The 57671-nt window shown below is 70.6% G+C and carries 51 protein-coding genes (1 of these 51 running past the window's edge); 38 read left to right on the forward strand and 13 right to left on the reverse strand.

Going from position 1 to position 57671, the window contains the following annotated elements; translation table 11 throughout:
• The 3 genes from BKI49_RS23875 to rfbC all read left to right on the forward strand — a co-directional run.
• Positions 1-519, forward strand: a 519-nt coding sequence (locus tag BKI49_RS23875) for a hypothetical protein (RefSeq protein ID WP_218835043.1), incomplete at its 5' end; no start/stop codon positions are given.
• A 160-nt stretch (positions 520-679) separates the two neighbouring features.
• Complete coding sequence (rfbA, locus tag BKI49_RS23880; RefSeq protein ID WP_095936335.1) at positions 680-1615, forward strand: glucose-1-phosphate thymidylyltransferase RfbA; 936 nt, start codon at positions 680-682, stop codon at positions 1613-1615.
• Positions 1612-2211, forward strand: coding sequence for a dTDP-4-dehydrorhamnose 3,5-epimerase (gene rfbC, locus BKI49_RS23885; protein WP_095936336.1), 600 nt, complete (start codon positions 1612-1614; stop codon positions 2209-2211). Before rfbA ends, rfbC begins: the two co-directional genes overlap by 4 nt.
• Before the next feature lie 367 nt (positions 2212-2578).
• On the opposite strand, the gene BKI49_RS36190 is transcribed toward rfbC, so the two are convergent.
• Positions 2579-3892, reverse strand: coding sequence for a hypothetical protein (locus tag BKI49_RS36190; protein ID WP_218835044.1), 1314 nt, complete (start codon positions 3890-3892; stop codon positions 2579-2581).
• Positions 3893-4278: 386 nt separating this feature from the next.
• On the opposite strand from BKI49_RS36190, the gene rfbB reads away from it, so the two are divergent.
• Genes rfbB through BKI49_RS23905 form a run of 3 tightly spaced genes read left to right on the forward strand, consistent with a single transcriptional unit; the run spans position 4279 to position 7284 of the window.
• The gene (gene rfbB, locus BKI49_RS23895; protein ID WP_095936338.1) at positions 4279-5253 is read left to right on the forward strand and encodes a dTDP-glucose 4,6-dehydratase; all 975 of its coding nucleotides are present in this window, start codon (positions 4279-4281) and stop codon (positions 5251-5253) included.
• On the forward strand, positions 5250-6149 hold the full coding sequence (gene rfbD, locus BKI49_RS23900; protein ID WP_095936339.1) for a dTDP-4-dehydrorhamnose reductase: 900 nt from the start codon (positions 5250-5252) through the stop codon (positions 6147-6149). Before rfbB ends, rfbD begins: the two co-directional genes overlap by 4 nt.
• A gap of 4 nt (positions 6150-6153) precedes the next feature.
• Entirely contained in the window at positions 6154-7284 is a 1131-nt protein-coding gene (locus tag BKI49_RS23905; protein ID WP_218835045.1) for a tetratricopeptide repeat-containing glycosyltransferase, read from the forward strand.
• Between the two features lie 96 nt (positions 7285-7380).
• Here BKI49_RS23905 and BKI49_RS23910 read toward each other — a convergent pair whose 3' ends face one another.
• The 3 genes from BKI49_RS23910 to BKI49_RS23920 form a co-directional block, all read right to left on the reverse strand.
• A complete protein-coding gene (locus BKI49_RS23910; RefSeq protein WP_095936340.1) occupies positions 7381-8655 on the reverse strand; it encodes a glycosyltransferase in 1275 nt (424 codons plus the stop codon).
• On the reverse strand, positions 8652-9152 hold the full coding sequence (locus BKI49_RS23915) for a tetratricopeptide repeat protein (RefSeq protein WP_095936341.1): 501 nt from the start codon (positions 9150-9152) through the stop codon (positions 8652-8654). The genes BKI49_RS23910 and BKI49_RS23915 overlap by 4 nt, the downstream gene beginning before the upstream one ends.
• A 390-nt stretch (positions 9153-9542) precedes the next feature.
• Positions 9543-10964 (reverse strand): DUF2079 domain-containing protein, encoded by a 1422-nt coding sequence (locus BKI49_RS23920; protein WP_257004931.1) that lies wholly within the window; start codon positions 10962-10964, stop codon positions 9543-9545.
• A 474-nt stretch (positions 10965-11438) separates the two neighbouring features.
• Here BKI49_RS23920 and BKI49_RS23925 point away from each other — a divergent pair, with 474 nt between their 5' ends.
• Entirely contained in the window at positions 11439-12332 is an 894-nt protein-coding gene (locus BKI49_RS23925) for a S1 family peptidase (protein ID WP_095936343.1), read from the forward strand.
• A gap of 18 nt (positions 12333-12350) precedes the next feature.
• Here the strand turns inward: BKI49_RS23925 and BKI49_RS23930 are convergent, their stop codons facing one another.
• Entirely contained in the window at positions 12351-13979 is a 1629-nt protein-coding gene (locus BKI49_RS23930; RefSeq protein WP_095936344.1) for an N-acyl-D-amino-acid deacylase family protein, read from the reverse strand.
• 9 nt (positions 13980-13988) lie between these two features.
• Positions 13989-15266, reverse strand: coding sequence for an amino acid deaminase (locus BKI49_RS23935; RefSeq protein WP_095936345.1), 1278 nt, complete (start codon positions 15264-15266; stop codon positions 13989-13991).
• A gap of 245 nt (positions 15267-15511) precedes the next feature.
• On the opposite strand from BKI49_RS23935, the gene BKI49_RS23940 reads away from it, so the two are divergent.
• From BKI49_RS23940 to BKI49_RS23960, 5 genes are all read left to right on the forward strand, one after another.
• Positions 15512-16924: a sugar kinase gene (locus tag BKI49_RS23940; protein WP_373557583.1), complete on the forward strand. Its 1413-nt coding sequence runs from the start codon at positions 15512-15514 to the stop codon at positions 16922-16924.
• The gene (locus BKI49_RS23945) at positions 16921-17700 is read left to right on the forward strand and encodes an IclR family transcriptional regulator (protein WP_095936346.1); all 780 of its coding nucleotides are present in this window, start codon (positions 16921-16923) and stop codon (positions 17698-17700) included. Before BKI49_RS23940 ends, BKI49_RS23945 begins: the two co-directional genes overlap by 4 nt.
• Complete coding sequence (locus BKI49_RS23950; protein WP_095936347.1) at positions 17697-18107, forward strand: RidA family protein; 411 nt, start codon at positions 17697-17699, stop codon at positions 18105-18107. Before BKI49_RS23945 ends, BKI49_RS23950 begins: the two co-directional genes overlap by 4 nt.
• A gap of 133 nt (positions 18108-18240) precedes the next feature.
• On the forward strand, positions 18241-19758 hold the full coding sequence (locus tag BKI49_RS23955; RefSeq protein WP_095936348.1) for a GntP family permease: 1518 nt from the start codon (positions 18241-18243) through the stop codon (positions 19756-19758).
• Positions 19759-19822: 64 nt separating this feature from the next.
• A complete protein-coding gene (locus BKI49_RS23960; RefSeq protein ID WP_095936349.1) occupies positions 19823-20521 on the forward strand; it encodes a hypothetical protein in 699 nt (232 codons plus the stop codon).
• 24 nt (positions 20522-20545) lie between these two features.
• Here BKI49_RS23960 and BKI49_RS23965 read toward each other — a convergent pair whose 3' ends face one another.
• Positions 20546-21910 carry a M14 family metallopeptidase gene (locus tag BKI49_RS23965; RefSeq protein ID WP_095936350.1) on the reverse strand — a complete coding sequence of 455 codons (1365 nt, stop codon included), beginning with the start codon at positions 21908-21910 and terminating at the stop codon, positions 20546-20548.
• 363 nt (positions 21911-22273) lie between these two features.
• Here BKI49_RS23965 and BKI49_RS23970 point away from each other — a divergent pair, with 363 nt between their 5' ends.
• The 3 genes from BKI49_RS23970 (at position 22274) to BKI49_RS23980 (ending at position 28844) form a co-directional block, all read left to right on the forward strand.
• Entirely contained in the window at positions 22274-23605 is a 1332-nt protein-coding gene (locus BKI49_RS23970; RefSeq protein ID WP_095936351.1) for an Nramp family divalent metal transporter, read from the forward strand.
• Between the two features lie 292 nt (positions 23606-23897).
• Complete coding sequence (locus BKI49_RS23975; RefSeq protein ID WP_143658511.1) at positions 23898-28478, forward strand: RHS repeat-associated core domain-containing protein; 4581 nt, start codon at positions 23898-23900, stop codon at positions 28476-28478.
• Positions 28479-28496: 18 nt separating this feature from the next.
• Positions 28497-28844 (forward strand): hypothetical protein, encoded by a 348-nt coding sequence (locus BKI49_RS23980; protein ID WP_095936353.1) that lies wholly within the window; start codon positions 28497-28499, stop codon positions 28842-28844.
• Between the two features lie 142 nt (positions 28845-28986).
• On the opposite strand, the gene BKI49_RS23985 is transcribed toward BKI49_RS23980, so the two are convergent.
• On the reverse strand, positions 28987-30684 hold the full coding sequence (locus BKI49_RS23985; protein WP_179332553.1) for a chitinase: 1698 nt from the start codon (positions 30682-30684) through the stop codon (positions 28987-28989).
• Positions 30685-31087: 403 nt separating this feature from the next.
• On the opposite strand from BKI49_RS23985, the gene BKI49_RS23990 reads away from it, so the two are divergent.
• The 16 genes from BKI49_RS23990 to BKI49_RS24065 all read left to right on the forward strand — a co-directional run bounded on the left by BKI49_RS23990 (position 31088) and on the right by BKI49_RS24065 (position 45338).
• Positions 31088-31969, forward strand: coding sequence for a hypothetical protein (locus tag BKI49_RS23990; RefSeq protein WP_095936381.1), 882 nt, complete (start codon positions 31088-31090; stop codon positions 31967-31969).
• A 90-nt stretch (positions 31970-32059) separates the two neighbouring features.
• Entirely contained in the window at positions 32060-32773 is a 714-nt protein-coding gene (gene cpaB / locus BKI49_RS23995; protein ID WP_095936355.1) for a Flp pilus assembly protein CpaB, read from the forward strand.
• A gap of 38 nt (positions 32774-32811) precedes the next feature.
• A complete protein-coding gene (locus tag BKI49_RS24000; protein WP_095936356.1) occupies positions 32812-34428 on the forward strand; it encodes a CpaE/TadZ family protein in 1617 nt (538 codons plus the stop codon).
• The gene (locus BKI49_RS24005) at positions 34425-34790 is read left to right on the forward strand and encodes a TadE family protein (RefSeq protein WP_095936357.1); all 366 of its coding nucleotides are present in this window, start codon (positions 34425-34427) and stop codon (positions 34788-34790) included. Before BKI49_RS24000 ends, BKI49_RS24005 begins: the two co-directional genes overlap by 4 nt.
• Before the next feature lie 18 nt (positions 34791-34808).
• Complete coding sequence (locus BKI49_RS24010; RefSeq protein WP_095936358.1) at positions 34809-36149, forward strand: TadA family conjugal transfer-associated ATPase; 1341 nt, start codon at positions 34809-34811, stop codon at positions 36147-36149.
• Between the two features lie 259 nt (positions 36150-36408).
• A complete protein-coding gene (locus BKI49_RS24015) occupies positions 36409-37350 on the forward strand; it encodes a type II secretion system F family protein (protein WP_095936359.1) in 942 nt (313 codons plus the stop codon).
• 13 nt (positions 37351-37363) lie between these two features.
• Entirely contained in the window at positions 37364-38254 is an 891-nt protein-coding gene (locus BKI49_RS24020; protein ID WP_095936360.1) for a DUF5936 domain-containing protein, read from the forward strand.
• Positions 38254-39690, forward strand: coding sequence for a sensor histidine kinase (locus tag BKI49_RS24025; protein ID WP_095936361.1), 1437 nt, complete (start codon positions 38254-38256; stop codon positions 39688-39690). The genes BKI49_RS24020 and BKI49_RS24025 overlap by 1 nt, the downstream gene beginning before the upstream one ends.
• Positions 39683-40414: a response regulator gene (locus tag BKI49_RS24030; RefSeq protein WP_095936362.1), complete on the forward strand. Its 732-nt coding sequence runs from the start codon at positions 39683-39685 to the stop codon at positions 40412-40414. Before BKI49_RS24025 ends, BKI49_RS24030 begins: the two co-directional genes overlap by 8 nt.
• 117 nt (positions 40415-40531) lie before the next feature.
• Positions 40532-40765, forward strand: a complete 234-nt coding sequence (locus tag BKI49_RS24035; RefSeq protein ID WP_095936363.1) for a hypothetical protein — start codon at positions 40532-40534, stop codon at positions 40763-40765.
• Positions 40762-41370 carry a pilus assembly protein TadG-related protein gene (locus BKI49_RS24040; RefSeq protein ID WP_179332556.1) on the forward strand — a complete coding sequence of 203 codons (609 nt, stop codon included), beginning with the start codon at positions 40762-40764 and terminating at the stop codon, positions 41368-41370. Before BKI49_RS24035 ends, BKI49_RS24040 begins: the two co-directional genes overlap by 4 nt.
• Positions 41371-41385: 15 nt before the next feature.
• Complete coding sequence (locus tag BKI49_RS24045; RefSeq protein ID WP_095936364.1) at positions 41386-41982, forward strand: hypothetical protein; 597 nt, start codon at positions 41386-41388, stop codon at positions 41980-41982.
• A gap of 2 nt (positions 41983-41984) precedes the next feature.
• Positions 41985-42608: an OmpA family protein gene (locus tag BKI49_RS24050; RefSeq protein WP_095936365.1), complete on the forward strand. Its 624-nt coding sequence runs from the start codon at positions 41985-41987 to the stop codon at positions 42606-42608.
• Positions 42609-42727: 119 nt separating this feature from the next.
• The gene (locus BKI49_RS24055; protein WP_095936366.1) at positions 42728-43381 is read left to right on the forward strand and encodes a dihydrofolate reductase family protein; all 654 of its coding nucleotides are present in this window, start codon (positions 42728-42730) and stop codon (positions 43379-43381) included.
• Between the two features lie 40 nt (positions 43382-43421).
• Positions 43422-44294 carry an LLM class flavin-dependent oxidoreductase gene (locus tag BKI49_RS24060; protein WP_095936367.1) on the forward strand — a complete coding sequence of 291 codons (873 nt, stop codon included), beginning with the start codon at positions 43422-43424 and terminating at the stop codon, positions 44292-44294.
• Between the two features lie 264 nt (positions 44295-44558).
• Positions 44559-45338, forward strand: a complete 780-nt coding sequence (locus tag BKI49_RS24065) for a class I SAM-dependent methyltransferase (protein ID WP_095936368.1) — start codon at positions 44559-44561, stop codon at positions 45336-45338.
• A 3-nt stretch (positions 45339-45341) separates the two neighbouring features.
• Here BKI49_RS24065 and BKI49_RS24070 read toward each other — a convergent pair whose 3' ends face one another.
• Positions 45342-46511: a winged helix DNA-binding domain-containing protein gene (locus tag BKI49_RS24070; protein ID WP_095936369.1), complete on the reverse strand. Its 1170-nt coding sequence runs from the start codon at positions 46509-46511 to the stop codon at positions 45342-45344.
• Between the two features lie 78 nt (positions 46512-46589).
• On the opposite strand from BKI49_RS24070, the gene BKI49_RS24075 reads away from it, so the two are divergent.
• Entirely contained in the window at positions 46590-46952 is a 363-nt protein-coding gene (locus BKI49_RS24075; RefSeq protein WP_095936370.1) for a winged helix-turn-helix transcriptional regulator, read from the forward strand.
• Between the two features lie 200 nt (positions 46953-47152).
• On the opposite strand, the gene BKI49_RS24080 is transcribed toward BKI49_RS24075, so the two are convergent.
• The gene (locus tag BKI49_RS24080) at positions 47153-47488 is read right to left on the reverse strand and encodes a DUF192 domain-containing protein (RefSeq protein ID WP_095936371.1); all 336 of its coding nucleotides are present in this window, start codon (positions 47486-47488) and stop codon (positions 47153-47155) included.
• A gap of 388 nt (positions 47489-47876) precedes the next feature.
• Positions 47877-48914: an L-glyceraldehyde 3-phosphate reductase gene (gene mgrA / locus BKI49_RS24085; RefSeq protein WP_095936372.1), complete on the reverse strand. Its 1038-nt coding sequence runs from the start codon at positions 48912-48914 to the stop codon at positions 47877-47879.
• Positions 48915-49091: 177 nt separating this feature from the next.
• Here mgrA and BKI49_RS24090 point away from each other — a divergent pair, with 177 nt between their 5' ends.
• From BKI49_RS24090 to BKI49_RS24105, 4 genes are all read left to right on the forward strand, one after another.
• Positions 49092-49865, forward strand: a complete 774-nt coding sequence (locus tag BKI49_RS24090; protein WP_095936373.1) for an isoprenyl transferase — start codon at positions 49092-49094, stop codon at positions 49863-49865.
• 331 nt (positions 49866-50196) lie between these two features.
• The gene (locus tag BKI49_RS24095) at positions 50197-51522 is read left to right on the forward strand and encodes a PhoH family protein (RefSeq protein ID WP_095936374.1); all 1326 of its coding nucleotides are present in this window, start codon (positions 50197-50199) and stop codon (positions 51520-51522) included.
• A gap of 398 nt (positions 51523-51920) precedes the next feature.
• Positions 51921-52649: an aggregation-promoting factor C-terminal-like domain-containing protein gene (locus BKI49_RS24100; protein ID WP_095936375.1), complete on the forward strand. Its 729-nt coding sequence runs from the start codon at positions 51921-51923 to the stop codon at positions 52647-52649.
• A 145-nt stretch (positions 52650-52794) separates the two neighbouring features.
• The gene (locus BKI49_RS24105) at positions 52795-54252 is read left to right on the forward strand and encodes an AI-2E family transporter (RefSeq protein WP_095936376.1); all 1458 of its coding nucleotides are present in this window, start codon (positions 52795-52797) and stop codon (positions 54250-54252) included.
• A gap of 292 nt (positions 54253-54544) precedes the next feature.
• Here the strand turns inward: BKI49_RS24105 and BKI49_RS24110 are convergent, their stop codons facing one another.
• The gene (locus BKI49_RS24110; RefSeq protein WP_095936377.1) at positions 54545-55078 is read right to left on the reverse strand and encodes an alkyl hydroperoxide reductase; all 534 of its coding nucleotides are present in this window, start codon (positions 55076-55078) and stop codon (positions 54545-54547) included.
• Between the two features lie 6 nt (positions 55079-55084).
• Positions 55085-55639 (reverse strand): peroxiredoxin, encoded by a 555-nt coding sequence (locus tag BKI49_RS24115; protein ID WP_028804634.1) that lies wholly within the window; start codon positions 55637-55639, stop codon positions 55085-55087.
• A gap of 159 nt (positions 55640-55798) precedes the next feature.
• On the opposite strand from BKI49_RS24115, the gene BKI49_RS24120 reads away from it, so the two are divergent.
• Positions 55799-56773: a LysR substrate-binding domain-containing protein gene (locus BKI49_RS24120; protein WP_095936378.1), complete on the forward strand. Its 975-nt coding sequence runs from the start codon at positions 55799-55801 to the stop codon at positions 56771-56773.
• A gap of 186 nt (positions 56774-56959) precedes the next feature.
• Positions 56960-57671: part of a hypothetical protein coding region (locus BKI49_RS36195; protein ID WP_179332554.1), annotated on the forward strand (this coding region is incomplete at its 3' end). 467 nt of the annotated region lie beyond the right edge of the window; the window shows 712 of its 1179 annotated nt.

The following is a 57671-nucleotide window of genomic DNA, read 5'->3' on the forward strand; positions in this document are numbered from 1 at the left end:
CCCGGCCGCCGACGACCCCGCACGGCGGGGGGACGCCGGGTGGACCCCGGCCGCCGGTGCGCGGCGGGCCGCCGCGACCGGCTGCGCCGCCGCCGTCGCACCCGGCTGGTCCGCCGGCTCGCCGTCGGCGCCGGAGCCGTGTGCGTCGTCGTCCTGGGCGCGGCGCTCTCGGGACCCTTCGACTCGGCACCGTCCGGGGGCCCCGCGCCCGCGGGACGCAGCGGGGGCGACGGCGCCCCTGGCGACTCCGAGGCCCCGGCCGTCCCGTCCGGGGCGACCGCGGGCGCGGAGGGCGGCGGCACGGACGGCGCGACCGCGAGCGGGACGCCCGGCGGGTCCGCCTCCGCGACCCGGGACGCCACGCCTTCCGCCACGGCGACGGCCTCGCCCTCGTCGTCCGGCGCTCCGAAGGCCACCGCGTCCCCGAGCCCCACGGCCACCGGAACGTCCTCGTCGGGCCCCGGCAACTCCAACGGCCGCCCCGGCCGCGGCCAGGGTGCGACCAAGCGGCCCAAGTAACGCCGGAGCGGTGCGAATTGGCACCGGAACGGGCGTGGAGCGATTCACCGGAGTGCTCACGGCAAAGGAGCGGTGCCCCGAGGTCCGTACCCCGGATTCGCCCCCGCCATAAGCCGTGTGAAAGAGCGGCGAGCGCGGCCATTTCACTTATGGTGCTGCCATGCGCGGAATTCTCTTGGCGGGCGGTACCGGTTCGCGACTGTGGCCGCTGACCCGCTCGGTCTCGAAACAGCTGCTACCGGTCTTCGACAAGCCGATGGTGTATTACCCGATCTCCACCCTCATGATGGCCGGCATTCGAGAAATTCTGATCATCACCACCCCCGAAGACCAAAGTCAGTTCCGCCGGTTGCTCGGTGACGGAAGCCAACTCGGCCTGCGGATCGAATACATGGCGCAGGAACGCCCCGAGGGCATCGCGCAGGCCTTCGTCCTCGGGGCCGACTTCATCGGCGGGGAATCGGTCGCCCTGATCCTGGGCGACAACATCTTCCACGGGAGCGGACTCGGCACCCGGCTGGCCCGCAACGACGACATGAAGGGCGGCAGGGTCTTCGCCTACCAGGTCGCCAACCCCTCCGCCTACGGCGTGGTGGAGTTCGACGAGCTGGGTCGGGCGCTGTCCATCGAGGAGAAACCGGCCCGGCCCAGGTCCAGGTACGCGGTGCCCGGTCTGTACTTCTACGACCACCACGTCGTGGACGTCGCCCGCGGCCTGCGGCCCAGCGGCAGAGGCGAGCTGGAGATCACCGACGTCAACCGTGTCTACATGGAGGCCGGGGCACTGCACGTCACCCGGCTCGACCGGGGCACCGCGTGGCTCGACACCGGGACCTTCACGTCGATGGTCCAGGCCTCGGAGTTCGTCCGGGTGATCGAGGACCGCCAGGGCTTCAAGATCGGCTGCGTGGAGGAGGCGGCCTGGCGGGCCGGCCTGATCGACGACGACCGGCTCCGTGAACTGGCCCAGCCCCTGCTCAAGAGCGGATACGGCCACTACCTGCTGGGGCTGCTGGAGGATTCCCGCTTCGTGGTCCTGTCCCAGCGGTGCAGTGAACAGACAGACGCCGCACGGCGGAAGGAAGCACGTACATGAGACCGCTCGGTATCGAAGGGGCCTGGGTGGACACACCCAAGGTGTTCGCGGACAGCAGGGGCCGGTTCCACGAGTGGTTCAAGAACGACACGTTCCAGGCGGCCGTCGGACAAGGACTCGGACTCCGACAGGCCAACTGCTCCCGTTCCGTCCGCGGCACGCTCCGCGGGATCCACTACGCGTCCGTCCCGCCGGGCCAGGCCAAATACGTCACGTGCGTCAGCGGCGCCGTCCTCGACGTGGTGGTCGACATCCGCACCGGCTCTCCGACGTTCGGGACCTGGGAGGCGGTCCGGCTCGACGACGCGACGCACCACAGCGTCTACCTCTCCGAAGGGCTGGGGCACGCCTTCATGGCGCTGGAGGACAATTCCACGGTCGTGTACCTGTGTTCCGAGGGGTACGCGCCGCAACGCGAGTACGGGATCGACCCGCTCGACCCGGCGCTGGCCATCGACTGGCCCACGGACCTCGCACCGCACCTGTCGGACAAGGACGCGGCGGCGCCCACGCTGGAGGAGGCCGGGCGGCAGGGCCTGCTGCCCTCCTTCGAGGACTGCGCGCGGTTCCGCACAGGCCTCGTCAGCAGCGGCTGAGCCGGTCGCCGGCCGCGCCCCGCCCTCGTGGCGGGGAGGCCGTCGTCCGCCGGCCTCCGGCCGGGAATCGTTACCGATGGGAACCGCCAGGAAGGCGATTGGAAGATCGGTAATTCAGCGTTCCGGGACGCGCTCGAAGGGTTGCGGACAATGCATTGAAGCACCCGGGTGATTCTCGTCCGCCAGGTGGTTCGGACCGTAACCAAACAATTGCCGAGGGTTTAAAAATGGCTTTTGTCCGCCGCCAAAGCGACGTGACGCGCAGGTGAATGCGGCGCGGTGAGCGCGCACGCTTGCGGTTTGCTCCCTCCCACTTCGTGAGGAACTTCCGTTGAACCGTAGAACAATCCGAGGCTCACGCCTGAGGTCAGCCAGCCTGGTGACCATGGGTGCGCTCGCCGTGATGCTGAACGTGGCTCCGACCGCGTCGGCCATCGCCGACGCCATCCAGCGGTCCGGCACCGTCCATGCAGTGGCGACGCCCACCCCGTACGGCGATACGAGTGACGACAAGGGCTACGGCCCGCAGGGCCCGCGTGGTCCGCAGGGTCACGAGGGCAAGCCGGGCAAGCCGGGGAAGCCCGGCAAGAAGGGTCCGCAAGGACCGCAGGGTGCTCAGGGCGCTCAGGGTGCTCAGGGCGCTCAGGGTCCGCAGGGCAACCAGGGCAAGCCGGGTGCGCAGGGCAACCAGGGTGCGCAGGGTCCGCAGGGTCCGCAGGGCAACCAGGGTGCGCAGGGCAACCAGGGTCCGCAGGGTCCGCAGGGCAACCAGGGTGCGCAGGGCAACCAGGGCAACCAGGGTGCGCAGGGTCCGCAGGGTCCGCAGGGCAACCAGGGTGCGCAGGGCAACCAGGGCAACCAGGGTGCGCAGGGCAACCAGGGCAACCAGGGTGCGCAGGGTCCGCAGGGTCCGCAGGGCAACCAGGGTGCGCAGGGCGAGCAGGGCCCGCAGGGCAACCAGGGTGCTCAGGGTGCCACGGGTGCTCAGGGCAACCAGGGTGCGCAGGGTGCCACGGGTCCGCAGGGCAACCAGGGTGCGCAGGGCAACCAGGGTGCGCAGGGCGAGCAGGGCCCGCAGGGCAACCAGGGCAACCAGGGTGCTCAGGGGCCGCAGGGCAACCAGGGCAACCAGGGTGCTCAGGGTGCCACGGGTCCGCAGGGCAACCAGGGTGCTCAGGGCAACCAGGGCCCGCAGGGCAACCAGGGTGCGCAGGGCGAGCAGGGCCCGCAGGGCAACCAGGGCAACCAGGGTGCTCAGGGGCCGCAGGGCAACCAGGGCAACCAGGGTGCTCAGGGGCCGCAGGGCAACCAGGGCAACCAGGGTGCTCAGGGCGCCACGGGTCCGCAGGGCAACCAGGGTGCGCAGGGTGAGCAGGGCCCGCAGGGCAACCAGGGCAACCAGGGTGCTCAGGGCGAGCAGGGTCCGCAGGGCAACCAGGGTGCGCAGGGTGCCACGGGTCCGCAGGGTAACCAGGGCAACCAGGGTGCGCAGGGTGCCACGGGTCCGCAGGGCAACCAGGGTGCGCAGGGCAACCAGGGCCCGCAGGGCTACCAGGGTGCTCAGGGTCCGCAGGGCAACCAGGGTGCTCAGGGTGCCACGGGTCCGCAGGGCAACCAGGGTGCGCAGGGCAACCAGGGCCCGCAGGGCTACCAGGGTGCTCAGGGTCCGCAGGGCTACCAAGGCGCTCAGGGCGCTCAGGGCGGGAAGGGTGACGAGGGCGAGACGGGTCCCGCAGGCCCGGTCAACCTCTACGTGAATACCGTCACCGGAGCCTCCAACACTCTGGTCAATGTCTCGTGCAGGGCCGGTGACATCGCCACCGGCGGTGGAGTCCAGAGCAATGACGACGTCAACGTCACCAGGCCGACCGGGGGTAGCACGGCCACTGCGCCCACTGGATGGCAAGGGCGGGCCGAAGGCACCATCACGGTATACGTGGTCTGCGCCGACGTGACCCCATGACTCCCATGTGAGCGACAGGTGCCCCCGAGGCCTCGGCCTCGCGGGCACCGTCCGCATTTCCCCCTTTGATCAAACAGACGATCAGGCAGAAAGCTCGGAGAGCCATGCGCATCCTCGTAACCGGTGGCGCCGGATTCATCGGCTCGGAATACGTCCGGCGGCGGCTGGACTCGGATCCGGCGACGCGGGTCACGGTCCTCGACAAACTCACCTACTCGGGAGTCGAGGCCAATCTGGCGCCCGTGGCGGAACATCCCGGATACGCCTTCGTCCGGGGCGACATCTGCGACCCCGACGTGGTCGACCAGGTCATGGCCGACCAGGACGCGGTGGTGCATTTCGCCGCGGAGTCCCACGTGGACCGGTCGATCGACGGGGCCGGTCCCTTCGTGCACACAAACGTGACCGGCACGCAGGTGCTGCTCGAAGCGGCCCACCGGCACGGCGTCGGCCGCTTCGTGCACGTGTCCACCGATGAGGTGTACGGCTCGATCGCCGAAGGCTCGTGGACCGAGGGGTGGCCCCTCGCGCCGAACTCCCCGTACTCCGCGTCGAAGGCCGGCTCCGACCTGCTGGCGCTCGCCTACCACCGCACGCACGGCCTCGACGTCGTGGTCACCCGCTGCACCAACAACTACGGGCCGTACCAGTTCCCCGAGAAGGTCGTCCCGCTCTTCATCACGAACCTGCTCGACGGGAGGACGGTCCCGCTGTACGGGGACGGCCGCAACATGCGCGACTGGCTGCACGTCTCCGACCACTGCCGGGGCATCGAGCTGGTCCTGCGCGACGGCCGGGCCGGCGAGGTCTACCACATCGGCGGCGGGACCGAGTTGAGCAACCACAAGCTCACCGGTCTGCTGCTCGACGCGGCCGGCGCGGACTGGGACCGGGTCGAGCACGTGACCGACCGAAAGGGCCACGACCTGCGCTACTCGCTGGACGACAGCAAGATCCGGGAAGAGCTCGGCTACGCCCCGCACGTGTCCTTCACGGACGGCCTGGCCGACACGGTCGCCTGGTACCGCACCCACCGCTCCTGGTGGGAGCCCCTCAAGGAGAGGGCCGCGCTGCGATGAGCACGACCTGGCTGGTGACCGGTGCACGCGGGCTCCTGGGCCAGGACGTGCTGGCCGAACTCGCCACCGATCCGGACGCCGTCGTGACGGGACCGGGCCGTGACGACCTCGACATCACCGCCCCCGACGCCGTGCGCACCGCCGTCGCCGGTCAGCGGCTGGTCGTCAACTGCGCCGCCTGGACGGACGTCGACGGCGCCGAGCGGTCCGAGGCGGCGGCGACCGCCGTGAACGGAACGGGCGTCCGCCATCTCGCGAGCGCCTGCGCCGCCACCGGCGCCGTCCTGCTGCACGTCTCCACCGACTACGTGTTCCCCGGCGACTCCCGCCGCCCCTACCCGGAGGACGCGCCGACGGGCCCTGTGAACGCGTACGGGCGCAGCAAACTGGCGGGGGAGCGCGCCGTCGCCGACCTGCTCCCGGACACCGGCTACATCGTGCGGACGGCCTGGCTCTACGGCTCGCACGGAGCCAACTTCGTCGCGACCATGCTCGAACTGGCCTCACGTCACGAGACCTTGGACGTCGTGGCCGACCAGCACGGCCAGCCGACCTGGTCGCGTGCGCTCGCCCGGCAGCTGGTCGCGCTCGGCCGGGCCGCGCTGGCCGGCCGGGCTCCGGCCGGGATCTATCACGGCACGTCGTCCGGACGCGCCACCTGGTGCGGTCTGGCGCGGGAGACCTTCCGGCTCAGCGGCCTCGATCCCGAGCGGATCCGCCCGGTCGGATCGGACAGGTTCCCGCGTCCGGCGCCCCGTCCGGCGTTCGGGGTGCTCGGTCATGGCAACTGGTTGAGGGCCGGCCTCGCGCCCCTTCCCGCCTGGGACGACCAGCTGTCGGCCGCCCTGAGGACGACCCGGTTCACGGCACTGGCCGCAGCGGCGCGCACACGTTGAGGAGGTGGACGGAACCGTGAAGCAGACGGTCTGCCTGAACATGATCGTCAAGGACGAGGCCCCGGTGATCCGGCGCTGTCTCGAATCCGTACGGCCCTTGATCGACACCTGGGTCATCGTGGACACGGGCTCGACCGACGGCACGCAGGACATCATCCGCGACGTCTACGGCGACCTCCCGGGCGTCCTGCACGAGCGGCCCTGGAAGGGGTTCGACAAGAGCCGCACGGAGGCCGTCGAACTCGCCCGTTCCCGTGGGGACTACCTGCTCTTCATGGACGCCGACGACGTGATGGAGGTGCCGTCCGGCGCCCGGATGCCGGAACTGACGCTCGATGCCTACTGGCTCGGCGTCAGAAGTCAGTCCTACAGATACCGGCGCCACGCACTGGTCTCGACCCGGCTGCCCTGGCGGTACGTCGGCGTCCTGCACGAGTACATCGACTGCGGTGCGCAGTACACCGTCGGGACGCTCGAAGGAGCCACGATCGTCATCGTGGGCGGCGGGGCACGCAGCAGAGGGAGAAGCCGGCGGGAGAAGTACCTCGCGGACGCCGAGACCCTCCAGCAAGGTCTCGTCGACGAGCCCGGCAACGAGCGGTACGTCTTCTACCTCGGCCAGACCTGGCGCGACGCCGGTGAGTTCGAGAAGGCCCTCGAAGCCTACGACCGTCGTGCCGCCATGGGCGGCTGGGAGGAAGAGGTCTTCTGCGCCCGTCTGTTCGCCGCACAGCTCGCCGAAGAGCTGGAGCGGCCGCCGGCCGAGGTGATGGACCGCTACCTCCGTGCGCACGAGAGCCGCCCCACCCGCGCCGAAGCGCTCGGTGAACTCGCGCGCTGGTGCCGCCTGAGCGGTCAGCGCTGGTCGCTGGCCCATCTGTTCGCGCGGGAGGCGGCACGCCTGACCTATCCGGATGGCGACCGCCTGTTCGTCGCTGCCACCTGGTACGAATGGCGCGCCCTCGACGAACTCGCGGTGTCCGCCTACTGGGTCGGCGAGTACGAGGAGTCGAAGAGGTGCTGCGAGCGTCTGCTCGACGGCGGCAAGATGCCGGACGGGCACCGTGAACGCGTGGTCCACAACCTCGAACTCGCCCGGCGCGAACTGGCCGCGAAGGAACCGGTAGGAGTCTGAGGCGCGTTTGCGGACGCGCCGCCCCACCCGACGCCCACACACATGAAGGCGCCCGGCCGGACCTGACGGACCGCCGGGCGCCTTCATGTGCGGTGCCTAGACCAACAGCCGTCCGCCGCAGCGCGCGGCGCCCTTCTTCATAGCGATGAGGTTGGCGACCACGTACGAGATGTCGTTCTTGTTGTGCCAGTCCGAGGGGTAGTAGGTGACCAGCCGCGACGACTGGAACTGGGCCTCGATCTCCGGCACGAAGGTGCGGTACTGGTTGTCCGTGTAGTACCAGAACGAATTCTCATTGTAGTAGGCGACGTGCGACGGGTCCTGGTGAGCACCGCGGCCGTCGGAACTGGGCGTCACGGTCAGGAGCATGCCGCCGGGTGCCAGCAGCCGGTACAGCTCGTTGATCAGCGGCACCTTCGCGGGCACGTACTCGAGGAAGTCCACCGCCCGCACCAGTCCGACGGAGTTGTCGGGCAGGTCCAGCTTCTCGGGCAGGTTCGCCACGATGTCGACGCCCTTCCCGGAGCGCCTGTCCACACCCACGTAGCCGGGCGGTTTGTGGAAGGCGGCGCCGAGGTCCAGCGCGACCAGTCCGCGCCGCGCGGTCCAGGCGAGGGCGTTCGCCTCGATGTACTTGTCGTACAGGGCGACCGTCTCGCGCTGGATGTGCGCGTTGATCTCCGGGTCGCGCTGGGTGTTCTCCGGGTGGACCCGCTGGAGATAGAGGCAGCGGTTGATGTGATGGAAGTCGCCGACGTGGAACAGACGGCACATCAGGTCCTGGTCGTCGAGGACGGCGAGTTCGGCGTTGTACCCGCCGGCCTCCTCGTAACTCGACTTGCGGAACGCCCTCACATGGTTGGGGGCGTACCAGATGTAGGCGACGTTGTGCGGCGTCGGCGCGAGGGAGACGACCTGGAGCATCTTGCGGCCGTCGACCCTGACCTCCTGGTACTCCCAGCCGAACGACTCGTCGAAGCGGCTCTCCTCCCGCTTGCCGTCCTCGGTGATCTGCGCGGTGTTGCTGTAGACGAAGACGACCTCGGGATGCTTGTCGAAGGCCTTCCCGAGTTCGGCCAGGCAGGCCTTCGCCATCAGGTCGTCGTGGTCGAGTTCGACGAGGATCTCCCCGCGGGCCAGTTCACACGCCCTGCGCTTCGCCGCTCCCACGCCCTCGACGTCGTCCGCGATGATCACACGGACCCGCTCGTCGGGCCGCTCCGGCCGCCACCGGGCACCGTTGTTGAGCAGGACGATCCACTCCCAGTCCGAACGGGTCTGTGCCTGGAGGGTCGCCAGGCACTCGTCGAGGAACCGGGGCCGGTGGCTGGGCGTGAAGACGGAGAACCTCGGTGTCGCTGTCGACGTCATTCGGTGCTCCCTGCTTGGCTCGACGTCTCGGAGGAGCTCATGGAATCCCGGAACTTCTCCGGCACCTGGGACCGCAGTGTCGCGTCGGTCGCCACGGCGCGACGGAACTCGTCCGCGGCCTCGCGGTCACGGTGCTGCTGCGCCAGGACCTGTCCGAGGTGGAGATGGGCGGTGCCCGCCTTGGGGTCGATGGCCAGGACGCGACTCATGAGCCGGATGGACGTGTCGGGATCGGACGTCTTCAGCAGGATCGCCTCGTTGAAGAGGGCCGACTTGAACGACGCGTCGGACTTCAGCGCCTTGTCGTAGTCCGCGCGCGCGTCGGCCGTCCGACCGTCCTGCTGCGCCATGACCCCCAGGTTGTACCAGGCGTACTTGTTGCCCGGATCCAGTTCCAGCACGCGCCGGTAAGTGACCGTGGCCCCCTTGGGGTCGGGGATCTGTTGCTGCATGATGCCGGTCTGCAAAAGGGTGTTGACGTCATGGAACCCGGACATCGACGTGTTCTTGGATTCCGGGGCCGGCGCCGAACGGAACGAAATCGCCCAGGAGATCAACCCGGTTGCCAGAACAGCCGAGCCGGTGAGCCCTACCCACAATCGCCTACGTTTCACTTTGTCACATTTCGTGGAAGAGTGAGGGACGGATTGATGTGGCTGACCTCAGGCGCCCGACACCGGGGGAATACGGTGGTGTCGGTGGCGCCGGAGTCCGAACCACCGTCATTTCTGCCGACGTTACGAGGCCGTCCCGATGTCGCCGTCATTTGCCGGGCATTTGCGGTGTGCGGTCCACCCGAATGCAGGCAGGATTCGGTGATGCAGGTCGACGGCACCCGATTCCCGTGCCGGTGAACCGAACCGACATCCGCACGCCGCTCCGCCCGGTCAGCCGTGCTGTCGAGGCTTCGCCTCCGGGCGGTGCAGCAGTTCGTAGCCGTCCTGGAGCGCCACCAGTTCGTAGCCCTCGCGACGGTTCTCGTCGAGGTGCTGCCGTTCCTCCGCGGAGCTGAGCGGCTGGCCCGGCCACCAGCGGTTGTTGTCCGACACCGACGTGTCCACCATGATCCACTGCGGGTCGAGGCGGCTGTCGTACCAGCCGTAGAGGCTGACGCTCGTGCGGTTGGTGAGCTGCGGTACCAGATGGTCGGACGTCTGGACCGTGGCGCCGTCGGGGATCTTGGCCAGCAGTTGGCGGGCCACGGCGACACGGGGGTCGTCGCGCCAAGTGCCCGACTGGGCCAGCTGATACAGAGGGAAGCTCGGCAGGATCATGAGGGTGATCGCGGCGGAGCCGGCCAGGTAGCGATGCAGGCTGCGCCCGCTGGTCCCGCGCCGCACCAGGGCGTCGACGAAGGCCGCGAACACCACCGGCATCAGGACGAGCGAGTAGTGGAACAGAGTGCCCCAGTGAAAGCCGTTGTTCGACGTGAAGCGCCACACCAGCGTCGGCAGGGCGACCCACATGAAGGGGGACCGCAGCGCCAGGAACAGGGTGGGGGCGAGGACGAGGAGGAGGGTCGTCACCTTGGTCTGGGGAGTGACCAGACCGATGGTGCCCCGGTACAGCACGTCGAGCACGCCGTCCACGCCGCCTGTGGACGACGCCATCGAGACAGAGCCCATGGACGCTCCGGACGAGGTCTCGACCAGGGACCAATACGCGAAGGAGCCGTTGGGGTTGAAGGCCGGCAGGACCACGAACAGCGTCAGTGCCGATCCGGCGAGGCCGACCGCCGCCGTGGCGAATCCCAGCCTGCGGTTGCCGCGCCCGGCGATGACGAGGCCGATGACGAGGACCGTGAGTCCGAGGTCCTCCTTCACGAGCAGCAGGGGCAGTGCCCAGCATGCCGCCGCGGTGAGGCGGCCGTTGCCGAGCGCCGTTAGCGAGAACGCCAGGAGCGGTACGGCGAAGGCCACTTCGTGGAAGTCGTAACCGACACCGCTCGCGATGCCCCAGGAGAGCCCGTAGCAGGCGCCGATGACCGCGCCGGCCGGGGAGCCGAGGGCGCGGCGTGCCCACAACGTCAAGGGGACGACGCTCACGGCGAGGAGCGCGGCCTGGACGACCAGGAGCGTCTCGGCCCCGCGGAACACCCAGTAGAAGGGCGCCACCAAGGCCAGAATCGGAGAGAAGTGATCGCCCAGGACGGGATAGTCCTGGCCCTTCACTTCGGAAACCGGCAAGTGCCCTTCCGCGTAGGAGCGGACCACCTGTTCGAAGATTCCCAGGTCGTAGCTGCTCGTGCGCATCTGCTGATGGAGACGCAGCGAAAGCGCCGCGTACATCAGGAACAGCGCTCCCGCCATGGCGTAGACCCACCATGTGTCGCCGAAGCGGCCTCGATACGGTTGTCCGGGAATCGAATTTTTCTCGATGGTCGTTTTTTGTGTCGGGACCGTTGCGCCTTCGACGGGCGGTGCATGCATCGAGACTCCTTTCGGGGAATCGGGTGGGCGGCCCTCAAGATGCCAGCACCGCACGGCATTCGGCCCTGGCCGAACTCCCGTGTGGTCAGAATCCACCGAACGGCCGCATGCCCAGGGGGCGTCGTCGGTCCTCGTCCTCCGGTCGGTGCTCGCCGTGGGCGCTCGCGGAGTCGTCCGGCCGCCGCGGGGCCCGGAGCCGTCGGGAGCCCCGGCGGAACCGGGCGCGGCCGGCCTCGACTCGGCCGGAAACAACTCCTTGTCCCCTCACCCCTCGCGCCTCACAATGCGCATGACAAAACAGAAGGGTGACCGGAAAACCTTCGGTCACCCCAAGTCGTAAGAGGGGACCCCCACATGAGAAAGCCTCTCGTCGCCGCGCTCTTCGCCCTGGTGATCGCCGGGGCAGGTGCGGCACCCGCGGTCGCGGCGCCCGCTCCCGACCGCGCCGCGCAATCACCGGTCCAGGAGCAGGCGTCGGCCGGGAAGGCGTCGCCCGACCGGGCGCCCGCCGTCCAGGCCGTGGACTTCGCCGGCACCGTCTCGCTCAGCAACTGCTCCGGCTCGGTCGTCCGGATGCCCGGCTCCGAGGACGACGACCCCGCGCTCGTGCTCTCCAACGGCCACTGCCTGGAGACCGGCTTCCCGGAGCCCGGCGAGGTCATCGTCGACCAGGCATCCAGCCGCTCGTTCGGCCTGCTCAACTCCGCGGGCACCAGGGTCGCGACGCTGCGCGCCAGCAAGGTCGCGTACTCCACGATGACCGACACGGACGTCACGATCTACCAGCTCACCCGCACCTACGCGCAGATCAAGAGCTCGTACGGCATCAGCGCGCTGACGCTGAGCGACACGCACCCGGTCGCCGGCACGGCCATCAAGGTCGTCTCCGGCTACTGGAAGCGCATCTACAGCTGCAACATCGACGGGTTCGTGTACCGCCTCAAGGAGGGCGACTGGACCTGGAAGGACTCGGTCCGCTACACCTCCGCCTGCAACACCATCGGGGGCACGTCCGGTTCACCCGTCGTCGACAACTCCACCGGCAAGGTCGTCGCCGTCAACAACACCGGCAACGAGGACGGCGGGCGCTGCACCGTCAACAACCCCTGCGAGGTCGACGCCAACGGCACCGTGACGGTCCGCCAGGGCATCAACTACGCCGAGGAGACCTACCAGATCGTCCCGTGCTTCGGGCTCGACAACAAGCTCGACCTGAGCCGCTCCGGCTGCACCCTGCCCAAGCCGTAACCGCCGCGCGGCGGGCGGTCATCCGGTCGGCTCGCGGCGGACCGCCCGCCCCGCCAGCACATCCGTCCTGCGCCCGTCCTCGATCACGAAACGGCCGTCGACGAGGACGTACGGGATACCGGTCGGCAGCGTGCGCGGGGCCTCGAAGGTGGAACCCGCCGCGACCGTGGCCGGGTCGAAGAGGACCAGGTCGGCGCGGTTGCCCTCGCGGACGATTCCGCGGTCGGGCAGCCGCAGCCGGGCGGCCGGCCGGCCGGTGAGGTGGGCGACGCACTCCTCCAGGGAGAGCACGCCCAACTCCCGTACGTACCGGCCCAGATAGTGCGGGAAGGTGCCGTACGCCCGCGGGTGCGGCTTGTCGCCCCGCAGGATGCCGTCCGAGCCGCCCGTGTGCACGGGGTGGCGCATGATGGCCCGGACGTTCTCCTCGTGGCCGACGTGCTGGAGGATCGTCGGGCCGAGCCGGTCCTCGACCAGCAGACGGCGGGCGGTGTGCCAGGGAGTCTCGCCGCGTGCGTCCGCGGACTGCCGGACCGTGCGGCCGACGTAGGGGGCGAGGCCGGGGTCGCTCACACCGGAGATCTCGATGGTGTCCCACTCGATGGGGACGCCGTGGCAGCCGTCCGCGCCGACGACCTCCATGTGGTGCCGGATCCGCTCGGCGGTCGCGTCGTCCCGCAGCCGGGCGAGGACCGCCTCCGGGCCGCCCTCGCTCGCCCAGCTGGGCAGCATCGCCACGAGCGTGGTGCAGCCCGGCGTGTAGGGATAGGTGTCCAGGCTGATGTCCGCGCCGCCGGCCAGCGCCTCGTCCAGCAGGGCCAGCAGTTGCGGGGCCCGCCCCTTGTTGACGCCGAAGTTCATGGTGGCGTGGGCGAGGTGCAGCGGGCAGCCCGCCTCGCGGGTGAGTGCGACCATCTCCTCGTACGCTTCCAGGGCGCCCGCCCCGTACGAGCGGTGGTGCGGGCAGTAGTAGCCGCCGTGCGCGGCCACCACCCGGCACAGTTCCGTCAGTTCGGAGTCCTTGGCGTACATCCCAGGTGTGTACGTCAGCCCGGACGACATGCCGACGGCGCCCTCCCGCAGGCCGTCGGCCACCAGCCGGCGCATCCGGTCCAGCTCCGCGGGCGTCGCCTCGCGGTCCTCCCAGCCGACCGCCAGCATGCGCACGGTGCCCTGCGGGATCAGGTACGCGGCGTTGACCGCGATGCCCTCGCCGTCGAAACCGTGGTCGAGCCGGTCCAGGTACTCGCCGACCGACCGCCAGCTGAAGTCGATGTCGTCGCCGTGGCCGTTCCAGCCGGTGATCGCCCTGCGGACCTCGGCCAGCGTGCGGTCGTCCACCGGCGCGTACGACAGGCCGTCCTGGCCGATGACCTCCAGGGTCACCCCCTGCGCGGCCTTCGCGCTGTGGTCCGGGTCGCGCAGCAGCGCCAGGTCGCTGTGCGCGTGCATGTCGATGAAACCGGGGGCGAGGACCAGGCCCTCGGCGTCCAGTTCCCGGCACGCGGTGGGGCGCTGGCAGCCCGCCGCCGCGGCCTCCTTGACGATCGAGACGATCCGGCCGCCGTCGACGACCACGTCGGCGCGGTACGAGGGCGCACCGGTGCCGTCGACGACGTCCGCGTCACGGATGACGAGATCCAACACGGCGGCCTCCTAGAAGAACGTGCGGACGTAGTCGACGACCGTGCCGTCCTGCTCCACCACGGGAATCAGCTCCCACTTGTCGAAGGACGTGCAGGGGTGGGACAGGCCCATGCCGAGCCAGTCGCCGACCCGCAGCTCCGCGTCGGGGGAGGTGCGCAGCCACGCGTGCTGGTCGGAGAGCCCGGTCACCTCGACGCCGCTCGCCGGGCGCTCGACGCCGTCGCGCCGCACCACCTGCGCCTCGGGCAGATCCAGGTCGTACGCCGCGTCCCGCTTGCCCGCGTTGGCGAAGGCCTGGTCGGCACTGGGCCGGGAGACCACCTGGGCCCACAGCCGGAAGGCCGGGTGCAGCGCGCCCTCCTCCGGGACACGGGTGAAGGGGGTCAGCTTGCGGTAGTGGCCGTCGTCGTGGGAGACGTACGCGCCGGACCGCAGCAGCTTCAGGACCGGCCGGGAGAGCGCGGGGATCTCCGCGAAGACGTCGGCGACCGCGTCGAACCAGGCGCTGCCGCCCGCGCTGACGACGATCTCCTCCAGACCCGCGAACCGGCCCGCCTTGTCGAAGTCCGCCGCCAGCGCGGTGAGCCGGCGCAGCCAGGCGTGCACACGCTCCGGGTCCGCCTGGGGCACCTCGCCCTCGTAACCCGCCACGCCCACCAGCCGCAGCGTCGTCGTCGCGGCCACCGCGTCGGCGACCGCCGCGCACTCGGCCTCCGTGCGGACGCCGGTGCGGGCGCCCTCGCCCGCGGCGAGCTCCACGACGACGTCCACGGGTCGGGCGGTGCCGCCCAGTGCCGCGTCCATCAGCTCCACACCGCGCACGGAGTCCACGTAACAGACGAAGCGGAAGTCCTCGTCCCGGGCGAGCTCGGCGGCGATCCAGCGCAGCGCCGCGTGGTCGACGAGCTCGTTCGCCAGGAAGATCCGGTCGATCCCGAACCGCCGTGCGACACGCACCTGGTGGGGGACCGCCAGCGTGATGCCCCACGCGCCGTGCTCGATCTGCTGCCAGAACAGCTGCGGGGCCATCGACGTCTTGCCGTGCGGCGCGAAGGCGAGGCCGTGCCGGGTGGCGTACGTCTCCATCAGGGCGAGATTGTGCTGGAGCCGCTCGGCGGAGAGCGCGAGGACCGGGGTGGTGAAGCCGTCCGTGAACAGGTTGCGGCGCTGGACGGCGAGCTCGCCGACGGTCAGTCCGTCGGCGTCCGGCGGGAGGCCCTTGAAGCGGTGGTCGACACGGTCCGCCGTGAGAGCGGCGAGCTGTGCTGCGGCGGTGTCGGCGCCCATGGGGCCTCCTTGATGAGGTGTGTTGCCCGCGCTCCGCTGATGCGTTGCGCAATGTGCAACGGTCATTGCGTATGTCGCTTACTGCTGTCTAACATCCCAGCCAACGCAGGGTCAACGGTGCCGTTGGCCGCGCGGCCCTGCCGTCGAACCCCCCGCCGCCCGCCCGAGGGGCGGAGGGGAGCGCGACGGCGGGACCTGGAGTGTCCACCACGCCGTGCCCGTGAGAGCAAGGAGCCTCAGCCATCGTGACCCCCAACGGACCCGCCGACACCGTGCCCCACGACGCCGCCGCCGGCCTCGGCGGCCCCGTCGACGTGGTCGCGCTCGGCGAGTCCATGGTCACCTTCCTGCCCTCCCGGCCGGGCCGCCTCGCCGACGTCCCGTCCTTCGAGCGGGGCATCGGTGGCGCCGAGTCCAACGTGGCGTGCGTGCTCGCCTGCGCCGGGCACACCGCGCGCTGGGTCGGCCGGGTCGGCGCGGACGGGTTCGGCGACCACCTCGTGGAGACCATCGCCGCGTACGGCGTCGACACCTCCGCCGTGCGTCGCGACCCCGAGCGCCCGACCGGCATCTACTTCCGCACCGCGGGCGACCGGGCGACCGACGCCCACGAAGTCGCCTACTACCGGGCCGGGTCCGCCGCTTCCGCGATGGCCGCCGACACCTTGGACCTCGACGCCGTCCGTGCCGGCCGCGTCCTGCATCTGTCCGGCATCACCGCCGCGCTGTCCGAGGACTGCCTCGGCCTGATGCGCGAACTCACCGCGCCTAGGCCCGGCCGTCCGCTCGTCTCCTTCGACGTCAACCACCGCCCTGGACTGTGGCGTGACGCCGCGGGCCCGCGGGTCCTGCTCGACCTGGCCCGCGGCGCCGACATCGTCTTCGTCGGCGAGGACGAGGCGCGGGAGGCCTGGGGACTGCACGGGGCGCGCGCCGTCCGCGACGCCCTGCCCGAGCCCGGCGTCCTGGTCGTCAAGCAGGGCGAGGCGGGGGCGACGGTGTTCGAGAAGACCGTCACCGACCGGGGGGACCGGTCCGGTCTCGCGGGCCGGGGCGAGGCGCTCGTCGGCGTCGGCGGGGACGAAGAGGGCGAAGGGGAAGGCCGCACCGGCCGCGGCGAGCGGTCCGGTCTCGCGGGCCGGGGCGAGGCGCTCGTCGGCGTCGGCGGGGACGAAGAGGGCGAAGGGGAAGGCCGCACCGGCCGCGGCGAGCGGTCCGGCCTCGCGGACCGGAGTGAGACGCTCGGCGGCGTTGAGGGGACCGGCGAAGGGGACGCCCGCGGCCGGGGGCAGGGCGTCGCCGCGTCCAGGCGTGGCGACGGCGCCGCCGACACCGCCACCTTCGTGCCGGCCCTGCACGTCGACGTCGTCGCCGCCGTCGGCGCCGGCGACGCCTTCGCCGCCGGCTTCCTCTCCGCCACCCTGCGCGGACTGCCCGTCCGCGACCGGCTCCGGCACGGCCACCTCATGGCCGCCGCCGCGCTCACCGTCCCCGGCGACCTCGCCACGCCGCCGTCCCGCGACCACGCCGACCGCCTGGCCGCTCTCGACGACGACGCGTGGGGGAGACTTCGACTCGGCCCCGGCTGGACGAAAGCCATCGGCCACGCCGCCGATCGAACCGTCGATCGGGCCGAGGAGGAGGTACGCACGCCATGAGTCAGACCGTCGACCGCGCGCTCAGCATTCTGCCGCTGCTCGCCGAGGGCCCCGCCGACCTCGGCCAGGTCGCCGACCGGCTCGGTGTGCACAAGTCCACCGCGCTGCGGCTGCTGCGCACCCTGCACGAGCACGGACTCGTCTACCGCCAGTCCGACCAGCGCTACCGGCTCGGTGCCCGCCTCTTCGCCCTCGCCCAGGAGGCCGTGGAGAACCTCGACGTGCGCGAGATCGCCCACCCCCACCTCGTACGCCTCAACGAACAGTGCGGACACACCGTCCACCTCGCCGTCTACGAGGAGAACGAGGTCCTCTACATCGACAAGGTGGAGAGCCGCTACCCCGTGCGCATGTACTCGCGCATCGGCAAGCCCGTCGCCATCACCGTCGCCGCGGTCGCCAAACTGCTGCTCGCCGACCTCCCCGAGGCCGAGCGGCGCGCTCTCGCCGACAAGCTCGACTACCCCATGTACACGGCCCGTTCGATCCCCAACGCGCCCGCCTTCCTCAAGGAGCTGGCGACGGTGCGCGAACAGGGCTGGGCCACCGACCTCGGTGGCCACGAGGAGTCCATCAACTGCGTCGCCGCCCCCATCCGCGGCGCGGACGGACGCGTCGCCGCCGCCATGTCGGTCTCCGCGCCCAATGTCGTCGTCACCGCCGACGAACTCCTCACCCTGCTCCCGCTGGTGCGCCGTACCGCCGACGCCATCAGCCGCGACTACTCGGGCAGGACCCCCGCGAAGGAAGCCCCCCAAGAAATGAGCACGGAATGACGGACAAGATCGCCCTCACCCCGAAGACGCACACCACCCCGCCCGCGAAGTTCTCGCACGGTGTGAAGAAGGGCAACATCCTCCAGGTCGCCGGCCAGGTCGGCTTCCTGCCCGCCGAGGAGGGCAAGCCCCCGACGCCCGCCGGTCCGACCCTGCGCGAGCAGACCCTCCAGACCCTCGCCAACGTCAAGGCGATCCTCGAAGAGGGCGGCGCGAGCTGGGACGACGCGATGATGATCCGCGTCTACCTCACGGACGTCGGCCACTTCGCCGAGATGAACGAGATCTACAACCAGTACTTCGAGGAGCAGGGCCTCACCGCGCCCCCCGCCGCCCGCACCACCGTCTACGTCGGACTGCCGGCCGGACTCCTCATCGAGATCGACGTGCTCGCCGTCCTCGGCTGACACGCACCCTCGCACCACCCGCACTCCCGCACGCCATCACGGCGCGGCGCCCCACACCCGTCATCCCCCGGGGCGCCGTGCCGCGATTCCCCCTGCCCGAAAGCACCATGCACTTACGAAACAGAGGCCCTCCATGGCGTCCCCCTTGTCCCTCTGGTCCTCGGTGCCGTCGCATCCGCTCGCGGCGCCGGCTCCAGCCACCCCTGAGACACCACCCCACACCGGCGGCCTGCTCCTCCTCCTCGACGGCACCGCCGGGCTGCTCACCGTCGCCGCCCTCGGCATCGCGCTGCTGCTGTTCCTCATCATCAAGACCAGGCTCCAGCCGTTCGTGGCCCTGCTCGCCGTCTCCATAGCCGTCGGCCTGGCCTCGGGACTGTCGGTCACCGAACTCTTCGGCACGGTCCAGCGGTCGACGGCCGTCTCCGTCATCGAGTCCGGCATGGGCGGCATCCTCGGCCATGTCGCCATCATCATCGGCCTGGGCACCATGCTCGGCGCCATCCTCGAAGTCAGCGGCGGCGCGGAGGTGTTGGCGTCCCGGCTGCTCAATCTCTTCGGCGAGAAGCGCGCACCGCTCGCCATGGGCCTGACCGGCCTGATCTTCGGCATCCCGGTCTTCTTCGACGTCGGCATCTTCGTCCTCGCGCCGATCGTGTATGCCGCCGCCAAGCGCTCCGGCAAGTCCATCCTGCTCTACTGCCTGCCGCTGCTCGCCGGCCTGTCCATGACCCACGCGTTCCTGCCCCCGCACCCCGGCCCGGTGGCCGCGGCCGGTCTGCTGCACGTCCAGCTCGGCTGGGTCATCCTCATGGGCATCGTCTGCGGCGTCCCCGCCGTCCTGGCCGCCTGGGTGTACTCCGCCTGGATCGGCAGGCGCCTGTTCGTCCCCGTGCCGCAGGACATGGTCGAGGCCGCGGCGGAGGCCAAGCAGGCGGTCGTCGAGGAGCAGCGCGCGTCGGGAGTGGAGCCCCAGGAGAAGCCGGTGCCGCTCGGCACGGTCCTCGGCATCATCGGTACGCCGCTGGTGCTGATCCTCGCGGCCACCTTCTCGTCGATCGCCCTGGACCCGTCCACCGTCCGCTCGGTCATCGAGTTCTTCGGCAGCCCGTTCGTGGCCCTCACGATCGCCCTGCTCCTCGCGTACTACCTGCTCGGCATCCGCCGCGGCTGGTCCCGCAAGTCCCTGGAGACGGTGTCGACTTCGTCCCTGAAGCCGGTCGGCAACATCCTGCTCGTGGTCGGCGCGGGCGGCATCTTCGGAGCCGTGCTGAAGGCGAGCGGCGTCGCCCAGGCGCTCTCCGACACCTTCAACGACGTCGGTCTCCCGGTGATCGTCCTGTCCTACCTGATCTCCGTGGTCCTGCGGGTGGCCCAGGGGTCGGCGACCGTCGCCATCGTCACGACCGCGGGCATCGTGGCCCCGCTGCTGACGGAGGGCCACCACTCCCAGGCCTTCGTCGCCCTGGTCATCATGGCGATCTCGGCGGGCTCCATCTTCGCCTCGCACGTCAACGACGGCGGGTTCTGGATGGTCGCCAAGTACTTCGGCATCAGTGAGCGCGACACGCTGAAGACGTGGACCGTGCTGGAGAGCGTGCTGTCCGTGGCGGGCTTCGCCGTGGCCGCCGCGGTCAGCCTGGTCGTGTAGGCGTCTGATAACGAAGTCGGGGCTGGCTGTGTGCGACACAGGATCGTCGACCATACTGCCCGCTGTGGAGCAGCGCATAGGTTCGAACAGCCAGCCCCCGGGCGCCGGATTCGACCCGGCCTTCGTCCCCGGACTCACCTCGCCCGCGGCCGCGGAGCCCGAGGACGCGGTGTCCGGCACCGCGGCCGAGGACGCCGCGGCCGACGACGGCGCGGTCGGGGAGACCTCGCCGAAGGCGGCGGAGTCCGGTGAGTCCGACGTCGAGGAGACCGCCTCCGACGCGACGGACGACGAGGACGACGCGGTCGACGCGGACCGCACGGACGACGAGGAGACCGCGGAGGCCGGCCCCCGGAAGGCGGCGGCCGACGGCTCCGCCGAGGACACGGACGCGGACGACGAGGCGGAAGGCGAAGGCGACAGGGCCGGGGCGGACGCGGAGGACGCGGCCGACCCCGACGGTCCCGTCTTCGAGGCCTCCGACCGCCGCGCCTCGATCACGGCCGACCACCGCGGCGTACGGCTGCGCCTGGACGACCAGGAGGCGGAGTTCCGCTGGGACGAGATCGGGGCCGTCGAGACGGAGTCCCCGCGCTTCGGCAAGCGGTTCACCGTCACCGTCCACACGCCTGACCGCCGCTGGTACCCGATCGAGATCGAGGCGACGGCCAGGTCGCGCTTCAAGGAGTGGGAGTCGCGGCTCGACGAGGTCCTGGACGCCTACTTCGAGGACGGCGAGGACGCCGAGGGCGACGCCGCGTGACGGATGCGGGGCACCGCGCCCCGGCTAGCTGCAGTACTGGTCGGCCTTCCCGATCGACCGGTACATGCAGTCGGCGTTCTCCAGGAGTTGCAGCACCGCGTCGCGGTTGCGTGCTGTCTCCCGCTCGATGACCTCGTCGGGCGGGTAGAAGCCGCCGCCTCCGGACGCCGGGTACATCTCGAAGGTGTAGCTGAAGATCTTCTGGGTGCCCCACAGGTAGTCGTCGATGGAGCCGTCCGTGATGTAGAGGTCGCTGGACTGCTCCGGTGTGTAGCCGTTGCTGGCGGCCATCTTCTCGCCGACGGTCCTGAAGGCGTTGTAGTCGTCCGCCGTCATCCCGGTCGTGGTGTTCGAGTACGTGTACCCGAACGGCCACAGCACCAGCTCGCTGTACGTGTGGAAGTCGATCCCGGCGGTGATCTGCTGCTTGCCGCCGACGACCCGGCCGCGGACGAAGTCGGCGACGACCTTCACCTCGGGTGCCGACTCGGCGGACGTGCCGCGATAGGTCTCGGACGACTTCGACCCCGAAGAGCCGCCGCAGCAGCCCCACTTGTAGTTCCAGTTGCGGTTCAGGTCGGTGCCGACGTACGAACTGCCGCTGTTGGGCTGGCGGTTCTTGCGCCACGAGCGGTAGGAGCCGGTGGCGATGTCGTACTCGCCGCCGTCGGGGTTGAGGTCGGGGACGATCCAGATCTCGCGGCTGTTCACCATGTTGGTGACGCGGGAGTCGGAGCCGTAGCCCGCGCCGAGTTCGCGGAGCAGGTACAGCGCCATCTCGACGGTCAGGTGCTCGCGGGCGTGCTGGTGGAAGGTGAAGAGGACCTCGGGCTCGTTCTCGTCGGTGGCCACGTTGTCGCTGACCTTGATGGCGACGATGTCCCGGCCCTGGTAGGACTTGCCGATCACCCGCTTGCTCATGATGTTCGGGTACGCGGCGAGGCGCTGGTCGATCTCCGTGTTCATCTCGGCGTAGTTGTGGTACTTCGAGTCCGCCGACGGGAAGTCGAAGAGCCGGACGTCACCGGCGCCGCCCGACCGGTCCGGCGCCGAGCCCAGCGGCGAGACGTCGTAGCCGAGCGCGCGCAGTTTCCTGATCTGGTCCGCGCGGCCCGAGACGACGACGGTCTCCTCGTCGGCCTCGTCCACGGTGACACCGGTCCGCTGGATGGCCGTGCGGGTCACCGGTGTGGTGCCCTGATGGATCTCGTACTGGCGGACGTCGTCGGCGGAGGGGGCGTGGGCTCCCGCTCCGCTCGCGGTGGCGTCGGTGACGGTGGCGGTGAGAGGGGCCGCGAGGGCGAGGGCCGCGAGGACGGCGAGGGCGGCGGTGCGCCGGCCGCCTCTCCTCGACCCGGTCGCGCCGCTGCCGCGTATGCGAAGTCGCATGAAGTCTCCTTGTGTCTCCAGGAATTCCGGGATCTCCGGAATGTGGGGAGTGGAGCGGGGGGTGGTTCATGGCGACGTGCCTGGTGCGGGTGCGGCGCTCATGGTGCGACCGTGGCATGAGCAGGTCAAGCGATGACAAAGCGGTGATGGCGGGAATCGGCCGAAATTCAGCCCGGTGGCGTACGCGGTCCGCACCGGGCGCGGCGCCGTGCCCGGTGTGCGGACGGGTGGATGCGCCAGGTCCGGGCACGGCCCGGGCACGCCCGCCCCGGCCGGGGGTCGTGTGCCCGACGGGTGCACATCGCGTGGCGATCGGCGTACGCGCCCTTGTGCCACCACCGCGCTTTACGCTTTCTTGACCGCATGACGGAGACCACCGGGAAGTCCGAGAAGCCGGCGTCAGGGGAGACCGACTCCCGCCCCCGCAAGTCCAGTTGGAGGTACATCGGGCCCGGGATCGTCGTCGCCGCGACCGGCGTCGGCGCCGGCGACCTCGTCGCCACCCTCATCGCGGGCAGCAACTTCGGCTACACGCTGCTGTGGGCCGCCGTCATCGGCTGCCTGGTCAAGATCTCCCTGGCCGAGGCGGCGGGCCGCTGGCACCTGTCCACCGGCCGCACCCTCTTCGACGGCTGGGCGAGCCTCGGCCGCTGGACGACGTACTTCTTCGTCGTCTACGCGGTCGTCTGGGGCTTCGTCTACGGCGCGGCCGCGATGTCGTCGAGCGCGCTGCCGCTGCAGGCCCTGTTCCCCGGCGTCTTCCCGGACGACTGGTCCATCAAGCCGTGGGCCGTCCTGTGCGGGCTCGTCGGCCTGGTCTTCGTCTGGTTCAACCGGTACGAGGTCTTCGAGAAGGTCATGACGGTGCTGGTCGGCGTGATGTTCGTCGTCACCGTCTACCTCGCGGTCCGCGTCACACCGAACCTCGGCGACGCCCTCGCGGGACTCCTCCCCGTACTGCCCGACGAGAAGGACTCGGTCCTCAACACGCTCGGCCTGATCGGCGGGGTCGGCGGCACGATCACCCTGGCCGCGTACGGCTACTGGGTCAACGCCAAGGGCTGGACGAACACCGGCTGGATGAAGGTGATGCGCCTCGACAACCGGGTCGCCTACATCACCACCGGCATCTTCGTCGTCGCGATGCTCTTCGTCGGCGCGGAGCTGCTGCACTCGGCGAACGTGGCCATCGCCAGTGGCGACCAGGGGCTGATCCAGCTCGGCGACATCCTGGAGGAGGAGTACGGCACGGCGACCGCGAAGTTCTTCCTGATCGGCTTCTTCGCGACCTCCTTCACCTCGCTCATCGGCGTCTGGCACGGCGTGAGTCTGATGTTCGCGGACTTCGTGGCGCGCTACCGGACCCGGGAGCAGGTCACGGGCGAGGAGGTCGCGGCCGGCGGGCGCGAGAAGTCCTGGCCCTTCCGCGCCTACCTGCTCTGGCTGACCTTCCCTCCGATCGTGCTCCTCTTCCAGGGCGAACCCTTCCGGCTCGTCATCCTGTACGGCGTCCTGGGCGCGGCCTTCCTCCCCTTCCTCGCCCTCACCCTGATCTGGCTCCTGAACTCCTCCCGCACGCCCCGCGAATGGCGCAACGGCCCGCTGAGCAACGCCATGCTGGCGATCGCCGGGCTGCTCTTCCTGGTCCTGTGCGTCAAGCAGGTCTGGGACCAGCCGTGGTCGGACTTCTTCTGAGGGGCCGTGCGGGTCAGCTGTCGCCCGCATGGCGCAGCGCCTCGCCGAGCCGGTCCTGCCTCATGCGCTTCCCCCAGCGGTTGTCGCCCGTCCTCACTTCATCGATGCGCTGGACCCCCGGAAATGTTTCACCCCGCTCGCCGTGCGGCGGCAGGGTGAGCGTGCTTCAGCGACTCGCCGCATCTGCCAGTCACTGCTCCGGACCCGCTGTCCTCCACGCCCGACGGAAACATCCAGTAACTTCACTCGTGCGTACGAGAGTTACTGTGGCAAACGTGACGGGGGTTGCGGTATGGCGGGGAGTCGGCCGGGGGACTGGCATGTCCTGGATCTGGACAAGGACCCCACTCCCGGTGATCCGGACCGTGTGCGTCACCTGGCGAAGAGTTTGCTGGACTTCGCGGACGATGTCTCGGAGGCGTTGCGGTCGGTCAAGGGGATGGCGGACGAGGACGCTGTTCTGAAGTGGGCGGGGAAGTCGGCGAAGGCGTTCGGGGACGAGTTCTCGGGTGTGCCGAAGCAGCTGAAGAAGCTGAAGAAGTCCTACGAGATGGCCGGGGATGCGCTGGCGGCGTACTGGCCGGAGCTGGAGCGCGCGCAGGCGCTGGCGGACAAGGCCCTCGCCAAGGGCCGTGAGGCGCAGTCCGACCTGTCCTCGGCCAAGTCCCGGCTGTCGTCGGCTGATTCGTGGGTGTCGCGGGCGAACAAGGAAGCGGACAAGTACAAGGACGATCCGACGGGGAGTAAGGACAAGGAGAAGCCGGACGAGGCGAAGGTGCGTGCGGCGACGCGGGATGCGCAGCATGCGAAGTCGGCGCGGACGTCGGCGCAGTCGGATGTGACGAGTGCGAACGGTGCGTTGGACGCGGCGAAGAAGATGGCCGAGGACGCGCGGAAGATGCGCGAGGAAGCGGCCCGTACGGCGAAGACGAAAATCGGTGAGGCGTCGGACGCGGGGATCCACAACCGTAAGTGGTGGGAGGAGGTCGGGGACTGGTTCTCCGACAACTGGGACACCATCGTCGCGGTCTGCAAGGTGGTCGTGGCGGTGGTGGGGATCATCGCGATGATCATCGGTGGGCCGATCCTCGGCGCGATCGTGCTGATCGCCGCTCTCGTCGTCCTCGCCGACACCCTCAACAAATATCGCAAGGGCCAAGCGTCGTTGTGGGACGTGGCGTTCGCGGCGCTGGACTGCATACCCGGCGGCAAGGGAATCACCACCCTCGGGGGGTTGGCGAAGGGACTGAAGGCCTTCGGCAAGACCGGCCTGAAGGGCATGGCCCTGGGGCTCAAGGGCCTCGCCAGAGGCGCCCGTTCCGGCGCGCGGCAGATGAAGACGCTCTTCACCCGTGGTGACCCGATCGACGTGGCGACCGGCCAGATGGTCATGTCGGCCCGCGACGTGCTCCTGCCGGGGATCCTGCCGCTCGCCGTGGAACGCCACCACCGCACCGGTGCCCGCTCGGGCCGCTGGTTCGGGCCCAGCTGGATCTCCACCCTCGATCAGCGCCTGCTGCTCGACGCCGACGGGGTGCGGTTCGTCGCCGACGACGGGATGGTGCTGATCTATCCCGTGCCCGAGCCCGGTCTGGACGTCCTGCCGGTCGAAGGCCCACGCTGGCCGCTGGAGTGGACCGACGGCGCGGACGGCCGTATGACCGTCCGACAGCCCCAGACCGGCCGCAGCCTGCACTTCCGGGCGCAGCCCGGCTCCACCGGGGCCGAACTCCTCCTCGACGCCGTCACCGACCGGCACGACAACACGCTGCGCGTCACCTACACCCCCGACGGCCTGCCCGAGACGATCACCCACCAGGGCGGTTATCGCGTCGGCGTGACCACCGAGTCGGGCCGCGTCACCGCCATGAGCCTGCTCAGCGCTCCCGGGCAGCCGGTCCTCGTGCGCTACGCGTACGACGAGCGCGGCAACCTGTCGGAGGTCCACGACTCCTCGGGGCTTCCCCTGAGGTTCTCCTACGACGACCGGCGTCGTGTCACCCGCTGGGAGGACCGCAACGGCACCTGGTACGGCTACACGTACGACGCGCAGGGGCGATGCGTGCATGCGGGCGGTACGGACGGAATCCTCGACTACACCTACGCGTACGACGAGAACGCCCGCACCACCACCGTACGGAACTCGCTGGGCCACGCCACGCTCTACACCTTCAGCGACACCCTCCAGCTCCTGACCGAGACCGACGCGCTCGGACACACGACCACCCGCACCTGGGACCGGTACGACCGGCTGCGCTCCATCACGGATCCGCTGGGCCGCACCACCCGGTACCACTACGACGAGCACGGCCGGAACACCGAGGTCGAGTACCCCGAGGGCGCCACCGCGACGCTCGCCTACGACGGTCTCGGCCTGCCGGTGCACGCCACCGACCCGGACGGGGCGCAGGCCTTCCACACCTACGGAGACCGCGGCGATCTGGTGGCGACCGCCGACCCGGGCGGTGCCGTCACCCGGCACCGCTACGGCGACGACGGCGGTCTCGTCGAGACCGTCGACGCCCTCGGCGGTGTCCGGCGCATCGAGCGCGACGGGGCCGGTCTGCCGCGCCGAGTGACGGACACGGCCGGCGCGGTGTCGTCCTGCGTCCGGGACGTCTTCGGCCGCATCGTCGAGAGCACGGACCCCGTCGGCGGTGTCACCCGCTTCGGCTGGACCCCTGAGGGGCGGCTGGCCTGGCGCACCAAGCCGAGCGGGGCCACGGAGCACTGGCGCTACGACGGCGAGGGCAACGTCCTGGAGCACCGCGACGCGGCGGGCGGCTCCACGCGGTGGACCTACGGCCCCTTCGACCTCGTCAGGACGCGCACGACCGCGGACGGTTCGGTCCTGACGTTCGCCTACGACAGCGAACTCAGGCTGTCGAGCGTGGTGAACGCCGACGGCGCGGTGTGGTCGTACGGGTACGACCCGGTGGGCAACACGGTGGCCGAGGAGGACTTCAACGGCCGTCGGATCGCCTACCGTCACGACGCGGCGCGACAGCTCGTCGAGCGGAGCGAGGGACCGGACCACACGGTCCACTACGAGCGGGACACCGCGGGCAACGTCGTCACGCGGCGCAGCGACGACGAGACGGCCGTCTTCTCCTACACCCCGGCCGGACGCATGACCCGCGTGGCCAACGCGCACGCGGAGGTGGAGTTCGCCTACGACGCCGCAGGTCAGCTGATCGCGGAGACCTGCAACGGGCGCACGGTGTCCAGCAGCTACGACGAACTGGGCCGGCGCACGCGGCGGACCACCCCCGAGGGCGTCGTCAGCCGCTGGGAGTACGACCCGGGACACCGGCCCGCCGCTCTGCACATCGGCCCGCAGTCCCTGCGCTTCGCCTATGACGCGGCGGGCCGCGAGACCGGCCGTGACCTCGGCGCGTCCCGGGTGCTCACCCAGAGCTGGGACGAGGACTTCCGGCTGACGGAGCAGACGCTGGTCGCCGCCGCGGACCGACATGTGCAGGAGAGGCGCCGCTACACCTACCGTCCCGACGGGATACCCACCGGCGTCGACGCGTCGGCGGACGGGGCCCGCCGCTACGAACTGGATCCCGCGGGACGCGTCACCGGCGTCGACGCGACGGGATGGACGGAGCGGTACGCGTACGACGCGGCCGGGAACATGAGCGAGGCGACGGCGGCGAGTTCCGGCGAGGACGCGGACGCCGCCGGCACACGGCTGCGGCGCTCCGGCCGGATCCGCTACACGTACGACGCGTACGGGCGGGTCGTGCGCAGGACCGTGCGGTTGCTGTCCGGGGGGAGCCGGACCTGGAGCTACACCTGGGACACACTCGGACGGCTGCTCACGGCAGGCACGCCCGAGGGCGACACGTGGCGGTACGCCTACGACCCGCTGGGGCGCCGGATCTCCAAGCGGCTCGTCGACGACGGCGGGCGGACGCGGAGCGAGACGGTCTTCGTCTGGGACGGCGACAGCCTCGCCGAGCGGACGCACCGTGCGGTGCCCGGCTCCGGTCGGCACGTGACGACGTGGGAGTTCTCGCCCGCGCCGGTTCCGCGCCCCCTCGCGCAGGTCGACAGGACCGAACCGGACGGCCTCTCGCAGGACGAGGTCGACGTGCGGTTCCGCGCCATCGTGACCGATCTGGTCGGGGCGCCCAGCGAACTGGTCGACGCCGAGGGGCGGGTCACCTGGCGGCGCCGGGCCACGGTCTGGGGTGCCGGACAGCCCACGGCCACCGACGACGTCGACTGCCCGGTCAGGTTCCCGGGCCAGTACCACGACCCCGAGACCGGGCTCGACTACAACCGGCACCGCTACTACGACTCGACGACGGGGCGGTATCTGACCCCGGACCCCTTGGGTCTCGACCCGGCGCCCAACGACTACGCCTACACGGACAATCCGCTCGTGTGGAGCGACCCGCTGGGACTCGCCCCCTGCGGGCCGGCGATCATCAACCACTTCCGTGGCGCCTCGCAGCGCGTCCCGGGCGGACAGCTCGGTCCGGCGGTGAGCGTCCGACAGCTGCGGATGGCGCTCGGCCGGCGGGGGATGTCCGTCGAGCACTACGACATCGTGCACGTCCCCCAGATCGACGGGCCCCTGGGTCCGGCCTACGGGAACAGTCCCCACACCGCGGACGGCTTCCCCATGCTGGGACCGCGCGGACGTCCCGTGATCGAGATCTCCGACCTCGGTCTGAGCAGCATGGACGAGGCGGTCAGTACAGTCTTCCACGAGACCATGCACCACCATCAGCAGGCGGCTCGTCGAGGGATGCAGGACGCCCACAACGAGAGGGCGTACATCACCACGCCCGGTGACGAGGAAATGGCGGAGCTGTACGGGCAGCAGATGCTCGAACGGTTCCGCGCCCGAGGCGGCTGAGTGAACGAGGAAGCAGGCATGCGAGAGTTCGACGCGGACCAGGTCAGGGAACTGGTGGCGGGCCCGAAGTTCTACGAGGACCAGTCGGAGCGGGTCTGTCCCGCCTGCGGGCACTCAGCGGTGCGCACCTACGTGTACCGCAGTCACATCCGCGTGCGCCCCTCACTGATCAGCTACATGTGGTGCGCCCACTGCCGGCGCTTCAAGGGGTGGACCGGACCCGACCTCGGGACCTTCGACTTCACCGACCCGATGGAGAAGCTGTCGACGGACGAACGTGCCGCCATGGCGAAGGACTTCGGCGGCTTCTTCCGGAACCTGGACAGGCTGTGGGACTCCGGCGAGCTGCCCCAGCGGTTCTCGTGAGGCGGCGCACCGCCGCTCGTGGGGCCGTCGCGGCCCGGCCGGGGCGGTAGGGGCCGCGGCACGGTCCGTCGCCCCCGGACGCGGCCCGGCCCCGGCTGCCGTGCAGCCGGGGCCGGACCTTCGTCGTGCTGACGGGGAGGGGTCAGCCGAGCGCGTGCACGTGCGGTCCCACCGCGTTCGACCAGGCGTTGCCCGCCGACGCGTCCCAGTTCGTCGACCAGGTCATCGCGCCGCGCAGACCCGGGTACGTTTTGGAGGGCTTGAAGGAGCCGCAGTTGGTCCCCTTGGCCAGGCAGTCGAGGGCGTTGTTCACGATCGTCGGGGAGACGTAGCCGCTGCCCGCGCCGCTGGTGGAGGCGGGGAGGCCGAGACCCACCTGCGACGGGGCGAGGCCGCCCTCCAGCTGGATGCAGGCGAGGGCCGTCAGGAAGTCGACCGAACCCTGCGAGTACACCTTGCCGTCGCAGCCGAGCATCGAGCCGCTGTTGTAGTACTGCATGTTGACGACGGTGAGGATGTCCTTGATGTTCAGGGCCGTCTGGAAGTAGGAGTTCGACGTGGACTGCATGTCGATCGTCTGCGGGGCCATCGTGATGACGAGGGACGAGCCCGCCTTCGAGGACAGGGAGCGCAGCGCCTGCGTCATGTAGGTCGCGTTGAGACCGTTCTCCAGGTCGATGTCGACGCCGTCGAAGCCGTACGTCTGCATCAGGGAGTAGACGGAGTTGGCGAAGTTCGTCGCGGACGCGGAGTCGCTCACCGACACGGTGCCGTTCTGGCCGCCGATGGAGATGATGACCTTCTTGCCCGCGGCCTGCTTGGCCTTGATGTCCGCCTTGAACTGGTCGACGGTGTAGCCGCCGAGCCCGGCCGAGTCGAGGCTGAAGCTCACCGCGCCCGGCGTACCGGTCGCGTCGGCGAAGGCCACGGCGATGATGTCGTACTGCGACTGGACGTCGGAGATCTTCTGGACCTTGGCGCCGTTGTTGAAGTTCTGCCAGTAGCCCGTCACCGCGTGTGCCGGTACGGCGCCGCCACCACCGCCGCCCGAGGAGGCGTTCGTGGTGCCGGTGACGGCCGACGACTTGACCGACTCACCGGCCGAGTTCGTGGCGGTGACCTGGAAGGAGTACGAGGTGGAGGCGGCGAGTCCGGAGACGGTCGCGGAGGTGCCCGTCACCGACTGGACCTTCGTGCCGCCCTGGTAGACGTTGTAGCCCGTGGCGCCCGAGACCGTGTTCCAGGCGAGCGAGACGGACGAGGAGGTCGTGGACGAGACGGCCAGACCGCCGGGGGCCGCGGGGACGGTCGGGGCCGGGTCGCCGCCACCGCCTCCGTCGGGTCCGAACACCGACAGGTCGTCCGCGTAGTACGCGGCCTGTCCGTACCAGCCGTGCGTGTAGACGGTCACCGAGGTCGTCGACGAACCGGTGGTGAACGTCGTCGTCAGCTGCTTCCAGGACGAGGAGTCGGGCGTCCACGTCGACACGTCGGTGGTCCCGGTGCCGGTCGCGCCGAGGTAGGTGTAGCCGCCCTGGACCCACGCGCTCAGCGTGTACGTCGAGTTGGGCTTGACCGCGACGGTCTGGGTGCACTTGGCGTTGTCCTGACCGGCGGGCGTGGCCTTCAGGGCCGCCGAGCCGCCGTGCACCGGTGAGGAGACGGTCGTGCCGCTGCCCGCGGAGCACGTCCAGTTGCCGAGGCCCGACTCGTAGCCGCCGTTCTTGGCGTTGTTGACGTCGGCGGCCGCGGCGTCGGTGGCCAGGCCGGTGAGGGTGAGGGCAGACGCGGCGAGCGCGGCGGAGAGGAGCCCCGCCCAGACGCGTCTGCGTCCGGGCATGCCTGATACGCGGTCCACTGGGACCTCCGTGAGGGGAAGGGGAGGGAAGGGGGGAAGAAGGGGAGGCGTACGGGGAGGTGCGGAACGATGGCCACCGTTGGGTGTACAAGTTGGTCCAGACCAATTCGGTTGTCAAGACCTCCGGAGTCCGCGAACTCTTCAACGGGTCCGCCGGAGAGTGGAGTTGTGGCATATTCGGATCACTCTCCGTTGATCACGCCCCCACCTTCGGTGAGTTGATCTCGCGAAGTCGGTGTTGAGCGGGGCATGCCGTGGATATGGTGCTGATGCAAGAGGACGTCACAGTGACGATCTGTGGCCATCTGTGACGTTCCATGGCGATAAAGGGGCGATCTGAGGCGGTGGTTGACCACCCCGCCGCAGCGAACGGGGTGTGTGCAGCGTGCCGACCGCGATAGCCGTCACCAGTCCCGACCTGGTGCTTCCGCCGCACGACCGGCAGACCCCGCCCGCGGTCGTCCATCCGCTCGACACCCTCGAAAGCTCCCTCACCGCCCTGCACGCCCTCGTCGAGCAGCACGGGTACGTCATCGCGCTGCACTCGTCCTCCGTCGAGGACTCCGTCGTCCAGCGGCTGCACACCGCCCGCTCCGTCCTGGAGAGCGATCGCGTCGCGCTGCTCGCCGTCGACCTGCCACCGCTCGGACTCGCCCTGCTGGCACAGCAGTTGAGACAGCTCTCGGTCTGCGACTTCAGCCCCGGAGTACTCGCCTCCGCGGCCCGCCTGCTCGCGCACTACATCTACGCCGGAGCCCTGCTCGGCTCGGTCGCCAAGCTCGACCGGGTCCCGGTGTCGCTGAAGTCGCACGCCAAGTCCTGGGTCCCGGGCGCCCAGTTCGCCGTACTGGCCAACCCGCGGCCCGAACTCGTCAGGGTCGGCCAGGAGGAGCTCCCCGGGCCGGAGTTCGGCACCCGCATGCACGTCGCCGCCGGCCAGCCGCCCTCCGACTGGGTCACCGCGACCCTCGCGCCCGGCTGGCGCGTGCAGGGCGTCGCGACCGTCCCGCTGCCGCAGGAATCGGCCCGATGGTGGGGCACGTCACGGCTCACCGAGTTCGCCGCCGGACTGTACGACGTCTCCGTGCTCTACCAGCTCGTGTCGTCGGTCCGGCGCGACGAGTGCCACTGGTGCGGCCTCGAACTCATCGGTGACCGCTGCGGGTTCTGCGCCGCGCCCCTGCCGCCACCACCCGCACAGGAGCTTCCGGCCACCGCCGTCCGGGCAGCATCCTCCGTACGCGCCCTGCCCCGGGGTGCCACCTAGGCACACGCGTACCAGCACGACCGATCGACCCCGCCGTCCCCCGCAGATCGAGGTTGTCCGGATCATGCTCCATCACCGAGGTGAGATGTAGTGAACTCGCGCCAGCGCCGCGGCGTCATTCTGCTGGTCCTCTCGGCCCTGTGCGCCCTCGGCGCCTTCGCCGGAGTGCTCTCGGTGATCCGCGACGTGAACTCCAAGGTCGGACCGGAGGTGGCGGCGTACCGCCTCAAGGGCGACATCGCGCCCTACAAGGAGCTGACGGCCGACCAGTTCCAGAAGATCTCCATGCCCGAGCGCTGGCTGTCGTCCACCGCCGTCACCAGCCTCTCCCAGATCCGCGGCAAGATCGCGGTGACCCGGCTGGAGAAGGGCTCGCTGCTCCAGACCGACATGATCGTGGACCGGCCCGCGCTCGACGCGGGCCAGCAGGAGATCGCCATCATGATCGACGCGTCGACCGGGGTCGCCGGCAAGATCAACCCCGGCTCGCGGGTCAACATCTACGCCACCTTCAAGGCCGAGAACGACAAGGGCACCGACCAGTCCAAGGTCATCGTCGAGAACGCCCGCGTCATCGACGTCGGCAAGCTCACCGCGCTCGACCCCGGCCAGTCCAGCTCCGACCGCCGCAACAGCGCCAACCAGGCCGTCCCGATCACCTTCGCGCTCGACACGGCCGACGCCCAACGCGTGGCGTACGCCGAGTCGTTCGCGGAACACGTACGTCTCGCCCTGGTCGCCGGCGGCTCCGACGCGTCCGTCGCGCCCGGCGACCGCACGTACACCCTCAACGAGGACAAGTAGGAGGCGCGCATGAGGACCGTCCCCGGGGGGCTTCGCCGATGACCATCCGCATCCTCCCCGCCGTCGGCGACATCGACTCGGCCCGGGCGCTCACTACCCTGCTCAGCCAGCTCGCCGACGCCGAACCGGCCCCTCCCGTCCCCGACTCCACGGCCCTCCTCGACACCCTCGCCCGCCTCGCCGCGGAGTCCCTCGACGAGCTGCCCGAAGTGGTGCTGGTCCACGAACGCATCGGCCCCGTCCCGGCGCTGGAGCTGATCCGCGACCTGGTGATGCGCTTCCCGGCCGTCGGCGTCGTCCTCATCACCGCCGACAACAGCACCGCCGTACTGACCGCCGCCATGGACTCCGGCGCCCGCGGCATCATCGGCCTGCCCCTCGGCTACGACGCCCTCGCCGAACGCGTCCAGGCGGCCGCCACCTGGTCCGCCGGCATGCGCCGCCACCTGCACAGCGGAACCCCCGAGCTGTACACCGGCCCCGGCGGCACCGTCCTCACGGTGACCGGGGCCAAGGGCGGCGTCGGCGCCACCGTCACGGCCGTCCAGCTCGCCCTGGCGGCGCGCGCGTCCGGCCGCACCGTCGCCCTGCTCGACCTGGACCTCCAGTCCGGCGACGTGGCGTCCTACCTGGACGTGCAGTTCCGCAGGTCGGTGGCCGACCTGGCGGGCATCAGCGACATCAGCCACCGCGTCCTCCAGGACGCCGTGTACACCCACGACAGCGGCATCGGCCTGCTGCTGGCCCCCGCGGAGGGCGAACGCGGCGAAGAGGTCACCGACCGGGTCACCCGCCAGGTCCTCGGCACCCTGCGCTCCCGCCACGACGTGGTGGTCGTCGACTGCGGCTCCCAGATGAACGCCGCCACCGCGGCGGCCGTGGAGATGGCCGACCAGGCGCTGCTCCTCGTCACCCCCGACGTCGTCGCCGTACGGGCCGCCAAGCGCATGGTCCGCATGTGGGACCGCCTGCAGATCCGCAAGGCCGAGGAGACCACCACGGTCGTCAACCGGCACACCCGCGCCACGGAGATCCAGCCCTCCCTCGTCGAACGCGTCACCGGCACCAGGGTCGCCCGGACCGCGGTCCCCGCCGCCTTCAAGGAACTCCAGTCCGTCGTCGACGCCGGCCGGCTCCAGGACCTCGACAGCCGCTCCACCGTGAAGCAGGCCCTCTGGACGCTCGCCGGCGAGCTGGGCCTGGTCGCCGCGCAGGAAGGCGGGGGAGGAGGCCGGCGCCGCAAGGCGCCCGCGGACCGCGGCGCGCTGACGCTGCGGCGCCGGGGCGGCGACCGGGGCGCGGTCACCCTCGAATTCGCCGGGATGTTCCCGCTGCTGCTCGTCGTCATGACGATCCTGTGGCAGTGCGTGCTGTACGGCTACTCGTACTCCCTGGCCGGGAACGCCGCCGACGAGGCGGCCCGCGCGGCGACGGCGGCGTACGCGGTCGACGGGGACTACGCGGGCGCCTGCGACGCGGCGGGCGGCAAGCATCTGCCCGGCGCCTGGAAGGACGCCGACATCGCCTGCACCCCCGCGGGCCCCGTCATGAAGGCCGACGTCGAGGTCGACGTGCCGCTGTTCTTCCCTGGCTTCGACGCGGGCTGGCACGTGAGCGGCAGCGCGGGCGCGGCACTGGAGGGGGACGACGGATGAGCCCACCCGCAGCGCGCCGCCGCTGGGACGACCGGGGCGTCTCCATCCTGGAGTTCACCGGGTTCCTGCCCATCCTGCTCCTCATCGGCATGGCCGCCATCCAGCTCGGCCTCGTCGGCTACGGCGTCAACCAGGCCGGCTCGGGAGCGCGCGCCGCGGCCCGGGCCGCCTCGCAGCACGACGGGGACGGAGTGGCCGCGGGGAACGCCGCCGTCAGCGGATGGCTGGAACCCTCCGTGCCCCAGCCGGCCAAGGGCGCCGACACCACGACCGCCACCGTCACCGTCCACGTCCCCTCCGTCATCCCCTTCCTCGGCGGCTGGGACGTGACCCGTCACGCCACCATGCCCACCGACGATTGACCGGGAGGAGCCGCACCCATGAGCCTGCGATCCCGCATCGCCGCCCCCGACGAGGGGGGACCAGGGCGTGAGGACGGACACCTCGTCGCCGTCTACCGCGCCAAGCTCCTCGAAGAGACCGACCTCGCCGAGATGTCGAGCCTCGCGGCGGCCGAGCGCCGGGTACGCCTGGAACGCGTACTGGGCCACATCATCAGCCGTGAGGGCCCGGTGCTCTCCTCCGCGGAACGCTCCCAGCTGATCCGCCGCGTGGTGGACGAGGCCCTCGGACTCGGCGTCCTCGAACCACTGCTGGCCGACGCGTCGATCACCGAGATCATGGTCAACGGACCGGACTCGATCTTCGTGGAGCGCGCCGGCCGCGTCGAGCAGCTCCCCCTGCGCTTCGCCTCCGACGAACAGCTCATGCAGACCATCGAACGCATCGTCTCCACGGTCAACCGGCGCGTGGACGAGTCGAACCCGATGGTCGACGCCCGCCTCCCCACCGGCGAACGCGTCAACGTCATCATCCCGCCGCTCGCCCTCACCGGCCCGACCCTCACGATCCGCCGCTTCCCGCGCGCCTACACCCTCCCGGAACTCATCGGGCTCGGCTCGCTCGACGAACAGATGCTCATGCTGCTCGCGGCCTTCGTGCGGGCCCGCTTCAACGTCATCGTCAGCGGCGGCACGGGCAGCGGGAAGACCACCCTGCTGAACGCCCTCTCCGGGCTCATCCCGTCGCACGAACGCATCATCACCATCGAGGACTCGGCCGAGCTCCAGCTCCAGCAGGAGCACGTCATCCGGCTGGAGTCCCGCCCCCCGAACGTGGAGGGCAAGGGCCAGATCACCATCCGCGACCTGGTCCGCAACTCCCTGCGCATGCGCCCCGACCGCATCATCGTCGGCGAGGTCCGCGGCGGCGAGACCCTCGACATGCTCCAGGCCATGTCCACGGGCCACGACGGCTCACTCGCCACCGTCCACGCCAACTCGGCCGAGGACGCCCTCATGCGCCTGCAGACCCTCGGCTCGATGTCCGAGGTGCAGATCCCCTTCGAGGCCCTGAAGGACCAGATCAACTCCGCCGTCGACGTCGTCGTCCAGCTCACCCGGCACGCCGACGGCTCCCGCAAGGTCACCGAGATCGCCCTGCTCATCTCCCACGGCCGCGAACAGTTCCGCGTCACCCCGGTGACCCGCTTCGTGCCGCGCCCCGCCGGACCCGACCGTGTCGTCCACGGCCACTTCGAACACCTCCCCCTGCCGCGCGTCGTCGCGGAGAAGCTGTACGTCGCCAACGAGCCGCTGCCGCCCGCCTTCGGCGTCACCGAGGCCATCGACGTGCTCAACACCAGGCAGGCCATCGGATGACGCCCACGACCGAGAGACACCCGACAGGCCGCCGGACGCCGTCCACGACCGGGAAGCACCCGACAGACCGTCGGACGCCGCGCACGACCGGGAAGCACCCGACAGACCGTCGGACGCCGCCCACGACCGGGAAGCACCGGGCAGACCGTCGGACGCCGTCCACGACCGGGAAGCACCCGACAGACCGTCGGACGCCGCCCACGACCGGGAAGCACCGGGCAGATCACCGCAAGCCGTCCACGACCGAGAGGAGCGAGTCGTGAACAACCCCGCCCTCCTCGCCCTCGGCGCGACCGTGCTGTGCGGCACCCTCGCCGTCGCGGGCGTCCACACGTTCGCCTCAGGCCGCGCCCAGCGCCAGGCACTCGTCGACCGGCTCTCCGGCGGCGGCCCGCTGCGCACCGCGGCAGGCCGGGTACGCCGCTTCGCGGGCATCGACCGCCGGCTGCGCCGCACCCGCCTCGGCCGCACGATCCACCTGCGCCTGTCCGCGACCGGACTCGACCTGACGGCAGGGGAGTTCTTCACCTACGTCACCGCCGTCGTCGTCGCCCTCTGGCTGATCGCGGCCGCCACCCTCGCCCCCTTCTTCGGCCCGATCGCCGCGCTCGTGGGCATCTGGAGCGCCGCCATCTTCCTCAACTGGCAACGCCAGAAACGCATCGAGGCCTTCATCAACCAACTGCCCGACGTGGCCCGCCTGCTGGCGAACGCGACCGCTGCCGGACTCGCCCTGCGCACCGCCCTCGCCATGGCGGCCGAGGAACTGGAGGCCCCGGCCGGCGAGGAACTCGCCCACGTCGCACACCAGCTGACGCTGGGCAGGACCGTCGACGACGCCCTCGCCGAGCTCTCCGAACGCCTCCCCTCCCGTGAGCTGATCGTCCTCGTCACCACCCTCGTCCTCGCCAACAAGGCGGGCGGCTCGGTCGTCAGCTCCCTGCGCAACCTCACCCAGACCCTGGAGGACCGCAAGGAGACCCGCCGCGAGGTCCGCACCATGCTCTCCGAGGTGAACGCGACCGCCTTCACCGTCCCCTTCCTCGGCGTCGGCTCACTGGTGCTGATCAACTCGTCGAACGAGGGAGCCCTCGCCCGCGTCACCGGCTCCCCGCTCGGCCAGGGGCTCGTCCTGCTCGCCCTCGGCCTCTACACCGTCGGCTTCTTCGTCATCCGCCGCCTCGGCAAGATCGAAGTGTGAGGGAGGGATCACCATGCTGCCGCTGCTGCTCGCCGTCCTGATGGGCGCGGCCGTCGCGGGCGTCCTCCTGGGCATCCGCATGATCCGCGCCGACGCCCGACTCCCCAGCGACCTCTCCCTCGCCCTGGAGGTCGGCGCGAGCCGCGTCTCCAAGGCCGACTCGGCCGTCGACCGCCTCGGCATGCGCTTCGCGCCCGCGGTGCTGCGCCTGATGGGCCCCCGCCGCGTCGACGCCAAGCGCCGCCGCATCGACATGGCGGGCAACCCCGGCGGCCTGACCCTCAACCGCTACGCGGCCCGCCGCGCCGTCTACGGCATCTTCGGCGTCGTCCTCGCCTTCGTCTTCCTCTCCAACGGCCAGCTCCTCTTCGCCGCGCTGGCCCTCGCCTTCGGCCTGCTGGCCGCCGACGCTCTCATCTGGCAGGCCGTCCGCGAACGCAAGGAGGTCATCGACCGCACCCTCCCCGACTTCCTCGACGTCCTCGCCGTCGTGGTCTCCGCCGGCCTCGGCTTCCGCCAGGCCCTCGACCGGGTCGCCGAGAAGTACGAGGGCCCGTGGGCGGACGAACTGCGCATCACCCTGCGCCAGATGGACATGGGCGTCAGCCGCCGCCAGGCGTTCGACGAACTGCGCAGGCGCAACTCCTCCGAACAGGTCTCCCAGTTCGTCTCCGCCCTCCAGCAGGGCGAGGAACTCGGCTCCCCGATCGCCGAGACCCTCATCCAGCTCGCCACGGACATGCGCCGCACCGACGCCCAGAACGCCCGGCGGCGTGCCGCCAAGACCATCCCCAAGGCGACCATGGTGACCCTCGTCTTCATGCTCCCCGCGACGATGATCCTCATCGCGACCGGCATGTTCCTCGGGTCGGGCACCGACTTCGGCTCGATCCTGGGCCGCTGATGAACGGCCTCCGCGCCCGTGCGGGCGTCCACCCCCCGGCCCACGGCCGCCGGCCCCGTACGGGCCTCGCCGGGCGACGGATCCTCCGAGCGGCCACCGGCCTCCGCCGCCTCGCCGGCCGCCTCCGCCCCGGCTGGCCCAAGGGCGGCGGCGCCGGGTACCTGGCGGACGACGCACCGCCCCCCGGCAGCGTGCGCCTCCAGCTCAACGCACTCCAGGCCCTGTGCCGCCAGGCCTTCGCCGTACGGCTGGCCGCCATCGCCATCGGCGCCCCCTTCGCCATGACGAACGCGGCCGACGGCCCGCCGCGCTACGCGGTCCTCGCCGCCGCCGTCCTCGGCGTCATGGGCTCGTACGCCATGCTCAGGGACTGGGAGCGCTTCGGCCCCCGGCTGCTGGCCCACCCCACCCTGATGGCCGTCGACCTGACCTTCGGAGCGGTACTCCTGCTCACCGCGTCGCCCGCCTCACCGCTCGCGTACGCGACCGTCTGCACCCCCCTCCTGTCGGGCCTCCTCTACGGCTGGCGCGGCAGCGGCGTCTTCACCGGACTCCAGCTGATCGTCCTCCTCACCGTCTTCCGGGCCTGGGAACACCGCCCCGGAGCGGGGGCCAACACCCTCCTCATCGCCGGCTTCTGCATCGGCGCCGGCATCATCGGCGTCACCCTGCGCAACCTGATGTTCCGGTTCGGCACCGCCAGCCAGGCACTGGCCGAGGCCACCTCCCGGCTCGCCGTCGCGGAGGCCGTGGAGTCCGAACGGGCCCGCCTCGCCCGGGAGATGCACGACTCGGTCGCCAAGACCCTGCACGGTCTCGCACTCGCGGCCGACGCACTGGCCGGATCCGCGGACTCCGGCGACCCCGCCACGCTCAAGCGCCAGGCGGCGACGGTGGCGGACGCGGCACGCCTCGCGGCCGGCGAGTCCCGGGCCCTGCTCTGCGACCTGCGCCGTCACACCGACCTGACCGCACCGCCCGACACGGACCTCCTCCCCGAACTCCGCACCCGTACGGCCGACTTCCAGGCCCGCACGCACCTCGCCACGGACCTGCGGCACCGGGGCGGCCCGCCCGTCCTGCCCCGCACCACCGCCCGACACGTCCTGGCGATCGCGTCCGAAGCCCTGGAGAACGTCCACCGCCACGCCCACGCCACCCGCGCGACCGTCGAACTCGACGTCTCCGAGCACGAGTTCGTGATCCGGATACGGGACGACGGGTCCGGCCTTCCTCCCGGAGCGACCCTCGACGACCTCGCCGACCTGACGAGAACCGGCCACTTCGGTCTGCTCGGCATGACGGAACGGGCCGCCACCCTCGGCGCTCGCCTCCTGCTGCGCCGGCCCCTGCAGGGAGGCACCGAGATCCACCTGACGCTCCCGCTCCCCGCAGCCGCCCCCCACACCCCCCGACAGGAGGCCGCTCATGCCTGACCAGGCACTCTCCGGCCCGCCCCTGCGCGTACTCGTGGCCGACGACAACCCGGTCGTCCGGGCGGGACTCACCGCCCTGCTGGGCGGCCACCCCGACATCGACGTCGTCGCCGCGGCGGCGGACGGCGACGAGGCCCTCGAATCCGCCGCCCGCCTGCGCCCGGACGTCGTCCTCCTCGACGTCCGCATGCCCGGCACGGACGGCCTCACGGCCCTGCCCCGGCTGTCCCGGCTCGCCCCCGTGATGATGCTGACCTACAGCCGCGAACCCGAGGTGGTGGCCGAAGCGCTGCGCCGCGGCGCCTCCGGATACCTCGTCCACGGAGAGTTCACCGCCGCCGAACTCATCACCGCGGTACGGGATGTGCGGGCGGGGCGGCCCACTGGCTCGGTTTCGCCCAGCGTTTCGCACGAACCGAACGAAATCTCTTCGCATCTGCAATCGGTTGTGGCACAGTCGTCGAAGGCTCGACTCGCACACGCGGCGGGGTTGCACCGCCGCGCCCCCGACCAGACCGACTTCGGCCTGAGTTCAAGGGAGGTGGAGGTCATGGATCTCATAGCGTCCGGCATGAACAACCAGCAGATCGCCGCCGCCTGCTTCATCAGCGAGAAGACCGTCAAGAATCACATCAACCGCATCTTCGCAAAGCTGTACGCTTCCTCGCGCAGCGAAGCGATCGCCCAGTGGCTGGGCACGACGCGCGAGGGGTGGACCCGATGACGCCGCCCCTCGCTCCGCGCCGGGGAAGTTGGGCCCCTGGGCCCACTCGCAGTAGGCGCACTCTCACGTACGGTGCACGGGTCGGTGATTGTGGCGTCGGGTGGGAGGGCAGGGGCCGTGGTGACGAAGGACTGGAAGCTCAGGGCGACGGTTCGCGTGGAAACCTGGGCGAGCACGGTCTCCGACCGGATGCGCGGCCGGAAGCGGGACGTCGGGGCCGGGTTCGTGGAGTATGCGGGCCTGATGATCATCATTGCGGGGATCTTCACGCTGATCGATCAGCTGGGGCTGGACGGGCTGATCTCGGGTGCGATCGGGGACGCGGTCGACCGCGTGGTCGGCGGCGGCTGACCTCACACGTAGCGCGTAGCGACCGAGGGCAGACTCTCCCGATCTACATCTGGCTGACGGGGATTCTGCTCTTCGCCGCGCTCGCCTTCTTCGCGTTCGCCCAGGCAGCGTCCGCCCGCAATGGAGCTCAATCCGCGGCGGACGCTGCGGCGTTGGCGGCGGCACAGGATGCCCGCGACGAATTGATCGACCGCCTGACGGATGCCATCGGCCAGGACGACGACTGGCTCGACTGGCTGGACGGCGGCCAGGACCTCCCCGGCACGGGTGCGGCGGCCGCGGCCCAGCAGCTGGCCGCGGAGAACGACTCGACGCTCCAAGGCGTACAGCCCGTCACGAAGAACGGCTATCCCGGGTATCAGGCCGACATCCAGACGAACTACACGGTCGGCGACTCGATCATTCCCGGCACGGAGAACAAGCGGGCCACGGCCCACGCCGTCGCCATCATCAAGCCGCGTTGCGATTTCGATCCGGACGCGGATCCCGAGAAACCCGTCGAACTGACCTGTGACGGGGAGATCGTGAACATAGATCCCGGGGACTTCGATCCGGACGACCTCCCGGACGCGTCCGTGCTGTTCTCCGTGCGACTGGCCGAGTGAGAGGAACCCGTACCCATGGACTTTCGGCACACCATGAGGGGCCGCAGTGCACTGAGCGCGGCGGCGGTCCTGAGTGGCTTGCTCCTGACGGTGACGGGCTGCGGCGGAGGCGGCAGCGACGACGACGGCAAGTCGAAGGCGGAGTCCTCTGCGCCCTCCTCGTCCGGCAAGGATGACGGGGGCGGCCAGAAGCAGTCGCAGGAACCGTCTGCGGACAGGGTGCTGGCGACAGCGAAGGACGGCGACATCACCGTCACAATCACCTCCGCACAGCGTGATCAAGGCGGGTTTGTCACGGTGTCCGGCCAGGTGACGAACGGTGGGAGCAGCTCCTGGCTGGGTGCCGACTGGCAGAGCAACGAGACGGAATTGGCCAGCAATGGAGGTTCGCTTTCCGGTGCGAGCCTGGTGGACGAGAAGGGGAAGAAGAAGTACCTCGTCCTGCGCGACACCACTGGCCGGTGCCTGTGCACCAAGTTCGCTCGGGTGAGGCCGGGCGACTCGACCAGCTGGTTCGCGCAGTTCCCTGCTCCGCCCGAGGGCACGAATCAAGTGAACTTCCAGGTGGGCTCGTTGCCGCCCACTTCCATTCAGCTCTCCGAGGGCGAGTAACCATGGCCCCCACCCCCCGTGCCCCGCACGTCCTCACGGCATTCGCCGTGCTCGCCACGCTGGTGCTCACCGGTGGACCGGCCCATGCGGACGACGACGACCCCAGCGCCCCGCCCGGCAGCGTCACCACCTCCCCACCCCCCGAAGTGGACGCCAACAGCCCCGGGCTGAAGCTCGCCGACGGCGCCACGCTCGCGCCCGCGAAGGTGCTGGACATCAAGTCCGTCGTGGAGGACCTCGGCGGGGAGGAGCGCCGGGAGGACACGAACGAGGACGTGTCGTTCGCGCTCCAGGCGGAGGTGCTCTTCCCCAAGGACAGTTCGAAGCTGAACCCGGAGGCCCGTTCCCGGATCCAGGCGATCGCGGACGAGATCAAGGCGCAGAAGGCGACGACCGTCCGGGTCTTCGGCTTCACCGACAACCTCGGCTCCTACGCGCACGGGCTGACCCTGTCGAAGAAGCGTGCGGAGGCCGTCCACGACGTCCTGGCCGCGGACCTCGGCTCGACGGACATCACCTTCGAGGTGCGGGGCTACAGCGAGGACTACCCGATCGCAGACAACACCTCGGAGCAGGGCCGCAGGAAGAACCGCCGTGTGGAGGTGACGTTCCCGCGGGGCGGCTGAGGCACGGCAGGTGGCGGCGCCGCGCCGTCGGGGCGCCGTAGGGCCCGGGACGGCTGTGGGGGAGTGACAATGAGGCGCCCCAGAACCCCGACGTCCGCCTTCGGTGAGGTGACGACCCCGTGCCAAAGATCATCCTGATGATGTCGGTGTCCCTCGACGGATTCTTCGAGGGACCGAACCGCGAGATCGACTGGCATCTCGTCGACGAGGAACTGCACGCGCACTTCAACGAGGAGATCCGGCACATGGGCGCCCTGCTGAGCGGGCGCGTGACGTACGAGCTGATGGCCGCGTTCTGGCCGACGGCCGACAAGGACCCCGACAGCCCGCCCACGATGGTGGAGTTCGCCCGGATCTGGCGGAACATCCCCAAGGTGGTGTTCTCGCGGACGCTGGAGCGGGCCGAGTGGCACACCACGATCGTGCCGGAGGTCGTGCCCGAGAGCATCCGGGAACTGAAGGAGCGGTCGCTGGGCGACCTGGGGCTCGGCGGGGCCGAGCTGGCCGCCGAGTTCATGCGGCACGGCCTCGTCGACGAGTTCCGGGTGTACGTGCACCCGGTGCTGCTCGGCCGGGGCAGGCGCCTCTTCTCGGAGGCGGACACGGTGACCCGGCTCCGGCTCGTCGAGTCACGGCCCTTCGGCAATGGAGTCGTACTGCTGCGGTACGAGCGCGCCGATGCGGACACCGCGGTCAGCGGGACGGAGGCCGGGACCGAAGTCGGGGTCAAGGGTGCCGAAGCCGGCGACGGCGACAACACCGCCGAGGCGTAATGCGGTTGTCCGTGACACCCGCCCTCGGTAGGAAGGCCGTATGACTGGACTCGGTGCCGTGTTCCGGCCCCAACTGCCTCCCGAGCGACTCTGTTCCCTCGCGCGACTGGCGGACTCCGAGGGCCTCGAAGAACTGTGGCTGTGGGAGGACTGCTTCCTCGAAGGCGGTGTCTCCGCCGTCTCGGCCGCGCTCGCCTGGACGGAACGGCTGCGGGTGGGCGTGGGCCTGCTGCCCGTCCCCCTGCGGAACGTCGCGGTCACCGCGATGGAGGCCGCCACGCTGCACCGCCTGTTCCCGGGGCGCGCGGTGCTCGGCGTGGGCCACGGCGTCCAGGACTGGATGGGGCAGGTCGGCGCGCGGGCCGAGTCGCCCGTGACCCTGCTGCGCGAGCACCTCGAGGCCCTGCGCGCCCTGCTGCGGGGCGAGCGGGTGACCACGGACGGACGGTACGTGAAGCTCGACGGCGTCGCGCTGGACTGGCCGCCCGCGGAGGTGCCCGAGGTGTTCACGGGTGCCACCGGACCGCGCACGCTCCGGCTCGCGGGCGAGGCCGCCGACGGCACCATCCTCACCGCCTCCACCACCCCCGAAGGCGTACGCCGTGCCCGCCTCCTCATCGACGAGGGCCGGCGGGCGGCGGGCCGCACGGGACACCACCCGGTGGTCGTCTACCTCCTCACCGCCACCGGGCCGGGCGCCGCCGCCCGGCTGCGCGCCGAGATCGAGGCCGACGGCGAGAACCCGGTGCCGGACCACGGAGCCGCCGGGGACGCCAAGGCCGTCGCCGAGGCCGTGCGGCGCCTCGCGGACGCGGGCGCCGACACCGTGGTCCTCCAGCCCACCGCCGATGAGCCCGACCCCGAGGGCTTCATCCGCTTCGCCGCGCGCGAGGTGCGCCCCCTCGTCCGCTGAGGGAGCCGCGTCGGGGCGCGGGCGTGGCGGTCCCGGGCAGGCCGTCGGCTCCCGGCCCGTCTCACCGGGGCCGGTGGTCGCCCGTAGCCCCGTCGATCAGCTCCCGCACGGCGTCCATGTGCCCGGCGCGCGTGCCGTCTCCTCACCGCCGGTGCACGGCACCTGGACGGTTCCCGGGTTCGTCGTCATGCCCGGAACGCAGCAGCGGCCACCGGCGGTGCCGCCGGGGAAATTGCGTCGCTCCGGCACGCGGCCGCTGGGAGGATGCCCGCCATGGACAACAGCAGCCGCACCTTCGAGGACCTCGTCGCCGAGGCCGCAGCCGTCTCCGTCGACGGCTGGGACTTCTCCTGGTTCGAGGGCCGTGCCACGGAGGAGCGACCCTCCTGGGGGTACGCGAAGGCGATGGGGGAGCGACTGGCCGGCGCGACGGCCGCGCTGGACATCCAGACCGGCGGCGGTGAAGTCCTGGACTCCGCGCCGCAGTTGCCGCCGATCATGGTGGCGACCGAGGGCTGGCCGCCGAACGTCGCCCGGGCCACCGCCCTGCTGCACCCGCGCGGCGCGGTGGTCGTCGCCTCCCCGGAGGAGGCGCCGCTCCCGTTCGCGGCCGAGGCCTTCGACCTGGTCACCAGCCGTCATCCCGTGGACACGTACTGGGCGGAGATCGCCCGGGTCCTGCGCCCCGGCGGCACCTACTTCTCCCAGCAGATCGGCCCCGCGAGCGCCGTGGAACTCGTCGAGTACTTCCTCGGACCGCAGCCGGAGGAGCGGAAGAACGCCCGTGACCCGGAGCGTGCCCGGGCCGCCGCCGAGGCCGCCGGGCTCGACGTGGTGGACCTGCGGGCGGAGCGGCTGCGCATCGAGTTCTTCGACATCGGGGCCGTCGTCCACTTCCTGCGCAAGGTGATCTGGATGGTGCCCGGCTTCACCGTCGACGCGTACCGGCCCCTGCTGCGCTCGCTGCACGAACGGATCGAGGCGGAGGGCCCGTTCGTCACCCACAGCGCCCGCTTCCTGATCGAGGCGCGCAAGACGGCGTAAGGGTCAGGCGTGCGGTCCCGCGGTCACCGTTCCGACCACCAGTTCCGGCGTCGCCTCCAGGACCTCGCCGATCCGCTCCACGCACCCGGCGAGCTCCCGCTCGGCGGCGGCCGTCAGCTCGCCCAGCGGCTCGACCGTGACCGTGGTGCGCCGGCCTTGGCGCCGCTGGTGCCAGACGCCGGCGACCACGCCGTCGACGAGCAGGACGGGATGGTTGCCGGCCTGGCCGCGGGCAAGGGCGCGTCGGTACGCCGCCCCGGGGAACAGCACCTCGCGCGGCTGGACCGCGATGCCGTACGCGTCGAAGTACGGCAGCAGTCGCACCCCGCGCACCGGCTCCTGCGGGAACTCCGTGTCGCCCGCCACGACCCACGCCGGGCCGTCCAGGAAGTCGACCTCCTCGATCTCCCCGCTCGCGGCCAGCGAGGCGAACAGCTCGCCGGCCCAACCGCGCGGCGCGGCAGCCCATTTGGCGAAGTGTGCCGGGGTCGCGGGACCGTACGCGGTCAGATAGCGGTGGACGAGCCGGGCGATCCCCTGCGCGCGAGCGGCCGTCTCGTCCGTGTCGAGCGGCGTGAAGTGCGGCGGCCGGGTGTAGGTGACCTTGCGGCCCCTGTTCGGGCCGAGGCACAGCGCGCCCCGCTGGCCCGCCCGGTGCATCACCTGCCGCCAGCGCGGCCACATCCCCTGGAAGGCGGGCATCACGAGGTCGCCGGCCCAGGGTCCGGCGCGCCGTACGACCTCCTCGCTCAGCTCGTCGACGGTGAGGCAGGTGCCGTCGAGGGCGTCGCCGATCGCCGCGACGACCTCGTCCGCCTGCGCCGCGGTCAGCCGGGCACCGGGGGCGGACGCGCTCGGGCCGGCGGGGATCGCGGTCAACGCGGCCGTCCAGAAGGGAAGTTCCGCGGTCGGCAGCAGATGCAGGGTGCCACGCGGACCGAACGTCTTCACCAGCGACCGGTCCTCCCACAGCGCCGTGCGCACGTCCGCCCGTGTCACCCCGTCCGCGCGCACACCGACCGACATCTCCGCCGCCGACAGGATCTGCGCGTGCGCGCCGAGCATCGCGCCGACCACCCCCGCGAGCGGTGTCCCGGCCGGCGCGGGAACGGCCAGGAACTGTCGCTCCATACGCCGCGCGCTCGCCTCGTCCCATGTGATCCTCAAGGTCATGCGGACGACGTTAGGCGGGAAAGAGGCCAGATTCTGTCCGCTTCCGTCGAAGGCGGCGCATCCGCCGAGGAGTTGACCATGTCGAAGGGCAAGGGCCCCTACACCTGCGGTCTCGATGCCGCCGTGGACGTCGTGGGGGGCAAGTGGAAGCCGATGATCCTGTGGGCGCTGCACGTCGGCGGGACCCTCCGCTTCGGAGAGCTGCGCCGCCACGTCCAGGGGGTCAGCGAGAAGGTGCTCAGCCAGCAGCTGCGCGAACTGGAGGCCGACGGGATCGTGCACCGGGAGGTGTACGGGGAGGTCCCGCCCCGCGTCGAGTACTCACTGACCGAGCTGGGGGAGACGCTCAACACCGCACTGCTGCCGCTGGGGGAATGGGGTGATCGACACATGGGTGAGCTGATTGACCGAAAACATCCCCATGCGGCATCTGGCGCGTGAGATGAGGGTCCATATGTCGGATGTCCCGAGCAGTGACACGGAACCGGCACAGGGTTTCCACATCGTTATCGAGGGTGACTCGCTTCGAATGTTCGCCTCACGTAAGTTCAGACCAAGGTAATTCGCGTGAGCAAAGCTGCGCGTGTGGCACCGCGCAGAGGAGGGGGCTGCGCGGTGCTGCCTTCATTCCTGACGCGCGGTCAGGGGTGCCGCACCGTGACCCGCACCCCGGGCCGTACGCCCCACCGTTCCATCGCCCCGGCCTCCGCCTCCAGGACGTGCCGGGCCCGTGGCCGGGGCAGGCCCACGCGCCCCGGAGGCATCGTGCGCACCGCGAGGACCCGGGAGTCGCGGTCCAGGTAGGCGACATCGATCGCGAACCGCATCCCGAACGTGTGCACCGAGCTCGCCGGACTGAGCAGCAGTGCGCCCTCGATCCCGTCGCGACCGAGCAGTCCCCGGCGCCGGGCGCGCGCCGACAGGGCGAGCTCCAGCGGCACCGGCCCGGTCGTCCGCTCCGTCGTGAAGGTGGCCATGGGTGCGAAGCTAGCGGCCGCGTCAAACGCTCGGGCGGGGCGCCCGTCACCCGCGTGGACTACGTCGCGGCGGGTCGGCGCGGCCGGGGGCGTGCCCATCGGATCTTCGCGGATCCTTCGCGAATCCCTTGGAATCAGTTGCGATTCGGCCATGATCAGGCCCTGAATCAGAGATTCCGCCCCCACCGTGGCGTCGCCGGACGGTTTCGGAGAGTAGTTGTGGCACGCCGATGCACGCAGCATCACTTACGAAGGGTTATGGTGGAAACCCCCCCTCGGGCCGGTCCGTCTCCCCCCCACGGACCGGCCCGTTTTTCATGTCCGCGGCCGACGGCCCGGCGGGCGCCCCCCGTGCGCCCCGGCCGTCGTACGCGCCGACGGCGGTGACTCAGCGCCGACCGGCCCAGATGTTCGTCCCCGGCGTCGACACGGCGAACGTGTCGATCTCCTTCAGCTCCTCGTCCGTCAGCTTCGGGGCGGCCAGCGCCGCCACGTTCTCCTCCAGCTGCGCCACGCTGGACGCGCCGATCAGGGCCGAGGTCATCCGCTCGTCGCGCAGCACCCAGGTGAGCGCGAGCTGGGCGAGGGACTGGCCGCGGCGGGCCGCGATGTCGTTCAGCCCGTTCAGCCGGCGGACCACCTCGTCGCTGAGGAGGTTCGGGTCCAGCGACTTGCCCTGCGTGGCACGCGAGCCCTCCGGGATGCCCTTGAGGTACTTGCCCGTCAGCAGGCCCTGCGCCAGCGGCACGAAGGAGATGCAGCCCATGCCGGCGTCCTCCAGCGTGTCGAGCAGACCGTCCTCCTCGGTCCAGCGGTTGATCATCGAGTACGAGGGCTGGTGGATGAGCGGGCGGACGCCCATCCCGGTGAGGATGCGGGCCGCTTCGGCGGTCTGCTCGGCGGTGTACGACGACACGCCCACGTACAGCGCCTTGCCCTGCTGCACGGCGGACGCGAGCGCGCCCATCGTCTCCTCCAGCGGGGTGTCCGGATCGAAGCGGTGCGAGTAGAAGATGTCGACGTACTCCACGCCCATCCGCTTCAGCGAGGCGTCCAGGGACGACAGCAGGTACTTGCGCGAACCCCACTCGCCGTAGGGCCCGGGGTGCATGAGGTAGCCCGCCTTGGTGGAGATGACCAGCTCGTCACGGTACGGAGCGAAGTCCTGGCGGAGCAGCTTGCCGAAGTTGAGCTCGGCGGAACCGGGCGGCGGACCGTAGTTGTTGGCGAGGTCGAAGTGGGTGACGCCCAGGTCGAACGCGCGGCGCAGGATCGCGCGCTGGGAGTCGAGCGAACGGTCGTCGCCGAAGTTGTGCCACAGGCCCAGCGAGACGGCGGGCAGCTTGAGGCCGCTGTGCCCCGTACGGCGGTATTCCATCGAGTCGTACCGCTCCGTTGCGGCGCGGTATGCAGACATGTCGTTCATGCATACGAAACTACGACAGGCCGACGGCGCCCCGGGTGACGGCCCGGCCGGACGCCCGGGGGTGTTCCCCGGGCAGGCGTGCTCCGGGGGTAGGCTTCGCCGACGGGGACCGCCATATGGACAGGGCTTGCGCTCAGCCGCGCACCTGTCACTTCCACACGGAGGGGCTGACAACACGTGAACCTGCGCGAAAACCTGCGCCGTCTGCTGGTCAGGTTCTATGCACGCAGGGTGGAAGGCCACCTCGACCACGACCAGGTGCCCAAGCACATCGGCGTCATCATGGACGGCAACCGGCGCTGGGCCAAGGCGGCGGGTTCCACGACCGCGCAGGGGCACCGGGCCGGAGCGGACAAGATCGAGGAGTTCCTCGGCTGGTGCTCCGAGACCGACGTCGGGGTCGTCACCCTGTGGCTGCTGTCCACGGACAACTTCGACCGTCCGCAGGAGGAGCTCGTCCCGCTGCTCGGCATCATCGAGGGCGTCGTCCGCACCCTCGCCGCCGACGGCCGCTGGCGCGTGCACCACGTGGGCACGCTCGACCTGCTGCCCCCGCAGATGCAGACGGTCCTCAAGGAGGCCGAGGAGTCCACCGCGCACGTCGACGGGATACTCGTCAATGTCGCCATCGGGTACGGCGGCCGCCAGGAGATCGCCGACGCCGTGCGCTCGATGATCCTCGACGCCGCCGACAAGGGCACCTCGATGGAGGACCTCGCCGACGCGGTCGACGTCGACGCCATCGGCAAGCACCTCTACACCGGGGCCCAGCCGGATCCGGACCTGGTGATCCGCACGAGCGGCGAGCAGCGGCTGTCCGGATTCATGCTCTGGCAGACCGCCCACTCCGAGTACTACTTCTGCGAAGTCTTCTGGCCGGCCTTCCGCAAGGTCGACTTCCTACGTGCCCTGCGCGACTACGCGGCCCGTCACCGGCGGTACGGCGGCTGATCGGGGGCCGGCCCCACGGCCGGTGAAGGACGTCCCGGACCGCGGGACGGGACGCACGTCATCTGGAGTTAACGAACGCGCCGTCATATGCCGTGGCATGGCGTGGCTCGTTAAAGGGCATAAGCCTTCCAGGTCGATGCCCGAACCACGGGTGTCGTATCTCAGCGGACGGCACGGGGCCGTCCGCCCGGGAGGCCCTTTGCACCAGCCCGACCGTGCGGTCAGTACGGACGAAGCGGAGGGCCGGTTTTCGGCCCGCGCATCGGTGCCCGAGACCGGTCCAGATCTCCTTCGTCGCTCCCCGACCTCATCCGAGGGGGTACGTCCTTCCGTGGTGACCAGCACAAAGCGCCACAAGCCAGACCGGCGCACCTATGTTCTCGACACCAGCGTCCTGCTGGCCGACCCCAACGCCCTGAGCCGCTTCGACGAGCACGAGGTCGTGCTCCCGATCGTCGTGGTCACGGAGCTGGAGGCCAAGCGGCACCATCCCGAACTCGGCTACTTCGCCCGGCAGGCCCTCCGCCTGCTCGACGAGTTCCGGGTACGGCACGGCCGCCTCGACTCCCCCATCCCGATCGGGGACCTCGGCGGGACCGTACGCGTCGAGCTCAACCACTCGGACCCCAGCGTCCTGCCCAGCGGGTACCGCCTGGGGGACAACGACTCCCGCATCCTGGCGGTCGCCCGCAACCTGCAGGCCGAGGGGTACGACGTCACCGTCGTCTCGAAGGACCTGCCGCTCAGGATCAAGGCGTCCTCCGTCGGTCTCCTCGCCGAGGAGTACCGCGCGGAACTCGCCATCACGGGCTCCTCCGGCTGGACCGGAATGTCCGAACTGACCCTGTCCGGCGAGCAGGTGGACATCCTCTTCGAAGAGGGCCACGCGTATGTGCCCGAAGCGGCCGACCTGCCCGTCCACACGGGCCTGACGATCCAGTCGGAGCGTGGCAAGGCCCTCGGCCGTGTCACCTCCGAGGGCAACGTCCGGCTGGTGCGCGGCGACCGGGAGGCCTTCGGCATCAAGGGCCGCAGCGCCGAGCAGCGCATCGCGCTCGACCTGCTGCTCGACCCCGAGGTGGGGATCGTGTCGATGGGCGGCCGGGCCGGCACCGGCAAGTCCGCGCTCGCGCTGTGCGCGGGCCTGGAGGCCGTCCTGGAACGGCGCCAGCACCAGAAGGTGATGGTCTTCCGCCCGCTGTACGCGGTCGGCGGGCAGGAGCTCGGCTATCTGCCCGGCTCCGAGTCCGAGAAGATGGGCCCCTGGGCGCAGGCGGTCTTCGACACGCTCTCCGCGGTCACCAGCCGCGAGGTCATCGAAGAGGTCACGGCGCGCGGCATGCTGGAGGTCCTGCCGCTCACCCACATCCGGGGCCGCTCCCTCCACGACGCCTTCGTGATCGTGGACGAGGCGCAGTCCCTGGAACGGAACGTCCTGCTGACCGTGCTGTCACGGATCGGGGCGAATTCCCGGGTCGTTCTCACCCATGACGTGGCACAAAGGGACAATCTGCGTGTCGGCCGGTACGACGGAGTCGTCGCCGTCGTGGAGAAGTTGAAGGGGCATCCGCTCTTTGCGCATGTCACCCTCAATCGGTCCGAGAGGTCCCAGATTGCAGCCCTTGTGACCGAAATGCTGGAGGACGGGCAGATCTGACCCCACCTGTTCAAAGGGTGGCGGATACACGGTAGTTGGCGCCGTCCGGCAAAGGCGAAGAGCCTAGCCGGGCGGCGTCTTGGCGTGTGCTCGTTTCCGTAAAACTTCTGGGGCAAACGAGGTGTGAGCTTTCACACGCAACACAGAATTGCCTTGCGGCGTCCGGTTACGGCAGAGTCTCACTCCTGTCAGGCCCCGCATACGACACACCTGTACCCCCAGCGGTACGGCACAACAGGAACCTCAGAACTCCATAGAGCCGTCGTATGCCGCCCGCGCACCACGCGGCGCTCCCCTCGCGGGAGTTGCCCACCGGGCCCGTGCCTCCCGTGACCCCGCAGTTGGGAGGCCAGCGCCAAGGGGCACGATTGCGTCCGCGAGGGTCACCTAAGCGGGCGATGCTGGAAGGAAACCGTGTGAGCCGGATTTCGGTCCGGGGATTCGCAGTGGCCTCGGCCACCGCGGTCACCGCTGTCGGAAGCGTCGTCGGAGTTGCCTCGGGCAGCACCGCCCAGCCCTCGAACGACGCCGAGGCGACGGCAAGCGACTCGACCCTCCTCGCGGACATACCCGCGGGCCAGCAGGCCCAGGTGCAGACCGCTTCGCTGACGCAGCAGGCCGACGCGCAGGCGATCGCCGCCGACGCGAGCGCCAAGAAGGACGCCGAGGAGGCTGCCCGCAAGCAGGCCGCCGAGGACGCCGTCGCGAAGCAGCAGGCAGCGGAGAAGGCGGCGGAGAAGGCGGAGAAGGAAGCCAAGGAGCGCAAGGCGGCGCAGGAAGCGGCCAGCCGCTCCGCGACGCGTGACGCCTCCAGCTTCTCCGTCCAGAGCTCGTACACCGTCGCGCAGATCCAGGCGATGGCACGCCAGATGGTGCCGTCCGGCCAGTTCCAGTGCTTCAGCAACATCGTGGACCACGAGTCCAGCTGGAACTACAAGGCGGTCAACGCCTCCTCCGGCGCCTACGGTCTCTTCCAGGCACTGCCCGGTTCGAAGATGTCGTCGGTCGGTTCCGACTGGCAGACGAACCCGGCCACCCAGATCAAGTGGGGCCTCAACTACATGGACAGCCGGTACGGCAGCCCCTGTGAGGCCTGGTCGTTCTGGCAGCAGAACAACTGGTACTGAGCACCGGGCCGCACGTCGGCCGCTCGAACCGCTCAACCTTGCGAAGCCCCTCCCCGTCCTAGGGGGAGGGGCTTCGGCCATGTACGGTCGGAGCCGACGACTCCAGGGGGGAGTGGTGGGGCGCAACGGGGGAAGAGGACGGATCATGTCGCGAGTGCCAGGGTGGCTCGGCCGGCTGGGCGCCGGACTGTCCGAGCTGGGGGAGCGGTTGGACGAACGCCGCGCCGAAGTGGAGAAGGAGTCCCAGGGCTCCCTGTCCACGGAGGACGGACCGGAAGTCCCGCATGTGAGAAGAGCCCCCGAGGACGCGCGGCCCGGATCCGGGACCGCCGGGTCGGCGACCGGCGACCACCCGGTGACCGCCCCTGAGGACCACCGCCCCGCCGACGGCGCCGGGCACGACTCCACCGGCGGCGACACCACCGGCACTTCCGCACCCGCGCCGGTCGCGTACGGTCCCGTGGCGGCCGGACGTCCCGACCCGGCGCTGGCCGTGCCGTGGGGGGTGCGTGTCGCGGCCGAGGCCGGCTGGCGGCTGCTCGTGCTCGCGGGGACCGTCTGGGTGCTGATGCGGGTCATCAGCGCCGTACAGCTCGTGGTCCTCGCCTTCGTGGCGGCGCTGCTCATCACCGCGCTGCTCCAGCCGACCGTGGCCCGCCTCAAGCGCGTCGGCGTGCCGCGCGGCCTGGCCACCGCGCTCACCGCGATCCTCGGCTTCGTCATCATGGGGCTGGTCGGCTGGTTCGTGGTCTGGCAGGTCCAGGAGAACATCGACAACCTCTCCGACCAGATCCAGGACGGCATCGACGAGTTGCGCAAGTGGCTCCTCAACAGCCCGTTCCATGTGACGGACAAGCAGATCAACGAGATCGCGAAGAACCTGCGCGAAGCGGTCGGCGCGAACACCGACCAGATCACCTCGGCGGGCCTCGAAGGCGTGACCGTCATCGTCGAGGCCCTCACCGGCATCCTCCTGACGATGTTCTCGACCCTCTTCCTCCTCTACGACGGCAAGCGCATCTGGCAGTGGACGCTCAAGCTCGTCCCGGCCGCCGCCCGGCCCGGCGTCGCGGGAGCGGGCCCGCGGGCGTGGCGCACCCTGACGGCGTACGTCCGGGGCACGGTGATCGTCGCGCTGATCGACGCCACCTTCATCGGCCTCGGCATCTACTTCCTCGACGTGCCGATGGCCGTGCCGCTCGCCGTGTTCATCTTCCTCGGCGCGTTCATCCCGCTCGTGGGCGCGGTGATCTCCGGCGCGCTGGCGGTCGTCGTGGCGCTGGTGACGCAGGGCGTCTTCACCGCGGTCATGACGCTGGTCGTCGTGCTCGCCGTGCAGCAGATCGAGGGGCACATCCTCCAGCCGTTCATCCTCGGCCGGGCCGTACGGGTGCATCCGCTGGCCGTGGTGCTGTCCGTCGCCGCGGGCGGCATGGTCGCCGGGATCGGCGGAGCGGTGGTCGCGGTGCCGCTCGTCGCGGTCACCAACACCGTGGTGGTGTACCTGCGTTCGTACGCCCAGGAGGCGTCCCGCCGCCACGCTCCGGAGCCGCGGGGCGCCACCGCGGTGGACGCGGCCTCCGCGGGTTCCCCGACGCCGTAGCGGTCCCCGCGCCTATCGAGCCATCGGCCTGAACGGCCTCGTCCTCAAACGCCGGACGGGCTGGGAGTCTTCGGCGCCGTCCGGTCTGGAGTCTCCGGCGCCGGTCGGATGTGTACCGGGGAGGGGAGCCGATGTGAGCCCGTCCGGCGATTGAGGACGAGGCCGTCAGGCCGATGCGGGGGTCTGGGGGCGGAGCCACCAGGGACAAGGGACGGGCAGGGGCGGCGGGGGCGAAAACACCTCGCCCCGCCCACCGGGGACGGTGGACGGGGCAAAGGGGGAACCCGGAGGATCAGCCGGCGAGGACCGCCTCGGCGTCCAGCGTCGTGGCGACGGCCTGAACCACCGCAGCGATCTTGAACGCTTCCTGGATCGTCTCCCGGTCGACACCGGCCTTGCGGAGGACCTGCTCGTGCGAGTCGAGGCACTGCCCGCAGCCGTTCACGGCGGACACGGCGAGCGACCAGAGCTCGAAGTCGACCTTCTCGACACCGGGGTTGCCGATGACGTTCATCCTCAGACCGGCCCGCAGCGTCCCGTACTCCGGGTCGGAGAGCAGGTGCCGCGTCCGGTAGAAGACGTTGTTCATCGCCATGACGGCGGCCGCGGCCTTGGCGGCGGTGTACGCCTCAGGCGACAGCTGGGCCTTCGCCTCCGGCTCCAGCTCACGCAGCACGCGCGGGGACCGCGACGCGATGGCGCAGGCGAGCACGGTGCCCCACAGCTGCTGCTGCGGAAGGTCGCTGTTGCCGATGACCGAGCCCAGGTTCAGGCGCAGGTCCTTGGCGTAGTCCGGCAGGGCGGACTTCAGTTCGTCGAGGGCCATGAAAGGTCACTCACCGGCCAGCAGCGCGACCGGGTCGAGGGTGTTCTCGCCCTTGGTCCAGTTGCACGGGCACAGCTCGTCGGTCTGCAGGGCGTCCAGGACCCGCAGGACCTCCTTGGGGTTACGGCCGACGGAACCGGCGGTCACCATGGAGAACTGGATCTCGTTGTTCTGGTCGACGATGAACACGGCACGCTTGGCGAAGCCGTCCTCGCCCTCGATGCCGAGGTCACGCATGAGCTCGTGCTTCGAGTCGGCCATCATCGGGAAGGGCAGGTCGCGCAGGTCGTCGTGGTCCTTGCGCCAGGCGTGGTGCACGAACTCGGAGTCGCCGGAGAAGCCGAGGACCTGGGCGTCACGGTCGGCGAACTCGTCGTTCAGCTTGCCGAAGGCCGCGATCTCGGTCGGGCACACGAAGGTGAAGTCCTTGGGCCACGCAAAGACGATCTTCCACTGGCCCTCGTAGGTCTTGTGGTTGATCTGCTCGAACTCCTTGCCCTTCTCCAGCGAGACACAGGCAGTCAGATCGAACTCGGGGAACTTGTCACCGACAGTGAGCACACGCTCTCCTTGCAGCGAGGAAAAACCCCTTTTGAGGGCGTTTCCCATGGGTTGGACGAACCTGATGTTGGCACAGGCTGCATTGATTGCGGAAATAGCTACACTCGGTCAAGTTGATCGGCAACGGCTATCAGTGACTACGAGTGAAGAGGTACGGGCATGGCGAGCCCCATCGGCAAGGCGGGCCCCAAGGGGAACGGACGCCGCCAGCCCAGTCTCGCCCAGCTGCGCGCCTTCGCCGCCGTGGCCGAGCACCTGCACTTCCGTGATGCCGCCGCCGCGATCGGCATGAGCCAGCCCGCCTTGTCCGGCGCGGTCTCGGTGCTGGAGGAGACCCTCGGTGTGACGCTGCTGGAGCGTACGACGCGCAAGGTGCTCCTCTCGCCCGCCGGTGAGCGCCTCGCCGTACGGGCGAAGGCCGTGCTCGACGAGGTCGGGGCGCTGCTGGAGGAGGCGGAGGCGGTGCGGGCGCCGTTCACCGGGGCCCTGCGTCTCGGCGTCATCCCCACCGTCGCTCCCTACCTCCTGCCCACCGTCCTCAGGCTCGTCCACGACCGCTACCCCGACCTCGACCTCCAGGTCCACGAGGAGCAGACCGCGAACCTGCTGGAGGGCCTCGCGGTCGGCCGGCTCGATCTGCTGCTGCTCGCCGTGCCGCTCGGGATGCCCGGAGTGGTCGAACTCCCGCTGTTCGACGAGGACTTCGTACTGGTCACCCCGCTGGACCACTGGCTGGGCGGCCGAGAGGGCATCCCCCGCGAAGCGCTGCGCGAACTCAACCTCCTGCTGCTCGACGAGGGTCACTGCCTGCGCGACCAGGCCCTCGACATCTGCCGTGAGGCGGGCCGTGCCGACGCTCCCGTCACCACCACCGCCGCCGGACTCTCCACGCTCGTCCAGCTCGTCGCCGGCGGCCTCGGCGTGACGCTGCTGCCGCGCACCGCCGTCAAGGTCGAGACGACCCGCAGCAACCAGCTGCTCACCGGATACTTCGCCGATCCGGCGCCGACCCGTCGTATCGCCCTCGCCATGCGGGCGGGCGCCGCACGGAGCACGGAGTACGAGGAACTCGCCGCGGCACTGCGCGAGGCGCTGTGCCCGCTACCCGTCCGGGTACTGGGTGCGGACGCCTGACGGCGGTGCAGAGTCGGTCAACCGGACGACCGATGAAGGCTATTGAGGGACGGGAAATTTCAACTTCCGTCAGGTAGTGCGACTCTCGCTGAGATATGCCCCCGGACTGATACACATTCCACTTCAGCGTGATGCATCAGGCATCTGTGCGAAGTTCGAGAAGTGTCGGAATCTCCAAGGGGAGTGATGTCGGGCATTCGGGATTCCCTTGGCCGGGTCGGATTCGACCTGCTGTCGCACGCCCTCACCGAGTACCAGGACTCGCGGGCGACGGGGAGACTGCGGGTGTCCGGCAGGCCCGGGGGTGCCTTCCATCTCCGGGACGGACTCGTCGTCGCGGTCGAGAGCCCCGGCGCACCAGGGCCGGAGGCCAGGCTGCTGCGGACCGGGCGGGTCAGCGGCGAGCAGTGGGCGGAGCTGCTCCGGGAGAACGAGGGCACGCGCTGGCCGCAGGCCGGGCTGATCGCCCACGGGTACGCGGGGGCCGCGCAGCTCAGGGTCGTCTGTGTGATGGCCACGCAGGACGCGACCTTCGCGGTCGTCGCCGGACGGGTCGACGGCTGTGCCCCGCTCGACGCCGCCGAGCCGCTCGCTCCGGTCGCCGTGGGGGAACCGCCCGGACGGCTGCTCCAGGAGGCGACACGGAAACTGGCCGCCGTCGCCGCCCTGCCGTGCCCCGTGCGGCCGGAGCGCGAACGGCCCGTGCCCACCGCGGCCGCCGACGGCGCCGACGCCCTTCTCCCCGAGCTCCAGCGGGAGTTGCTGGCCCACGCCGACGGGCGGCGGACCGCACGTGACATCGCCTTCGCGACCGGCCTCGGTGTCTACACCGTCACCGTCGCGATGGCCCGCATGCTCGGCGACGGCATGCTGGAGCTCGCCGGGGATTCTGGGGCCG

Origin of the sequence: Streptomyces sp. Tue6028 (assembly GCF_002300165.1) — a bacterium.
In the GTDB taxonomy this organism is placed as follows: domain Bacteria; phylum Actinomycetota; class Actinomycetes; order Streptomycetales; family Streptomycetaceae; genus Streptomyces; species Streptomyces siamensis.

Bases quoted from the DNA above. Each gene is read 5' to 3' on its own strand.
- BKI49_RS24070 (WP_095936369.1), bottom strand. From the start codon at position 46,511: ATGACCTTGAGGATCACATGGGACGAGGCGAGCGCGCGGCGTATGGAG.
- rfbD (WP_095936339.1), top strand. From the start codon at position 5,250: ATGAGCACGACCTGGCTGGTGACCGGTGCACGCGGGCTCCTGGGCCAG.
- BKI49_RS24050 (WP_095936365.1), top strand. From the start codon at position 41,985: ATGGCCCCCACCCCCCGTGCCCCGCACGTCCTCACGGCATTCGCCGTG.
- BKI49_RS24075 (WP_095936370.1), top strand. From the start codon at position 46,590: ATGTCGAAGGGCAAGGGCCCCTACACCTGCGGTCTCGATGCCGCCGTG.
- BKI49_RS23935 (WP_095936345.1), bottom strand. From the start codon at position 15,266: ATGGGCGCCGACACCGCCGCAGCACAGCTCGCCGCTCTCACGGCGGAC.
- rfbC (WP_095936336.1), top strand. From the start codon at position 1,612: ATGAGACCGCTCGGTATCGAAGGGGCCTGGGTGGACACACCCAAGGTG.
- BKI49_RS23980 (WP_095936353.1), top strand. From the start codon at position 28,497: ATGCGAGAGTTCGACGCGGACCAGGTCAGGGAACTGGTGGCGGGCCCG.
- BKI49_RS24005 (WP_095936357.1), top strand. From the start codon at position 34,425: ATGAGCCCACCCGCAGCGCGCCGCCGCTGGGACGACCGGGGCGTCTCC.
- BKI49_RS24025 (WP_095936361.1), top strand. From the start codon at position 38,254: ATGAACGGCCTCCGCGCCCGTGCGGGCGTCCACCCCCCGGCCCACGGC.
- BKI49_RS24060 (WP_095936367.1), top strand. From the start codon at position 43,422: ATGACTGGACTCGGTGCCGTGTTCCGGCCCCAACTGCCTCCCGAGCGA.
- BKI49_RS23945 (WP_095936346.1), top strand. From the start codon at position 16,921: ATGAGTCAGACCGTCGACCGCGCGCTCAGCATTCTGCCGCTGCTCGCC.
- BKI49_RS23985 (WP_179332553.1), bottom strand. From the start codon at position 30,684: ATGCCCGGACGCAGACGCGTCTGGGCGGGGCTCCTCTCCGCCGCGCTC.
- BKI49_RS24065 (WP_095936368.1), top strand. From the start codon at position 44,559: ATGCCCGCCATGGACAACAGCAGCCGCACCTTCGAGGACCTCGTCGCC.
- BKI49_RS23950 (WP_095936347.1), top strand. From the start codon at position 17,697: ATGACGGACAAGATCGCCCTCACCCCGAAGACGCACACCACCCCGCCC.
- BKI49_RS23925 (WP_095936343.1), top strand. From the start codon at position 11,439: ATGAGAAAGCCTCTCGTCGCCGCGCTCTTCGCCCTGGTGATCGCCGGG.
- BKI49_RS24100 (WP_095936375.1), top strand. From the start codon at position 51,921: ATGCTGGAAGGAAACCGTGTGAGCCGGATTTCGGTCCGGGGATTCGCA.
- BKI49_RS23920 (WP_257004931.1), bottom strand. From the start codon at position 10,964: ATGGCGGGAGCGCTGTTCCTGATGTACGCGGCGCTTTCGCTGCGTCTC.
- BKI49_RS24080 (WP_095936371.1), bottom strand. From the start codon at position 47,488: ATGGCCACCTTCACGACGGAGCGGACGACCGGGCCGGTGCCGCTGGAG.
- BKI49_RS24030 (WP_095936362.1), top strand. From the start codon at position 39,683: ATGCCTGACCAGGCACTCTCCGGCCCGCCCCTGCGCGTACTCGTGGCC.
- BKI49_RS24120 (WP_095936378.1), top strand. From the start codon at position 55,799: ATGGCGAGCCCCATCGGCAAGGCGGGCCCCAAGGGGAACGGACGCCGC.
- rfbB (WP_095936338.1), top strand. From the start codon at position 4,279: ATGCGCATCCTCGTAACCGGTGGCGCCGGATTCATCGGCTCGGAATAC.
- BKI49_RS24010 (WP_095936358.1), top strand. From the start codon at position 34,809: ATGAGCCTGCGATCCCGCATCGCCGCCCCCGACGAGGGGGGACCAGGG.
- BKI49_RS23975 (WP_143658511.1), top strand. From the start codon at position 23,898: ATGGCGGGGAGTCGGCCGGGGGACTGGCATGTCCTGGATCTGGACAAG.
- mgrA (WP_095936372.1), bottom strand. From the start codon at position 48,914: ATGAACGACATGTCTGCATACCGCGCCGCAACGGAGCGGTACGACTCG.
- BKI49_RS24105 (WP_095936376.1), top strand. From the start codon at position 52,795: ATGTCGCGAGTGCCAGGGTGGCTCGGCCGGCTGGGCGCCGGACTGTCC.
- BKI49_RS23955 (WP_095936348.1), top strand. From the start codon at position 18,241: ATGGCGTCCCCCTTGTCCCTCTGGTCCTCGGTGCCGTCGCATCCGCTC.
- BKI49_RS24110 (WP_095936377.1), bottom strand. From the start codon at position 55,078: ATGGCCCTCGACGAACTGAAGTCCGCCCTGCCGGACTACGCCAAGGAC.
- BKI49_RS24000 (WP_095936356.1), top strand. From the start codon at position 32,812: ATGACCATCCGCATCCTCCCCGCCGTCGGCGACATCGACTCGGCCCGG.
- BKI49_RS23970 (WP_095936351.1), top strand. From the start codon at position 22,274: ATGACGGAGACCACCGGGAAGTCCGAGAAGCCGGCGTCAGGGGAGACC.
- BKI49_RS23965 (WP_095936350.1), bottom strand. From the start codon at position 21,910: ATGCGACTTCGCATACGCGGCAGCGGCGCGACCGGGTCGAGGAGAGGC.
- BKI49_RS24020 (WP_095936360.1), top strand. From the start codon at position 37,364: ATGCTGCCGCTGCTGCTCGCCGTCCTGATGGGCGCGGCCGTCGCGGGC.
- BKI49_RS24045 (WP_095936364.1), top strand. From the start codon at position 41,386: ATGGACTTTCGGCACACCATGAGGGGCCGCAGTGCACTGAGCGCGGCG.
- BKI49_RS23910 (WP_095936340.1), bottom strand. From the start codon at position 8,655: ATGACGTCGACAGCGACACCGAGGTTCTCCGTCTTCACGCCCAGCCAC.
- BKI49_RS23915 (WP_095936341.1), bottom strand. From the start codon at position 9,152: ATGTCCGGGTTCCATGACGTCAACACCCTTTTGCAGACCGGCATCATG.
- rfbA (WP_095936335.1), top strand. From the start codon at position 680: ATGCGCGGAATTCTCTTGGCGGGCGGTACCGGTTCGCGACTGTGGCCG.